A 57671-nucleotide genomic window follows, 5' to 3' on the forward strand; every position below is an offset into this window, starting at 1 on the left:
GCGCGGATCCACCCCGCGACCGCCGCCGTCGCCGAGCGCCTGCGCCGCGACGCCGACCTCGAGCGGTTCTGGCGGGCCGCCCTGGCCGGGGCACCCGAACACCTCCAGCTGCCCACCGACCGTCGCCGCACCGGTCCGCGCAGCACCCCCGCCGCCGCCCGGCTCGACCTGCCCCTCCCCGCCGAGGTCGGGGACCGGGTGGGCGACCTCGCCCGGCGCCACGGCGCCACCGCCCCCGAGGTGCTGCACGCCGCCGCCGCGGTCCTCGTCGGCCGGCTCACCGCCGGCACCGACACCCTCGTCGGCCTCTCCGCCCCGGCCGGGGCGTTGCCGCTGCGGGTCCAGCTCGACGAGAACGAGCCGTTCGCCGAGCTCCTCGGCCGGATCACGGCGATCCACGCCGCCGCCACCGCCCACGCCGACATCCCGGCCGACCGGCTCGCCCGGTGCTTCGACGCCCAGCACGTGCCCGCCCTGCCGGTGCTGCTCGACCCCGCCGGCACCGCCGCCGACGGCGGCCTCGCGCACGCCGAACTCGTGCTGCACACCGCGACCGGTCCCGACGGCACCCACCTGCGGTGCACCTACGCCACCGACCTCTTCGACCCCGCCACCGCACGATCGTTCTGCGAACGTTTGCTGCGGGTGCTGGGCGCCGTCGTCGCCGACCCCACGGCGCCGGTCGGCAACGTCGACGTCGTCTTCCCGGAGGAAGCGGGGGAGCTGAGCCCGGTCCGCGGACTACCCGGAGCGTCCCCGCAGCTGTGGCCCGAAATCCTCACCGCGGTGGCCTCGCACGTCCCGGAAGCGAGCGCGATCGAGTTCGATGGCCGCACGATGACGTACGGGCAGCTCGACGCCTGGTCCAACCGGGTCGCCCGGGTGCTGATCGACGCCGGCGCCGGCCCGGAGACGTTCGTCGCCCTCGGCATCGCCCGATCCCTCGAATCGGTGGCCGCGATCTGGGCGGTGGCCAAGTCCGGTGCCGCGTACATGCCGGTCGACCCGACCTACCCGGCCGAGCGGATCGAGTACATGCTCGCCGACTCCGGGGCGGTGCTCGGTATGACCACCACCGCCCACCGCGACGGCCTGCCGGACGACGTGCCGTGGCTGGTCCTCGACGACGCGGAGTTCGTCACGGCGCTGGATCCGGTCCCCGACGGCCCGGTGTCGGACCTCGACCGCCGCGGCGCGCTGCACTTCGACCATCCCGCCTACCTGATCTACACCTCCGGCTCCACCGGTCGACCGAAGGGCGTGGTGGTCCCGCACCGCGGTCTGGCGAACCTGTGCGCCGAACTGCACGGCCGGCACGGCCCCACCCCGCACTCGCGGGTCTCGCACTTCTCGTCCCCGAGCTTCGACGCCTCGGTGTACGAGTACATGACCGCGTTCGCGATCGGCGCCACGCTCGTCGTGGTGCCCCCGACGATCTACGGCGGCGAGGAACTCGCCCGTTTCTTCCGGGAGCAACGCATCACCCATGCCTTCTCCACCCCCGCGGCGCTGGCCTCGGTCGACCCGGAGGGCATCGCGACCGAGTCGGTCACCGTCGCCGGCGACGCGTGCCCGCCCGAACTCGTCGCCCGCTGGGCCCCGGGCCGACGGATGTTCAACGCGTACGGCCCGACCGAGTGCACCATCGTCGTCAACATCTGCGGCCCGCTGACGCCGGCACCGACGATCCCGATCGGCACCCCCGTGCGCGGCACCCACGAGGTCGTCCTGGATTCCCGGCTGCGGCCGGTGCCGGTCGGGGTCGCCGGTGAGCTGTACATCGCCGGACCGGGCATCACCCGCGGCTACCGCCGCCGGCCCGGGCTCAGCGCCGAGCGGTTCGTCGCCGACCCGTTCGGGGCGCCGGGGGAGCGGATGTACCGCACCGGCGACGTGGTGCGCTGGCGCACCGACGGCACCGTCGAGTACCTGGGGCGTTCCGATTTCCAGGTCAAGGTCCGCGGGTTCCGGATCGAACTCGGCGAGATCGACACCGTCCTGACCGAGCACGACGATGTCACGTTCGCGGTGACGATCGGGCACACCGCCCCGTCCGGCGACACCGTCCTGGTGTCCTACGTGCTGCCGCCGGCCGGGCACACCGCCGAACCCGGCGCCCTCCTCGCGCACCTGACGCGGAGCCTGCCGGCGCACATGGTGCCCACGGCGATCGTCGTCCTCGACGCGATCCCGCTCACCCCCGTCGGCAAGCTCGACCGCCGCGCGCTGCCCGCTCCCGTGCTCGCGCCCGACGGCGGCACCTACGTCGCGCCGACCTCCGACGCCGAACGGACGGTGGCGCAGGTGTTCGCCGAACTTCTCGGCGTCGACCGCGTCGGTGTCGACGACAGCTTCTTCGACCTCGGCGGCAACTCGCTGATCGCCACCCGCGTCGTCGCCCGCGTCAACGCCGCCTTCGGCACCGACCTGGGGGTGCGGGCGTTGTTCGAGGCGCCGACGGTGCGGACCTTGGCCGCGCTGACCGCCGGCGCCGCCGCGAGCACCCGGACGGCGCTGGTGGCGGGACCCCGCCCGGACGTGCTTCCGGTCTCCGCAGCGCAGCAGCGGATGTGGTTCGTCAACCAGCTCGACACCACCTCCCCGGCCTACAACATCCCGATGGCGATCCGGCTGCGCGGCCGACTCGACCGCGACGCGCTCGCCGCCGCCGTCACCGATGTGCTCGCCCGCCACGAGGCCCTGCGCACCGAGTTCCCGGCCACCGCCGACGGACCCGTCCAGCGGATCCGCCCGGTCGAGCAGGTGCCCGTCGACCTCACCGCGACGACCGTCACCGCCGGGGAGCTGGCGCAGCGGGTGGCGGCGGAGGTGACCGCGGGGTTCGATGTGGCGGCGCAGGTGCCGGTGCGGGCGCGGTTGTTCGTGCTCGGTGACGAGGAGCATGTGCTGGTGTTCGTGGTGCATCACATCGCGGCGGACGGGGCGTCGATGGCGCCGCTGGCGCGGGATCTGATGACCGCCTACGCCGCCCGCACCCGGGGGCAGGACCCGGCCTGGACGCCGCTGCCGGTGCAGTACGCCGACTACGCGCTGTGGCAGCGGGAGGTCCTCGGCGACGCGGCCGATCCGGACTCGCTCACCGCCCGGCAGCTCGACTACTGGCGCACCACCCTGGCCGACCTGCCCGAGATCCTCGCCTTGCCCACCGACCGGCCCCGCCCGCCGCACCAGTCGTTCCGCGGCGCCACCGTCCGCTTCGACATCGGTGCCGAGCTGTACCGGGCCGTCGGCGACCTGGCCCGCACCCACGGCGCCACCCCCTTCATCACGGTGCACGCCGCCCTGGCGGTGCTGCTGGCCCGGCTGTCGGGCAGCGACGACATCACCGTGGGCACCCCCGTCTCCGGTCGCGGCGACCGCGCCCTCGACGATCTGGTCGGCATGTTCGTCAACACCGTGGTACTGCGCACCCCCGTCGACGCCGGGCACACGTTCGCCGAACACCTGACCCGCGTGCGGGACCGGGACCTCGACGCCCTCGCCCACACCGACCTGCCGTTCGACGCCCTGGTCGATGCCGTCCCCGGCCACCGGTCCGAGGCGTACGCGCCGCTGTTCCAGGTGATGCTGGCGTTCCAGAACAACGAGTCGGCCCACCTGCAGCTACCCGGCCTCACCGTCGACATCTCCGAAATCGACACCGGCACCACCAAATTCGACCTGCATCTGACCCTGACGGAGGTCCCCGGCCAGGACGGGGCCGCCCCCGCTCTCACCGGTGCCCTGTCGTATGCGACCGACCTGTTCGACGCCGGCACCGTCACCGCCCTCACCGAACGGTTCGTGCGGCTGCTCGCCGCCGTGACCAGCGCCCCGCACGTGCCCGTCGGCGACCTCGACCTGCTCGACGGCGCGGAACGCGAGCTGATCCTGCGGCGCTGGAACGCCACCGACGCGTCCCGCACCGCACACACCCTCGCCGACCTGTTCGCCCGGCAGGCCGCCCGCACCCCCGACGCCGACGCCGTCGTGTTCGGCGACGAGACCGTGACCTACGCCGACTTCGACGCCCGCACCAACCGGCTCGCCCGGCACCTGATCGCCGCCGGGGTCGGCCCGGACCGCCTCGTCGGCCTCGCGATGCGCCGCTCGGTCGAGCTGCTCGTCGGGATGTACGCGGTGATCAAGGCCGGCGGCGCATACCTGCCGCTCGACCCCGACCATCCCGCCGACCGGCTCGAATACGTCCTGGCCGACGCCCGCCCGGTGTGCGTGCTCACCACCACCGCCGACCGGACGCCGCTGCCCACCCCCGCGCCGGTCCTCGAGCTCGACCGGCTGGAGCTGAGCGGCGAATCCACCGCCGCCCTCACCCCGCAGGAGCGCCCCGCCCCGCTGACGGGTGACCACCTCGCCTACGTGCTCTACACCTCCGGCTCCACCGGCCGCCCCAAGGGCGTCGCGGTCACACACGCCGCGATCGTCAACCGGCTGCGGTGGATGCAGCACACCTACCCGCTCACCGCCGAGGACACCGTCCTGCAGAAGACCCCCTTCACGTTCGACGTGTCGGTGTGGGAGTTCTTCTGGCCCCTGCAGACCGGGGCGCGGCTCGTCGTCGCCGCGCCCGACGGACACCGCGACCCCGCCTACCTCACCGCCGTCGTCGAGCAGCAGCACGTCACCGTGGCGCACTTCGTGCCGTCCATGCTCGCGGTGTTCGTCGCCGCCACCGACGCGACCCGCTGCACGTCGCTGCGGCTGCTGTTCTGCAGCGGCGAGGCGCTGCCCCCGGCCACGGTCACCGCCGCCCGCGCGGCATTCCCCGCCGCCGCGCTGCACAACCTGTACGGGCCCACCGAGGCCGCCGTCGACGTCACCTCGTGGGCCTGCACCGACGACGACCTCGACGTCGTGCCGATCGGTGCACCGGTGTGGAACACCCGCGTCCACGTCCTCGACGCGCGGCTGCACCCCGTCCCCGTCGGTGCCGTGGGGGAGCTGTACCTGTCCGGCATCCAGCTCGCCCGCGGCTATGTCGGGCGCGGCGACCTGACCGCCGACCGGTTCGTCGCCGACCCCTTCGGCCCCCCCGGCACCCGCATGTACCGCACCGGCGACCTCGTGTCCTGGCGCCGCGACGGCAATCTGGTCTACCTCGGCCGCACCGACTTCCAGGTCAAGCTCCGGGGCCTGCGTATCGAACTCGGCGAAATCGAGCACGCGTTGCTCACGGACCCGGGCGTCGCGCAGACCGCCGTCGTGGTGCACCGGCCCGCCGGCGCCACCGACGGTTCCGACGGGGTGCTCGTGGCGTACGTGGTGCCCGAGTCCGACCGGACCGTCGACACCGCGGCAATGCTCGAGGCGGCCGCGGCCCGGCTGCCCGGCTACATGGTGCCCACCCACGTCGTCGTCCTCGACCGGTTCCCGCTCAACCCGAACGGCAAGCTCGACCGCAAGGCCCTGCCCGCGCCGGATCTCGCGGCCGGCCGGTCGACGGACCACGTCGCGCCGCGGACCCCGGTCGAGCAGGTGCTGGCCGAGATCTTCGCCGATCTGCTCGCGGTGCCGAGGGTCGGTGTGCACGACAACTTCCTGGAACTGGGCGGCAACTCCCTGCTGGCCATGCGGATGGCCGCGCGCATCGCCGCCGCCACCGGCACCGAGGTGGGCGTGCGCGACCTGTTCGACGCCCCCACCGTCGCGGCCCTGGCCGAGCGGCTGCGCGACCGCGACGCCGCGGCCCGGCCCCCGCTCGCCGCCGCCGCGACCCGGCCGGCGGTGGTCCCGCTGTCCCCGGCGCAGCAGCGCATGTGGTTCATCAACCAGTTCGACACGACGTCCCCGGCCTACAACATCGCCGTCGCGTTGCGCCTGACCGGGACGCTCGACCACGCGGCGCTGCGGGCCGCCGACGCCGACGTCGCAGCCCGGCACGAGACGCTGCGCACGCGCTACCCGCTCACCGACGACGGCCCGGTACAGGTCGTGCTGCCCGTTGCGGTGTGGCAGCCCGACCTCACCGTCACGCCCGTCGAGACCGAGGACACGGTGCCCGCGCACATCGACCGGATCGTCGGCACCGGCTTCGACGTCGCCACCGAGGTGCCGGTGCGGATCCGGCTGCTCACCCTCACCGACACCGACCACGTGCTGGTCCTGGTCGTGCACCACATCGCCGCCGACGGATTCTCGATGGGGCCGCTGGGGCGGGATCTGATGACCGCGTACGCCGCCCGCGCCGAGGGGCACGCCCCCACCTGGTCGCCGCTGCCGGTGCAGTACGCCGACTACACGCTGTGGCAGCACACCGTCCTCGGCGACGAGTCCGAGCCCGCCACCCTCGCCGCGCGGCAGCTCGCGTTCTGGCACGAGGAACTGTCCGGGGCACCGGAACTGCTCGAGCTGCCGTGGGATCGGCCGCGTCCGGTGCAGCAGTCCGGCCGCGGTGCCCGCGTGGCCTTCGAGATCGGCGCCGACACCCATCGCGGGATGCTCGCGCTGGCCCGCGCGCACGACGCGTCACTGTTCATGGTCGTGCACGCGGCGCTCACGGTGCTGCTGGCGCGGCTGTCCTCCAGCGACGACATCGTGATCGGCACCCCCGTCGCCGGCCGCGGCGACCGCGCCCTCGACGATCTGGTCGGCATGTTCGTCAACACCGTGGTGCTGCGGGCCCCGGTCGACGAACGCGAACGGTTCGACGCGCTGCTGCGGCGCATCCGGTCGGCGGACCTGGCGGCGTTCGGGCAGGCCGACGTCCCGTTCGAGCGGCTCGTCGAGGCCCTCGACCCGCCCCGGTCGACGTCCTACCCGCCCCTGTTCCAGGTGCTGCTCGAATTCCAGGACATCGAGCGCCCCGAGATCGCCCTGCCCGGCGCCACGGCCCGCGTGCTCGACCTCGATCCCGGCCTGTCCCCGTTCGACCTGCAGCTGTCGATCGCCGAACGGCCCGGACACGCCGGCATGCAGGCGGCGTTCACCTACGCCACCGATCTGTTCGACGCCGCCACGGTCGCCTCGTTCGCGGACCGGTTCGTGCGGATCCTCGACGCCGTCACCGCGGATGCGGCCGTGACGGTGGGGGACGTGGAGATCGTCACCCCCCGTGAATTCGCCGCCCTGGCCCCGGCGCGGGGCCGGCCCGCGGTCTCCCCGCAGCTGTGGCCCGAACTGCTGTCGTCGGTGGCGGCGATCGTGCCGGAGGCGGTCGCCCTGTCGTTCGAGGGCCGCACCGTCACCTACGGTGAGCTCGACGCGTGGTCCAACCGGCTGGCCCGGGTCCTCGTCGAGCACGGCGTCGGGCCCGAATCCTTCGTCGCGCTAGGGATTTCCCGGTCGATCGAGTCGGTGGCGGCGGTGTGGGCGGTGACCAAGTCCGGAGCGGCGTTCGTCCCCGTCGATCCCGGCTACCCGGCCGAGCGGATCGCCTACATGCTCGACGACTGCCGGGCCGTCCTCGGGCTGACCACCACCGCGCACCGCGACGTGTGGCCCACCGACTCGGTGCCGTGGCTGCTGCTCGACGACCCCGGCCTGCGCCGCGGGCTCGACGCCGTCTCGCCCGCCCCGGTCACCGACGACGACCGTCGGGCCCCGCTGCGGTACGACCATCCGGCCTATCTGATCTACACCTCCGGCTCGACCGGCCGCCCCAAGGGCGTCGTCGTCACCCACCGCGGCCTGACGAACCTCAACGCCGAAGTGCGCGAACACTTCTCGATCACCCACCGGGCCCGCGTGTCGCACCTGGCGTCGCCGAGCTTCGACGCGTCCCTGTTCGAGCTGACCAAGGCGTTCTGCGCCGGCGCCACCCTCGTCATCGTGCCGCCCACCGTCTACGGCGGCGAGGAACTCGCGCGCATCCTGCGCGAGGAACACATCACCCACGCCTTCGTCACCCCCACCACCCTCGCCTCCCTCGACCCCACCGGGCTCGACGAGCTGCGCGTGCTCGTCGTCGCCGGGGAGGCCTGCCCACCGGAACTGGTCGAGCGGTGGGCGCCGGGCCGGCACATGTACAACGGTTACGGCCCGTCCGAGGCCACCATCGAAACCAGCGTCAGCCCCGACATGCGTCCGGACACCACCGTCACCGTCGGCGGGCCCGCGATCGGCTTCCACGAAGTCGTCCTCGACGAACGACTGCGGCCGGTCCCCACCGGGGTCGCCGGTGAGCTCTACATCGCCGGCGCCGGCCTCGCCCGCGGCTACCATCGCCGCCCCGACCTCACCGCCGCCCGGTTCGTCGCCGACCCGTTCGGGGCGCCGGGGGAGCGGATGTACCGCACCGGCGACGTGGTGCGCTGGCGCACCGACGGCACCGTCGAGTACCTCGGGCGTTCCGATTTCCAGGTCAAGGTCCGCGGGTTCCGGATCGAACTCGGCGAGATCGACACCGTCCTCGCCGCCCACGACGACGTCGCCTTCGCGGTGACCATCGGGCACACCGCCCCGTCCGGCGACACCGCCCTCGTCGCCTACGTGCTGCCGGAGACCGGCCACCACGTCGACACCGCCGCGCTGCGCGGGCACGTCGCCGGGCAACTGCCGGCCCACATGGTGCCCGCCGCGGTCGTCGTCCTCGACGCGATCCCGCTCACCCCCGTCGGCAAACTCGACCGCCGCGCCCTCCCGGTGCCGGACCTGTCGGCCACCGGCGAATACCGCGCCCCGGCCACCGACACCGAGACCGTCATCGCCGAGATCGTCGCCGAGGCCCTCGGCCACGAGAAGGTCTCCGTCGACGACAGCTTCTTCGACCTCGGCGGCAACTCGCTGATCGCCACCCGCGTCGTCGCCCGCATCAACGCCGCCCTCGGCACCGACGCCGGCGTACGGGTGCTGTTCGAGGCCCCCACGGTGCGGACCCTGGCCGCCCGCATCCTCGACGACCACGCCGGCGGCCCCCGCATCCCCCTCACCGCGGGCCCGCGCCCGGACCGGATCCCGCTGTCCCCGGCGCAGCAGCGGATGTGGTTCGTCAACCAGTTCGACACCACCTCGGCCGCCTACAACATCCCCCTGGCGATCCGGCTGACCGGCCGCCTCGACCGGGCGGCGCTCACCGCCGCCGTGCACGACCTGATCGTCCGCCACGAAACCCTGCGCACCTGGTACCCGAGCGAGAACACCGGACCGGCGCAGCTGGTCACCGATCCCGCCCAGGCCACCCCCGACCTCGACCCGGTCCCGGTGTCCGCCGGGGAGCTGGCGCAGCGGGTGGCGGCGGAGGTGACCGCGGGGTTCGATGTGGCGGCGCAGGTGCCGGTGCGGGCGCGGTTGTTCGTGCTCGGCGACGAGGAGCATGTGCTGGTGTTCGTGGTGCATCACATCGCGGCGGACGGGGCGTCGATGGCGCCGCTGGCGCGGGATCTGATGACCGCCTACGCCGCCCGCACCCGCGGGCAGGACCCGGCCTGGACGCCGCTGCCGGTGCAGTACGCCGACTACGCGCTGTGGCAGCGGGAGGTCCTCGGCGACGCGGCCGACCCGGACTCGCTCACGGCCCGGCAGCTCGACTACTGGCGCACCACCCTGGCCGACCTGCCCGAAGTCCTCGCCCTGCCCACCGACCGGCCCCGCCCGCCGCACCAGTCGTTCCGCGGCGCCACCGTGCGCTTCGACGTCGAGCCCGAACTGCACCGCCGCCTCGCCGACCTCGCCGCCGCGCACGGCGCCACCGTGTTCATGGCGGTGCACGCGGTGCTGGCGGTGTTGCTGGCGCGGTTGTCGGGCAGCGACGACATCGCGGTGGGGACTCCGATCGCCGGGCGGGGGCATCGTGCCCTCGACGATCTGGTGGGCATGTTCGTCAACACCCTGGTCCTGCGCACCCCGGTCACCCCCGCGCTGCCGTTCACCGACCACCTCGAACGCACCCGCGAGGCCGATCTCGCCGCGTTCGGCCACGCGGACCTGCCCTTCGAGAAACTCGTCGACGCACTCGCCCCGACCCGCGCCACCGACCACGCCCCGCTCGTCCAGGTGGTCCTCGAGTTCCAGAACAACGAACGCGCCCACCTGCAGCTGCCGGACCTGACCGTCGACGCCCTCGACGCCGACGCCCCCGTCGCCAAGTTCGACCTGCAGCTGACGATGGGGGAGAACCCGACCGCCGGTCCCGACCCCGCCGGCATGACCGGTGCCTTCACCTTCGCCACCGACCTGTTCGACGCCGACACCGTCACCACCTTCGCCGAACGGTTCGTGCGGCTGCTCACCGCCGTCACCACCGACCCGGCCCGGCCCGTCGGCGACCTCGACCTGCTCGATCCCACCGAGCGACCCGCGCCCGCGCCCCGCGCCGGCCGGCACGCCGAGACCCTCACCGCCGTGTTCGCGCGGTCCGTCGCCGCCGGACCCGACACGGTCGCGATCACCGCCCCCACCGACCCGGCGACCCCGGCGCTGACCTACCGCGAACTCGCCGCGCGGGCCCGTCGCCTGGCCCGGGCCCTGGTCGCCCACGGAGCCGGACCCGACCGGCTCGTGGCCGTCGCCGTGCCCCGCTCCACCGACCTGATCGTCACCCTGCTCGCCGTCCTCGAGACCGGCGCCGGATACCTGCCCGTCGACGTGTCCTACCCGCCGGAGCGGCTCGCGTTCCTCTTCGACGACGCCCGGCCGGTGTGCATCGTCACCACCACCGCCACCACCGCCGCCCTGCCCGCCGGGGACACCCCGATGCTGCTGCTCGACACCCCCGACACCGCCGCCCGCCTCGCGGACCTGCCCGACGGCCCGCTCACCGACGCCGACCGGCTCGGTGCGCTGCACCCCGACCACACCGCCTACGTCATCTACACCTCCGGTTCGACCGGCCGACCCAAGGGCGTCGTCGTCCCGCACCGCAACGTCGTCACCCTCCTCGCCGAAACCCAGGGCCGATTCGGGTTCGACGAGCACGACGTGTGGACCATGTTCCACTCCTACGCCTTCGACTTCTCGGTGTGGGAACTGTGGGGCGCCCTCGCCTACGGCGGCCGCCTCGTCGTCGTCGACCACCACACCGCCCGCTCCCCGGAGGCGTTCCTCGACCTGCTGCGCCGCGAGCACGTCACCGTGCTCAACCAGACCCCCACCGCGTTCTACCAGCTGATCGAGGCCGACCGCGCCGCCGGTGACCACGCCCTGTCGCTGCGCTACGTCGTCTTCGGCGGCGAGGCCCTCGACCTCGCCCAGCTCGAACGCTGGTACCGCCGCCACCCGGACACCGCCCCGGCGCTGGTGAACATGTACGGCATCACCGAAACCACCGTGCACGTGACCCTGCAGCCGCTGGACCGGCAGTTCGCCGCGACCGCGTCGGCCAGCGTCATCGGCGACGCCATCCCCGGCCTGACCGTGCACGTCCTCGACCGGCGCCTGCACCCGGTGCCGCCGGGAGTGATCGGCGAGATGTACGTCTCCGGGGAACAAGCCGCCCGCGGCTACCTCGGCCGCCCCGACCTGACCGCCGCGCGCTTCGTCGCCGACCCGTTCACCGGACCGGGCGCCCGCATGTACCGCACCGGCGACCTCGCCCGCCGGCGCCGCGACGGCCGCCTCGAGTACCTCGGCCGCAGCGACTTCCAGGTGCAACTGCACGGTTTCCGCATCGAACTCGGCGAAGTCGAGGCGGCGCTGCTGCGCTGCCCGGGCGTCGCCCGCGCCGTCGTCGTGCTCCACCGCGACGAACGGGCCGCCGACCGCCTCGTCGGGTACGTGGTTCCGCAGACCGGCGCGACCGTCGACGTGGCCGCCACGCTCGAGCAGGTCGCCGGCGGTCTCGCCGCCTACATGGTCCCGGCCACCCTCGTCGTCCTCGACACCCTGCCGGTCACGGCCACCGGCAAGCTCGACCGCAGGGCACTGCCCGACCCCGACTTCGGTGCGCTGGTCACCGCAACCCGCGCCCCCGCCGGCCACCTCGAAAGGCAGCTCGTCGAGCTGTTCGCGCAGGTCCTCGGCCTCGACACGGTCGGCGTGGACGACTCGTTCTTCGCGCTCGGCGGGGACAGCATCATGTCCATCCAGCTGGTCTCGCGCGCCCGCGCCGCCGGGATCGAGCTGAGCCCCCGGGACGTGTTCGAACGCAAGACCCCCGCCGCGCTCGCCGCCGTCGCCACCCTCGGCGACGGCCCGGCCGTCCTCGCGGAGCTGCCCGGCCGCGGCGTCGGCGCCGTCCCCCTGACCCCGATCGTGCGGTGGATGCTCGAACGCGGCGGCAGCATCGACCGCTACTCCCAGGCCGCGCTGCTGCGGCTGCCCGCCGGGCTGGACCGCGCCACCCTGACAGCCACGCTGCAGGCGGTGCTGGACCGGCACGACATCCTCCGCGCCCGCCTCGTCCCCGACGTCGACGACCCCGCCGGAGTCGGCCTGCAGGTCCGCGGACCCGGCGCGGTCACCGCCGACACGCTCATCCACCGCGTCCCCGTCACCACCGCCGCCGACACCGACGACTTCTTCGCCCTCGCCGCCGCCGAACTCGACGCGGCCGCCGACCGGCTCGACACCGCCGCCGGAATCCTGCTGCAGGCAGTATGGTTCGACGCCGCCGCCGGCTCCGGGCGCCTGCTGCTGGTTGTGCACCACCTCGCCGTCGACGGCGTGTCCTGGCGCATCCTCGTCCCCGACCTCGCGGCCGCATGGGCCGCCGCCCGCCACGGCACCGCGATCGAGGACACCCCCGCCGGCACCTCCGTGCGGCGCTGGGCGCACGCCCTCGTCGACGCCGCGCACCGCGCCGACCGTGTCGCCGAACTCGACCGCTGGACCACGATCCTCGACGGGGACGACCCGCTGCTCGGGGACCGTCCCCTCGACCCGGTCGTCGACACCAACGCCACGGTCCGCACCGTGGCCACCGACCTGCCCGCCGACGTCACCGCCGCGCTGCTGACCACGGTGCCCGGCGCGTTCCACGGCACCGTCAACGACGGCCTGCTCACCGCTCTGGCACTGGCGGTCACCGCCTGGCGCCGCGACCGCGGAACCGTCACCGACGACGTGCTGATCGGCCTCGAAGGCCACGGCCGCGAGACCGCGGTCGCCCCCGGCGCGGACCTGTCCCACACCGTCGGCTGGTTCACCACCATCCATCCGGTCCGACTCGACCTGAGCGATGTCGACCTGCCGGACGCGCTCGACGGCGGCGACGCTGCCGGCGCGGCCGTCAAGACCGTCAAGGAACAGCTCGCCGCCGTCCCCGACCACGGCATCGGGTTCGGCCTGCTGCGCTACCTCAACGCCGACACCGCCGCCCGGCTGCGCACCCACCCCGCCCCGCAGATCAGCTTCAACTACCTCGGTCGTCTCACCCCGGCCGTCGCCGACACGGACACCCCGTGGCTCCCGGTCGACGCCTTCGACCGGGGCGGCGCGCAGAGCCCGGACATGCCGGCCGCTGCGGTCGTCGACATCAACGCCGTCACCGTGCCCACCCCCGACGGGCCCGTGCTGCGCGCCACCTGGTCCTACCCGCAGCACCTGCTCGCCGACACCGACGTCGCCGCCCTCACCGAGCGGTGGGCCGCCGCCGCCGCCGCCCTCGCCCGGCACGTCCACCGCCCGCACGCCGGTGGCCTGACCCCGTCCGACGTGCCTCTCGTCGCCCTCGACCAGCCCGCCCTCGACCGCCTCGAACGCCACTACCGCGGGGCCGGCCACGACGGCGGCCTGGCCACCGTGTGGCCCGTCGCCCCGCTGCAAACCGGGCTGCTGTTCCACGCCCTGCTCGCCGAGCAGTCCGCCGACGCCTACGTCGTCCAACTCGTCCTCGACCTGCACGGCACCGTGGACCCCGACCGGCTGCACCGCGCCGCGCAACTGCTGCTCGACCGCCACCCCAACCTGCGGGCCGCGTTCGCCGACGACGGCTCCGGCGGCTTCGTGCAGGTCGTGCCCGCCCGCGTCGACCTGCCTTGGACGGTGCTCGACCTGACCGGACTCGACGATCCGGACCGCCAGGCGGCACGCCTGCTCGACGAGGACCGCCGCACCCGCTTCGACACCGCCGTCGCCCCGCTGCTGCGCGCCACCCTCGTGCGGGTCGCCGTCGACCGGTACCGGCTGGCCCTGACCAACCACCACATCCTGCTCGACGGCTGGTCCACCCCGCTGCTGGTCAAGGACCTGCTGTTGCTCTACGCCACCGACGGCGACACCGCGGCCCTGGGCCGCCCGCGCAGCTACGGCGACTACCTGCAGTGGCTGGCCGGGCAGGACACCGACGCCGCCGCGGACGCCTGGGCCCACGTCCTCGCCGGCCTCGACGAGCCCACCCTGCTCGCTCCCACCCACCGGCCCGGCCGCACCGCCGCGGTCTCGCAAGACCTCGACCTGGACCTTCCGGGCGGGCTCGCCGCGCGCCTCGACGCCGTCGCCGCCGACCGCGGCGTGACCGTCAACACCGTGGTGCAGACCGCATGGGCGCTCGTGCTCGGTGCGCTGACCGGCCGCGACGACGTCGTCTTCGGCGCCACCGTCTCCGGCCGGCCCCCGCAGGTCACCGGAATCGAGTCGATGGTGGGACTGTTCATCAACACCGTCCCGGTCCGGGTCACCGTGCGCCCCGCCGAGACCCTCGGCGCCCTGCTCGACCGGGTACAGGCCGAGCAGGCGGCCATGCTCGACCACCACCACATCGGTCTGAGCGCCATCGAACGCCGGGTCGGCGCCGCCGCCGGCTTCGACACCCTCACCGTGTTCGAGTCCTACCCCGTGGACCGGGCCGGTCTGACCGAGGACACCGACATCGCCGGGATGCGGGTGGCCGGGATCAGCGGCCACGACGCCACGCACTACCCGCTGAGCATCGTCGCCCACCCGGCCGGCAGCGGCGACACCGCCACCCTGCACCTGCGGCTGAAGTACCTGCCCGAGGTGTTCGACCGGGCGACCGTCGAGACCGTCGCCCACCGCGTCGAGAAGGTCCTGACCGCCCTCGCCGGCGATCTGCACGCCCCGGCCGCGGCCGTCGACGTGCTCGTCGGCGACGAACGCGCCGCCCTGGCCCCCGTCCGGGGTCCCGTCGGCGGCACCACCCGCACCCTGCCGGAGGTGTTCGGCGCGACCGCCGCCGCGCACCCGGACGCCGTCGCGATCGTCGACGGCGCCGCCCGGTGGACCTACCGCCGCCTCGACGACTGGTCCACCCGTGCCGCGCGGATCCTGGCCGACCTCGGCGTGGGCCCGGAAACGTTCGTGGCCCTGGGGATTTCACGGTCGCTGCATTCGGTGGCCGCGATGTGGGCGGTGACCAAGACCGGTGCCGCGTTCGTGCCCGTCGACCCGAACTATCCCACCGACCGCATCGCCTTCATGCTCGCCGACAGCGGCGCCGCCCTCGGGCTGACCACCGCCGCGCACCACGACACCCTGCCCGGCACCGTCCGCTGGCTCACCGTCGACACTGACGACTTCGCCGCCCGGCTCGCCGCCACCCCGGCCGGCCCCCTCGGCGACGCCGACCGCCGCGGCCCCCTGCGGCTGGACCACCCCGCCTACCTCATCTACACCTCCGGTTCCACCGGCCGCCCGAAGGGTGTGGTGACCACCCACCGCAGCCTCGAGAACTTCGCCCTCGACCAGCGGGAGCGGTTCGGGGCCGGGCCCGGCGCGACCGTCATGCACTTCTCCTCCCCGAGCTTCGACGCCTCGATCTTCGAGTACCTGCTCGCGTTCGGCTCCGGCGCCGCCCTCGCGGTCGTGCCGCCCACCGTGTACGGCGGCGAGGAACTCGCCCGCGTCCTGCGCGAGCACGGCGTCACCCACGGCTTCATCACTCCCGCCGCCCTCGCCTCCCTGCCCGCCGCCGACCTCGACGCCTTCGTCGACCTCGCCGTCGGCGGCGAGGCGTGGCCGGCCGAACTACGCGACACGTGGGCACCGGGCCGACGCATGGTCAACGCCTACGGCCCCACCGAGACCACGATCATGGCCGCGATCAGCGCCCCGATGACCGCCGCCGGACCCATCACCCTCGGGGGCCCGCTGCGCGGTGTCCGCGCCGTCGTCCTCGACGCCGCCCTGCGCCCCGTGCCCGCCGGCGTCGCCGGCGAGCTGTACCTCGGTGGCCTCGGCCTGGCCCGCGGCTATCACGCCCGCCCCGACCTGACCGCCGCCCGGTTCGTCGCCGATCCGTTCGGGGCGCCGGGGGAGCGGCTGTACCGCACCGGCGACGTGGTGCGCTGGACCGACGCCCTCGAACTGGAATACGTGGGCCGCTCCGACTTCCAGGTCAAGGTCCGCGGGTTCCGCATCGAACTCGGCGAGATCGACGCCGCGTTGTGCAGTCACCCGGACGTCGCGTTCGCCGCGACCCTCGGCCACACCGCGCCCTCCGGGGAGACCGTGCTCGTCGCCTACGTGCTGCCCACCCCCGGCCACGGAATCGGCACCGACGCCCTGCGTGCGCACGTCGGCGACCGGCTGCCCGCGCACATGGTGCCCGCCGCGGTCGTCGTCCTCGACGAGATCCCACTCACCCCGGTCGGCAAACTCGACCGCCGCGCCCTGCCCGCACCGGACCTGTCCGGCGGCAGCGGGGACTACACCCCACCGGCCGACGGGCTCGAATCCGCCGTCGCCGGGGTGTTCGCCGATGTCCTCGGCCTCGACCGGGTCTCGGTGACCGACAACTTCTTCGACATCGGCGGCAACTCCCTCGTCGCCACCCGCGCCGCGTCCCGTCTCGGCGCCGCCCTCGGCGTCGACCTCGGGGTACGGGCCCTGTTCGAAGCGCCCACCGTCCGCGCCCTCGCGGCCCGGCTGGCCGCGACCCCGGGCGCCGAACCGGCCACCGGTGCCGGCCCGGTCCGCCGCCCCCGCCCGGACCGCATCCCCCTGTCCCCGGCCCAGCAGCGGATGTGGTTCGTCAACCAGTTCGACACCAGCTCCCCGGCCTACAACATTCCGCTCGCGATCCGGCTGACCGGTCATCTGTCCGTCGCCGCGCTCGACACCGCCGTCCGCGACGTCCTGGCCCGGCACGAGAGCCTGCGCACCGTCTACCCGGCCGGTCCCGACGGGCCCGTGCAGCGGATCCTCGACGCCGACGACGTCGGTCTCACCGTCGACGTCGTGCCCGCGACCGAGGACACCGTCCTCGCCGCCGCCGCGGAGTTCGCCGCCACCGGATTCGACATCACCGTCGACGTGCCGCTGCGGGCACGGGTGTATGCGCTCGGCCGCGACGAGCACCTCGCCGTCCTCGTCGTCCACCACATCGCGGGGGACGGTTTCTCCACCGGGCCCCTCGCCCGCGACCTGATGACCGCCTACCAGGCACGCACCCGCGGCGACGCTCCCGCCTGGGCGCCGCTCGACGTGCAGTACGCCGACTACACCCTCTGGCAGGTCGACCGCCTCGGCGACGCCGCCGTCCCCGGCTCCCTCGCCGCCACCCAGCTCGACTACTGGCGCACCGCCCTCGCCGGTCTGCCCGAAGTCCTCACCCTGCCCACCGACCGGCCCCGGCCCGCCCAGCAGTCCTTCCGCGGCGACGTCGTCCGCTTCCCCGTCGACGCCGCCCTGCACGAACGCCTCACCCGCCTCGCCGCCGCGCACGGCGCCACCGTGTTCATGGCGGTGCACGCGGTGCTGGCGGTGTTGCTGGCGCGGTTGTCGGGCAGCGACGACATCGCGGTGGGGACTCCGATCGCCGGGCGGGGGCATCGTGCCCTCGACGATCTGGTGGGCATGTTCGTCAACACCCTGGTGCTGCGCACTCACGTTCCCGGACAGCTCACCTACGCCGAGCTGCTCACCGCCGTCACCAGCACCGACCTCGACGCCTTCGCCCACGCCGACGTCCCCTTCGAACAGGTCGTCGAAACGGTCGACCCGGCTCGTTCCACAGCCCACGCGCCGCTGTTCCAGGTCTCGCTCGAATTCCAGAACACCGCACGTCCCCGCCTCGAACTGCCGCACCTGACCGTCAGTGGGGTGCCGCTCGACCCGACGGTCGCCAACTTCGACCTCGAACTCCTCCTCGGCGAGAACCACGACGACACCGGCGCCCCCGCCGGCTTCGACGCCGCCCTCGTCTACGCCACCGACCTGTTCGACGCCGACACCGTCACCGCCTTCGCCGCCCGGTTCGTCCGCCTCCTCGACGCCGTCACCGCCGCCCCCGACACACCCGTCGGTGACATCGACCTCGTCACCGCCGAGGAGAGCCGCGCCCTGGCCCCCGCCCACGGCCCGCACACCCTCGGCACCCGGGTGTGGCCGCAGATCCTCGCCGACGCCGTCGCCGTCGACCCGGACGCCCTCGCCGTCGTCGACGGGCCCCGCCGCGCCACCTACCGCGAACTCGACGCCCACTCGAGCCGCCTCGCCCGGATGCTCGTCGACTACGGCGTCGGCCCCGAGACCGTCGTGGCCCTCGGTCTGCCCCGCAGCCTCGACTCCGTGACCGCCCTGTGGGCCGTGACCAAGACCGGCGCCGCATTCGTGCCCGTCGACCCGAGCTACCCGCGTGAACGCATCGAGTACATGCTCACCGACAGCGGCGCCGCCCTCGGCCTCACCGTCACCGCCCATCGCGACGAGCTGCCCGCCACCGTGCCGTGGTTCGCGCTGGACTCCGCCACCACCGTCGCCGAACTCGCACCGTACTCACCCGAACCCCCGACCGACGCCGAGCGCACCGCCCCCCTCGACCCCGATCATCCCGCCTACCTGATCTACACCTCCGGGTCGACCGGCCGCCCCAAGGGCGTCGTGCTCACCCACCGCGGCCTGTCCGACCTCGCCGTCGAGGAACACCTGCACCTCGACGTCCGGCCCGGCAGCCGCGTCTCGCACCTGGCCTCGCCGAGCTTCGACGCCTCGGTGTTCGAACAGATGATGGCCCTCTCCGCCGGTGCCGCCCTCGTGATCGTGCCCCCGGCCGTGTACGGCGGCAGCGAGCTCGCCGAGGTCCTGCACACCGAGCAGGTCACTCACGCGTTCATCACCCCGACCGCGCTGGCGTCCCTCGACCCGGACGCCGTCGACAGTGTGGGGGTGCTCCTCGTCGCCGGGGAGGCCTGCCCACCCGAACTCGTCGCCCGCTGGGCCCCCGGCCGCCGCATGGTCGACGCCTACGGCCCCACCGAGGCGACCATCATGACCTCCATCAGCGATCCCCTGGCGCCGGGTGAGCCCGTCACCATCGGCCGCCCCACCCGCGCCTTCCACGCCGTCGTCCTCGACGCCCGGCTGCGGCCGGTGCCCGTCGGCGTCGCCGGCGAGCTGTACGTCGCGGGACCGGGCCTCGCGCGGGGCTATCACGCCCGCCCCGACCTGACCGCCGCCCGGTTCGTCGCCGATCCGTTCGGAGCTCCGGGGGAGCGGCTGTACCGCACCGGCGACGTGGTGCGCTGGACGAAGGACCACAACCTCGAGTACGTCGGCCGTTCCGACTTCCAGGTCAAGGTGCGCGGGTTCCGCATCGAACTCGCCGAGATCGACGCCGCGCTCACCGGGCACCGGGACGTGGTGTTCGCCCACACCGTCGGCCGCACCGCCCCGTCGGGGGAGACCGTCCTCGCCTCCTACGTCCTACCGGCCCCCGGCGCTGCCCCCGATCCCGCCGACATAAAATCATTTGTGGCACACCAGCTTCCGTCCCACATGGTGCCAACGGCTGTGGTCGTGCTCGACGGGATCCCGCTCACGCCGGCCGGCAAACTGGACCGGCGCGCCCTCCCGGAGCCGGACTTCGCGGCGCTCGGCGGCACCTACCGTGCCCCGGCCACGGAACTCGAGCGCACCGTGGTGGGGGTGTTCGTCGACTACCTCGGCCTGGATCGGGTCTCGGTCGACGACAACTTCTTCGACCTCGGCGGCACCTCGCTGCTCGCCACCCGGATGCTGCCGGCGCTCGGTGAGCGTCTCGGGCGGCCCGTGCCGCTGCACTCGATCTTCACGCATCCGACCCCCGCCGGCCTCGCGGCCCATCTGAGCGGTCCGCAGGACCGCGCCGGCATCGACGCGGCGCTGCAGGTACTCGTACCGCTGCGCGACGGGACCGGCGCGCCGCTGTTCTGCGTCCACCCGGCCGCCGGGTTGTCGTGGGCCTACGCGCCGCTCGCCCAACGCGTCGGCGGTGACCGCCCCGTCTACGGGCTCCAGTTGCCCACTCTCAGCGGTGGTCCCGCCCCGGAGTCGGTCACCGCGCTGGCCGAGCGGTACGTCGAGGAGATCCGCCGCATCCAGCCGCACGGCCCCTATCACCTGCTCGGCTGGTCGCTCGGCGGGGTCGTCGCCCACGCCGTCGCCGTGGAGCTGCGCCGGGCAGGGGAGCGGGTGGACACCCTCGCCCTGCTCGACAGTCACCTCAGCGTCCGCGGCGCCGGCTCGGTCGGGGTCCGCGACATGCTCCGCGATCTGGGTGTGCCGTTCGACACCGAACAGGAGCCGACCTACGAGCAGGCGTCGGAACTGCTCGATGCGGCGCTGGGCGGCGACACCGGCCTGACGGCCGCGCACCTCGAGCGGATCCACCGGGGTTCGGCCGCCGCGTTGCGGGCGGCCCGCCGGCACGCGCCCGCCACCTTCGACGGGGACGTGCTGTTCTTCACCGCCGTCCGGTCCGCCGCCCCGGTCGCGGCGGTCGCGGCGTGGCACAACGTGGTGTCGGGGGAGATCCACCAGTACCGGATCGACTGCGATCACCACGAGATGGTGTCCCCGCACGCGGTCGAGGCGATCGTGCAGGTCCTGTCGGCGCGGCTGGCGGACCCGGCGGTCACCGGCGCGGGCCCGCGGAACTGACACCGCCGTCCGGACCGCATCATCTTTCCGCCACCGGGCTGCTCATGCGATCCGCCGCGCGTCGCTCGAGGCGAGGGCCGGGCACGCGGCGGTGACCCGGGATCAGCGTTCGGTCACCGCCGCGAGTGCCCGCTCATCGTCCGAGCGGGCTGGAGAAGACCAACCCGTTGCCCTTGTTGTCGTAGACCGCGGCGCGGCGCTCGTGCGCGTCGTCGTACGGGCCCTTCACGATGCCGCCGCCGGCTTCTTCGACGGCCTGCTAGAACTTGATCGGCTCGTCGGTCGACAGCACGATCATCTTCACTTCATGGCTGCTCACGAAAACCCTCGTTCGGCGAATGTCCGGAAAGCCTGAGGTGATCGCCACCGAGACAACGAGAGTCGATCGTCCCGTCGGACACCGGTCGACCCACCCCGCCCGAGTTACGTCACAGTGTCGAATCGATGCGGATCTTCCACGGGCGAGGGGAGGAGGCTCGCGTCCGCATCGCGAGCCCACGGCGGCGATAGTCCGCCCCGCACGATGCCGGCACACGCCGGATGCTTCCGAGGTGTGCCGGCAACGCGCGCGAGCGAGTCGCCGTGGATCGAATGCCGGTGCGCCAGCGCACGACCCCGGACCTCGCCCCGTTAATCGTCACTGTGACGAATTGATCGTCAGCCGCCGAGCCGTGGAGGGGGCGAGGCGGGTCACGCCGGAACGCGAGCGAGGTCGAGCGGAGATTCGCGGGTGGCAGCCGGGACGCGTCCGGCGGGCGGGTGCATGCAGTCGTCACGCCGGTCACGAACCGCCGATGCGAATGCCGGGCGGCGTGCGCCACACCGGGGCGGACGAACGCCGTCAGTGCGGACGCCGCCGGAACGGACACGTTCGCGGCATTCTCGGCACTCGACCGGGCCTCGCGCGGAACAATCGGCTGGTCACCGCCGTACACCGGATTGCCGATAATGCACATTATGTCAAGTAGCGTGCTGGAAGCCTCCCCACGGACGGTGGGACGCGGGCGCCCGAACCGGCCGATGGCCCGAACCGGGCGCGTGCAGGATCGGCACCGGCAGACGTGGCCGGCCGGCCCCACCCGCGCCTCCCACCGGCGGCGTGGCCTCAGGCCCGGTCGTTTGCGTCGCCTCGACGAACAACCGAATCGTCGCATTCGACGGGCAATCTTCCCGGCGTGGACCCAGGCGTGACAGTCGGTGCCGCACGAGCCGTCGAGGTCCGTGCCACATGCGCCGCAGCACCGGCCCACGCCCTCTCCCCAACACTCCCGCGGACCACTCACCTATTACTTATAACGATAATGATGGATAATCACCGTTATCCATCACACCCGCAAGGGTGCGCGGCGGTGTCGTTGGACGAGCCGCGCCCGGTCCCCACACGGCGCCGCCGCGGGCGTCGAGCCTCGGCCTACCTCGAGTCGTTGCCGACCGCCACGCCCGCTGACCGCCGGCCCCGAACCGCCCGCACTGTCGCGGCGAGGGCTGTCACACACCACCATCTCCTCCCCTCAGTGGACGAGGTCGGCCACGTCGCCGGACCGGTCCCCCTCGCCGTACAGTCGGTGCGACGAACGGCAGGTCCGTGGGGCCGGCCCCGGATTCGGGAGGAACGGCGATGCCGCCGAACGTGTGGTTGACCCCGGGCGAGTTGTCGGCCCGGTCGGGGGTGGCGGTGTCCGCGCTGCACTACTACGAGGCCCGCGGCCTGATCGCCAGCAGACGCACCTCCGGGAACCGGCGCAGCTACCGGCGTGACACGCTCCGTCGCCTGGCCTTCATCCGCGTCGCGCAGGGGGTGGGGGTTTCCCTCGACGAGATCCGGGAGGCCCTCGACTCGTTGCCGGACAGCCGGGTGCCCACCGCGGCGGACTGGGCGCGGCTGTCGCGGCAGTGGCACGACCGGCTCACCGAACGGATCGAGGCACTCACCGCCTTGCGGGACAGTTTCACCGAGTGCATCGGCTGCGGCTGCCTGAGCCTGGCGTCGTGCCCGTTGGCCAACCCCGGCGATGTGCTCGGCGCCCGGGGACCGGGACCCCAGCGCCTCGGCGGGACCGGGTCACACCGGTAGTCCGCGACCGCAGGTCCCACCGTTCCCGTCGGCCCCGGATGTCACACTGGTATCGCACAGGTGTACGACGGGGATGCGGGGAGGGTGATGACAGGCCGGGTGGATCCGGGGCTGCTGGACTGGGTGGCCGCGTACCTCGAGACGCTGCAGACGGCGAAGCGGTCCGCGCACACGATCAAGGCGTACCGGCTGGATCTGCACGCGGTGTGCGAGGAGCTCGCCGTCCGGCTCTCGGTCACCCCGGGCGAGCTGTGCGTGCAGGACATCACGATCCGGGCGATGCGCTCGGCGTTCGCCACCTTCGCGCGGGAGCGGCAGCCGGCGTCGGTGCGGCGGGCCTGGTCGGTGTGGAACAGCTTCTGCAACTTCCTGGTCTCCGAAGGCGTGTCGGAGGGCAACCCGATGGCGTCGATCGCCCAGCCGAAACGCCCCCAGCACACCCCGAAGTCGTTCACGCCCAAGGCGATCGGGCAACTCGTCGACACCCTCACCGTCGAGGCGCAGCGGCCCGCCGCCTCGGCGCGGCAGTGGCCCCAGCGGGATCTGGCGCTGATCGCGACCTTGCTGCTGACCGGTATCCGCTCGGAGGAGCTGATCCGTCTCGATCTCGGCAGCGTGCTCGGCGGCACCCGCTCCCCCGTGCTGCGGGTGATGGGCAAGGGCGCCGTCGAACGGCGGATCCCGCTCGAGCCGAGCTGGACCGCGATCGTCTCGGCGTATCTCGAGGAGCGCTACACCCGGTTCCCGCCGACGCATCGGCCCCGGCGCGGCGACGACGAGACGCTCGCGGTGTGGGAGCGCTATCCCCCGGCCGATCCGCTGTTCGTCGGCGCCGACGGCCGCCGGATCACCCGCGGCACGCTGCAGTACCGGGTGCGGCGGATGTACCGGATGGCGGGCATCGAGGGCGAGCGCAAACGCGGCGCCCTCGCCCACGCGCTGCGGCACACCTTCGCCACCAGCCTGGCCGACGGCGGGGCGACGATGGTGGAGCTGCAGCAGCTGCTCGGCCACCGGTCGCTGCAGACCGTGCAGATCTACACGTCGGCGACGGACGACGCGGTGCGGCACGCCGCTCGGCACAACCCGGTCTACGGGCTGCTCGACCGGCACGAGTGACGCCCGGGCCGCACGGGACGCGTAAGCCTGTGGCGAGCGGGTATAGCTGACAGACTGGGGGCGGCGCGGGAGCCCCGCCGCTCCTCCGCCACCGGTTGCCCGGTCGACCCGAGACATCGAGGAGCACGGAATGAGCATCCAGTCGGTTGAGCCACGTCGTCACCATGTGGTGGTGATCGGATCCGGATTCGGGGGTCTGTTCGCCACCAAGGCCCTCGCACGTGCCGACGTGGACGTCACCGTCGTCGCTCGGACCACCCATCACCTCTTCCAGCCGCTGCTGTACCAGGTGGCGACGGGCATCCTGTCGGTGGGTGACATCGCGCCGCCGACCCGGCTGGTACTGCGCAAGCAGAAGAACGCGCAGGTGCTGCTCGGCGACGTCGAGTCGATCGATCTGGCGCGGCAGACCGTGACGTCCCGGTTCCTCGAGCGGGAGACGGTCACGCCGTTCGACAGCCTGATCGTGGCCGCCGGGGCGGGCCAGTCGTACTTCGGCAACGATCACTTCGCCGAGTTCGCGCCCGGCATGAAGACGATCGACGACGCGCTCGAGTTGCGGGGCCGGATCCTGGGGGCGTTCGAGCAGGCGGAGCTGTCCGAGGACCCGGCCGAGCAGCGCCGGCTGCTGACGTTCGTGGTGGTCGGGGCGGGACCGACCGGGGTGGAACTCGCGGGACAGATCGCCGAGTTGTCCCATCACACGCTGCGGGGCGCGTTCCGCAACATCGATCCGGCGGCCGCGCGGGTGGTGCTGCTCGACGGGGCGCCGGACGTGCTGCCGGTGTACGGGGGCAAGCTCAGCGCCAAGGCCCGCCAGACCCTCGAGAAGCTGGGGGTGGAGATCCAGCTCAACGCGATGGTCACCGACGTGGATGCGACGGGCCTGACGGTCAAGGACAAGGACGGCACCGAGCGCCGGATCGAGTCGCAGTGCAAGGTGTGGTCGGCGGGCGTGTCGGCGAGTCCGCTGGGCCGCCAGCTCGCCGAGCAGTCCGGTGCCGAGGTCGACCGGGCGGGCCGAGTGCTGGTGAATCCGGACCTGTCGCTGCCCGGTCATCCGAACGTGTTCGTCATCGGCGACATGATGGCGCTGGACAAGTTGCCGGGCCTGGCGCAGGTGGCGATGCAGGGCGGCAAGTATGCGGCGCGGCAGATCGTGGCGGGCCTGGCAGGTCACAGTCCGGCCGAACGCAAGCCGTTCAAGTATTTCGACAAGGGGTCGATGGCCACGATCAGCCGGTTCAGCGCGGTCGCGAAGGTCGGCAAGCTCGAGATCAGCGGGTTCGTCGGCTGGGTGGCCTGGCTGGGGATCCACCTGCTGTACCTGGTGGGGTTCTCGAGCAAGCTGTCGACCCTGCTGTCGTGGGCGACGACGTTCCTGACCCGGGGCCGCAACGAGATGGCCTCGACGGAGCAGCAGGTGTTCGCCCGCAACGCGATCGACCGGCTGCAGCGACATACCGAGGAGGCCGAGCGCGGCAGCCGCGGGCGCCGCGCCGCGGGGTGAGGCGGGTCGGCAGCCGGGCCGCCGGTCAGTTGCCCAGGGCGTCGGGATCGAGGATGTTGGCCAGGCGCACCTGCCCGTGCGCGACGGTGCGCTGCTGCTCGTCGGTGATGGCGACCTGCCACAGCTGCTGGCTGCGCCCCCGCTGGACGGGGGTGGCGGTGGCGGTGAGCACCCCTTCGCGGGTGGCGCGGATGAAGTCGGTGTTGTTGTTGACGCCGACCACCTTGCCGCGGTCGCCGAGCCAGATGCTGCCGGCGAAGCTGGCGACGGATTCGACGACGGCGCAGTAGACGCCGCCGTGGACGATGCCGAACGGCTGGTGCTGGTTCGGGGTGACGGTCCAGTGGGCGCGGACCCGGTCGGGGGTCAGTTCGGTGAACTCGAGGCCGAGGACGGAACCGAAGCCGTCGTTGTGCTGGGCGGTGACGGCCGCGGGGTCGGAGAGTTGTTCCTGGGTGGGCAGATCGGTCATGTGTCACTCCGTCCGGGTCGTGCCAGCTTTCTGGCGCGGGCCCGGCGCCGGTCGCCGGGTCTGGAAGGGATGCTAGGACATCGCCGGCGGCACGCAGTGCCGGGACGAGCCGGCGGGCCTCGCGTGGTGCACGCGAGGCCCGCCGTGGGAAGGACCGGGGGTCTCTGCAGCCCTCAGGACTCCGGCACGGTCCGGCAGCAACAACACCACCAACTATAGGGAAGCCTTACCTAATTTGCAAAGTCCTCGTACCGGCACACCCAGCGCCAGGAACGCGTCCAGCAGGAGCTGACCCCGGCGCGCCGCGACGGCGCGGGAGGTGCCGGCCAGCAGGGGGATCTGCGCGGCGCCCGCCACGACGGTGCGGCCGAGCAGGGACCACAGGCGCGGCTGCTCGATGGGGGCACACCGCGCCAGCGACGCGTAGGCGGCATGCAGCGCGGTGGTGGCGCGGTGCGCGGTCCACCGGGCGAGCGCCTCCTCGCACGGCAGCACGACGACCGTCTCGTCGGCGGCGGGATCGTCGGGCAGCACCCGCAGGGTGTCGTCCGCGACCGCGGCCCAGTCGATGCCGCCGTCGCTGTCCTGGTGGATCCACAGGTTGTCGAGGCCGGGGTCCCAGCAGCGCGCCTCGAGCAGGTAGGGGGCGAGGACCCGGCCCGCGACGACGTGGACGAGGGCGGCCGCCACCTGGTCGGCGGCGATCCGCGGATCGGCGACGTCCTCGAGCGCGCGGGCGTACAGCAGCGCGATCCGCCGGTCCCGGTCGGGGTCGGCGAGCCGCCACCAGCGACGGCGGGGTTCGTCGTCGATGCGGGCGACGGCGTAGACGCGGGGAGCGTGCGGCACCAGCAGCCGCAGGCGGGCGTCGGTGTCCCCGAACGCGGGGACCTGCACCGGGGTGGATCTCGGTGGCAGCAGGGTTGTCATCGACACCTCCTGATCGGCGGATCATCTGAATTAGGTAAGCCTAACCATGGCACTGCGGACCGGTGGATGCAACCCCGGAAGATAGGGTTCGGTAACCTAACCCTCGTTCGGCCGAGAACGCGTCCCCCGAGGAGCCCCCCGCCTGTGACCACCCTCCGCCCCCCGGAGACGCCGCCTGTCGCGGACGCCCCCTCCCTCCCCCGCCGTCTCGCCGCCGAGGCCGGCGACCTGAGCCTGCTCGCCGTGCCCGCCGTCATCGGCGTGCTGCTCGTCCGCGCCCTGTCCGACGCCCACGGTGGCGGCCAGACCGACCGCGTCGTCTTCGGGGGCACCGCCCTCGCCGTCACCGTCGGCCTGTGGTGGTACAACCGCGGGCACCGCGAAGGCACCACCGGACGCAGCCTTGGCAAACAGTGGGCCGGACTGATCACCCGCGACCGCGGCCACGGCGGACCGGTCGGGGCGCGGCGCAGCCTGCTGCGCCGCGGCACCGAGGTCGTCACCGACCGCGTCGCGGCCGCCGGCGGATTCGTCCCCCTCGCGGCCGACACGAGTGTCGGCGCCGTCCGCCGTCGCCGCCTGCTCGGCCTGCTGGCCATCGCCGCGGTACTGGTGGTGGTGCTGCTCGCCGGGATCGCCGTCGGCGCCCGGCCGATGACCATCGCCGAGGTCGTCCACGCCCTCAGCGCCGCCGACGGCTCCGACACCGACGTGATCGTGCACACCCTGCGGATCCCGCGCACCGTGCTCGGCCTCGTGGTGGGTATCGCTCTCGGCGTCGCCGGCGCCCTCATCCAGGGCCACACCCGCAACCCCCTGGCCGACGCCGGCCTGCTCGGACTCAATGCCGGAGCGGCCTTCTTCGTGGTCCTCTCGATCTATCTGCTCGGGATGGCCACACCCGGGCAGTACCTGTGGTTCGCCTTCGCCGGGTCGTTCACCGCCAGTGTCGTGGTCTTCGGGTTGTCCTCCCTCGGGGGTGGCCGCGCCGGACCGTTGACCCTGGCCCTGGCGGGCGCGGCCGTGGCGTTCTTCCTGCAGGCGATGACGCATGCGGTGGTGCTGCTCGACCAGACCACCCTCGACGGCTACCGGTTCTGGATCGTCGGTTCGGTCGCCGGCCGCGACCTCGAGGTGCTGTGGCAGGTGCTGCCGTTCCTCGCGACCGGACTGCTGCTGGCGGTGGTGAACACTCCCGGCCTCAATGTGCTCGGACTCGGTGAGGACGTCGCCCGGTCCCTGGGCACGAACGTCGCCGCCGCCCGCACCGTCGGCATCGTCGCCATCACCCTGCTCACCGGCGCCGCGACCGCGGCCTGCGGACCGATCGCCTTCATCGGCCTCGTGGTCCCGCACGTCGCCCGGGCGATCACCGGCCCGGACTACCGCTGGTTGCTTCCCTACGCCGGGCTGCTCGGCGGAGTGATGCTCGTCCTGGCCGACGTCATCGGCCGGATCGTGGTCCGCCCCGGGGAACTGCAGGTCGGCATCGTTCTCGCCCTGATGGGTGCGCCGTTCTTCATCGCGCTCGTGCGCCGGCGCCGGCTGGTGGCCCTGTGACCGCGCCGGCCGACACCGGCCGCACCCGGGCGACGGTCCCGTCCCGACCGGCACTGCGGATCGGCCCGGTCTCCCTCGTGTGGCGCCCGCGTGCGGTGGTCGTGTGCCTGGCCCTGGTGGCGGCGACGTTCCTGCTGCTGTGCGTCGGGCTCGGCCGCGGCGACTATCCGCTGTCGGTACCGCAGGTGATCTCGGTGCTCGCCGGCGCCGGGGAGCAACTCGACCGGTTCATCGTCCTGGAGCTGCGCCTGCCGCGCGGCCTCGCGGCGGTGCTCGTCGGCGCGGCACTCGCCGTCGCCGGTGCCCTGACCCAGACGGTGTCCCGCAATCCGCTGGCCAGCCCGGACATCCTCGGTGTCACCGCCGGTGCGAGCGCGGCCGCGGTCGCGCTCATCGTCGCCGCCGGATCCGGGACGCTCGCCGGGGTGCTCGGCGCGCTCGGACTGCCCCTGGCCGCGCTGTGCGGGGCCCTGCTCACCGCCACGGCGGTGTACGTCCTGGCCTGGCGCGGCGGGGTGGAGGGCTTCCGGCTCGTGCTGATCGGGATCGGCACCAACGCGCTGTTCGTCGCGCTGACGAACTGGATGCTGGTCTCGGCCGACATCAACGACGTGTCCCAGGCGCAGGTGTGGCTCACCGGGTCGCTCAACGGCGCCGGATGGTCGCAGGTCGTGCCGACGGCCGTGGCGCTGGCCGTCCTGACCGGCTGGCTCGCCACCGCCGCCTTCACGATGGGGGCCCTGCGGCTCGGGGACGAGACGGCCCGCTCCCTCGGGGTGCGGTTGCAGACCCAGCGGGCGGTGCTGCTGCTGTCCGCCTGCGCCCTGGTCGGTGTCGCCACCGCGGCGGCGGGGCCGATCGGGTTCGTCGCGCTCGCGGCCCCGCAGATCGCCCTGCGCCTCGTGCGCTCCCCCGGTCCGCCGCTGATCGCCTCCGCCCTGACCGGAGCGGCCCTGGTCACCGGCGCCGACATCCTCGCCCGCACGGTGCTGCCCGTCGCGCTGCCCGTCGGTCTGGTCACCTCCGCCCTCGGCGGACCGTTCCTGCTGTATCTGCTCGTGCGCTCGAACCGGAAGGTGTCGCTGTGACCCGAATCCCCCACACCGAGGACGTCGCCGCGCCCGATCCCGCGGACAGCGCCGGCGCCCCGCCGCGGCTCGTCGCGCGGGACCTCGCGCTCGGCTACGGCGACCGGCTCGTCGTCGACGGCCTGGAGCTGACCGTGCCCACCGGGGTGATCACGACCGTGATCGGGCCCAACGGGTGCGGCAAGTCCACCTTGCTGCGGGCGCTGGCCCGGTTGCTGCGCCCGCGCCGCGGCAGCGTGCTGCTCGACGGGCACGCGATCTCCTCGATGCGCACCCGCGACGTCGCGCGGGTGCTGGGCATGTTGCCGCAGGCACCGGTTGCGCCCGAGGGCCTGACCGTCGCCGACCTCGTCGCCCGGGGGCGGCATCCGCACCAGTCGTGGCTGCGGCAGTGGTCCGCCGACGACGAGGGTGAGGTCGCCGTCGCACTGGACCGGACCGGCATCACCGAGCTCGCCGACCGCCCGGTCGACCAGCTCTCCGGCGGGCAGCGGCAGCGGGCTTGGATCTCGATGGCGCTGGCGCAGGGCACCGACGTGCTGCTGCTCGACGAGCCGACCACCTATCTGGATCTGGCGCACTCGGTGGAGGTGCTCGACCTCGTCGACCGGCTGCACTCGGAGCTCGGCCGCACCGTGGTGATGGTGCTGCACGATCTGAATCTCGCGATCCGCTACAGCGACCACCTGGTGGTGATGAAGGAGGGCCGGATCGTCCGCGCGGGCCCGCCGGCGCAGGTGATCACCGAGGAGTTGCTGCGGGAGGTGTTCGCGCTCGACGCGGCGGTGATCGACGACCCGGTCTCGGACCGGCCGCTGGTCGTACCGATCGGCACCCGGCACGTGTTCGGCACGGCGGGCGGACCGGACACGAGAACACGTACTACTTCAGGTAGTACGACACACTCGTCGGAGACCCGGTAAACTTGTGTCATGGCAGCACTCGGAGAACTCGAACGCGCAGTGATGGACCACCTGTGGTCCTCCACCGAACCGCAGACCGTCCGGCAGGTCCACGAGGCCCTCGCCGCCCGGCGCTCCCTCGCGTACACCACCGTCATGACCGTTCTCCAGCGCCTCGCGAAGAAGAACCTCGTCATCCAGCAGCGCGACGACCGCGCCCACCGCTACGTGCCGGTGCACGGCCGCGAAGAACTCGTCGCCAGCCTCATGGTCGACGCCCTCGACCAGGCCGACGAGTCCGCCGGGCGAGTCGCCGCCCTCGTCCACTTCATCGGGCGTGTCAACCCCGACGAGGCCGCCGCGCTGCGCGAGGCCCTCGCCGCCCTCGAGGCCCAGCAGGACGGGCAGACCCGTCCCGCCGTCGCCGACCCGGGTACCGGTCGGGCGAGCTGACTGGCACACTCGGTGCCATGAACGCGACCACCGCGCTGGTCTTCGGCATCCTCGCGCTGCTGCTGGCCGGGCCGGTTCCGGCCCTGCTCAGTCGCGCCACCTGGCCGTACCGCAACCCCCGCCCCGCCCTGGTGCTGTGGCAGGCGGTGGCGCTCGCGGCCGTGCTGTCCGCGTTCAGCTCGGGCCTGGCCATCGCATCGCTGCTGCTCGTCCCCGGTGAGGACGGCCGGCCCACCACCGCCCCGCTCCAGGAGATCGACGCCCTCGGCCTGCCCCTGTGGCTGACCTACGTCGTGGTCTTCGCTCTCACCGTGCTGATCGGTGCCCGGCTGATGTATTCGATTCTGCGTGTCGGTGTCCGCACCCGCCGCCGCCGGGCCCGGCACCGCATGCTCGTCGACCTGCTCGACCGGCGCGACAGCGGCGCCTCGGTGCGACAGCTGTCCCATGTGCGCGTCCTCGACACCGCCGAACCCGTCGCCTACTGCCTGCCGGGCCTGCGGCACCGGGTCGTGCTCAGCGAAGGCACCCTCGACCACCTCGCCGACGACGAGATCCGCGCCATCCTCCGCCACGAGCACTCGCACCTGCGGGCCCGGCACGACCTCGTCCTCGAGGCGTTCACCGCCGTCTACGAGGCCTTCCCCCGCTGGGTGCGGTCCCGGTCGGCGCTCGGCTCGGTGCAGCTGCTCGTCGAGATGCTCGCCGACGACTCCGCCGTGCGCGTCACCGGCCCCACCCCGCTGGCCCGGGCCCTGGTCGCCTGCGCCGGCGCCCGCACCCCCCAGGGCGCCCTTGCCGTCGGCGGCCCGTCCACCGTGCTGCGGGTCAAGCGCCTCGCCGAACCCGGACCGGACCTGCGCACCGCCGTGACCGCCTACACCGCAGCCGCCGCGATCCTCGTCGTGCCCACCGTCGCGGTCGCCGTGCCGTGGCTGACCGAACTCGGCCGCCTGCTGCGCGCCTGGTGATCCCCGCCGGCCGCGCCGGTAGCACGCCCCCGATTTCGATCCCGTCCGGGTTCGGGGGAAGCTGTACCCATGACCGTCGAACACACCGAGAATCCCCGCGCCCAGATCGGCGTGACCGGCCTGGCCGTCATGGGGTCGAACATCGCCCGCAACTTCGCCCGCCACGGCCACACCGTCGCGCTGCACAACCGCAGCGTCGCCAAGACCGACGCCCTGCTCGAAGCGCACGGCGACGACGGCGACTTCGTACGCACCGAAACCATCGACGAGTTCGTCGCCGCCCTGCAGAAGCCGCGCCGGGTGCTCGTCATGGTCAAGGCCGGCGACGCCACCGACGCGGTCATCGACGAACTCGCGAACGCGATGGAACCCGGCGACATCATCATCGACGGCGGCAACGCCCTCTACACCGACACCATCCGCCGCGAAGCCGCCCTGCGCGCACGCGGCCTGCACTTCGTCGGCGCCGGCATCTCCGGCGGCGAGGAGGGCGCCCTCAACGGCCCGTCGATCATGCCCGGCGGCCCCGCCGAGTCCTACGAGGCCCTCGGCCCGCTCCTCGAGTCCATCTCCGCCCACGTCGACGGCACCCCGTGCTGCACCCACATCGGCCCCGACGGCTCCGGCCATTTCGTGAAGATGGTGCACAACGGCATCGAGTACGCCGACATGCAGCTCATCGGCGAGGCCTACCACCTGCTGCGCGACGCGCTCGGCTACGACGCCCCGAAGATCGCCGAGGTGTTCTCCGAGTGGAACACCGGCACCCTCGAGTCCTACCTGATCGAGATCACCGCCGACGTCCTGCGCCAGACCGACGCGAGCACCGGCAAACCCCTCGTCGACGTCATCGTCGACGCCGCCGAGCAGAAGGGCACCGGACGCTGGACCGTCAAGTCCGCCCTCGACCTCGGTGTGCCGGTCACCGGCATCGCCGAGGCCGTGTTCGCCCGCGCCCTGTCCGGCTCCCGCACCCAGCGGGCCGCCGCCCGCGGCCTGGCCTCCGGCACCCTCGGCGACAAGCCCACCGACGCCGCACAGTTCACCGAGGACATCCGCCGCGCCCTCTACGCGTCGAAGATCGTCGCCTACGCGCAGGGCTTCGATCAGATCGCCGCCGGTAGCGCCGAATACGGCTGGAACGTCGACCGCGCCGCCCTGGCCACCATCTGGCGCGGCGGCTGCATCATCCGCGCCCAGTTCCTCAACCGCATCAAGGAGGCCTACGACGCCGACCCGCAGCTGCCCAGCCTGATCCTCGCCCCCTACTTCCGCGAGGCCATCGAGGCCGGCATCGACAGCTGGCGCCGCGTCGTCGCCACCGCCACCATGCTCGGCATTCCCGTCCCCGCGTTCGCCTCCTCGCTGTCGTACTACGACGGTCTGCGCGCCGACCGCCTGCCCGCCGCCCTCACCCAGGGCCAGCGCGACTTCTTCGGCGCCCACACCTACGAGCGCATCGACGCCGACGGCAAGTTCCACACCCTCTGGAGCGGGGACCGCACCGAGGTCCGCGCCTGACTGCGCCCGCACCGGCACTCGGTAGGGCATAGTTTGTGCCCATGAGCGGCACCGTCACGGCGTCCGTCGTGTGCGCGCTGGCCGCCGCGCTCCTGTTCGCGGCGGCCAGCGTCGCCCAGCAACGCTCCGCCGAAGCCGTTCCCGCCGGCGAGTCCCTCGTCGCCGCCCTGATCCGCAGCCCCCGCTGGTGGGCCGGGGTGGTCGGCGACGGCGGCGGCTACCTGCTGCAGGTCGCCGCCCTCGCCCTCGGGCCGGTCCTGGTGGTCCAGCCGCTGCTGGTGTCGTCGCTGCTGTTCGCCCTCCCCCTGTCCGCCGCGTTCTCCGGTTCCCGCATCACCCGCCCCACCTGGCTGACCGCGGCGGCGTTGTGCGCAGCGCTCGTGGTGTTCCTCGTCGTCGGCGACCCCACCGCCGGCGAGATCGACGCCCCCTGGCACGAGTGGATCCTCCCACTCGGCGCGGTGTGCGCCGTCGTGTCCGCCGCCACCGCAATCGGACTGCTCGGCCACGACCCCGGCACGCGGGCGATGGCGCTCGGCGCGGCCAGCGGCCTGCTCTACGGCGTGGCGGTGGCGTTCACCAAGTACGTCACCGACCTGTTCGAACACGGCCTGCGTCCCGTGGTCGGCGCCTGGCAGACCTGGGCCCTGCTCGGCGCCGGCCTGCTCGGCGTCTACCTCCAGCAACGCGCCTTCCAGGCCGGCCCGCTCGCCGCGTCCCTGCCGGCGATCACCATCGGCGAACCCCTCGCCGCCGTCTTCCTCGGCATGACCGTCCTCGACGAACGGCTCCGGGTGGACGGCCCGGCCCTCGCCCTCGTCGTCGCCTCGGTCGTGGTGATGCTGATCGCCACGGTGGCGCTCTCACGCAGCCAGGCCCGGCTCACCACGCCCGCCGCCACCGGCGCGTAGCATTCGGCAGGTGCGCTTCCTCGACGGTCACCAGCCCCCGTACGACCTGACCTACGACGACGTGTTCCTCGTCCCGAACCGCTCCGCCGTCGCGTCCCGGTTCGACGTGGACCTGTCCACCGTGGACGGTTCCGGCACCACCATCCCCATCGTGGTCGCCAACATGACCGCCGTGTCCGGGCGCCGCATGGCCGAGACCGTCGCCCGCCGCGGCGGACTCGTCGTGCTCCCCCAGGACCTGCCGGCCGGCACCGTCGCCGAGACCGTCGCGTTCGTCAAGAGCCGCCACCTCGTCGCCGACACCCCCGTCACCCTCGGTCCCGAGGACTCCGTCTCCGACGCCCTCGCCCTCCTGCCCAAACGCGCCCACGGCGCCGTCGTCGTCGTCGACGAGAACCGCTGCCCCGTCGGGGTCGTCACCGAAGGCTCCTGCCGCGAGGTCGACCGGTTCGCGCGGCTGCGCACGGTCGCCATCCGCGACTTCGCCACCGCCTCCGTCGGCTCGTCGCCCCGGGAAGCGTTCGCACTGCTCGAGGCCAAACACGACCCGCTGGTCGTGCTCACCCACGACGACGGCACCCTCGCCGGGGTCCTGACCCGCACCGGCGCCGTCCGCGCCGGCATCTACACCCCGGCCGTCGACGCCGCCGGGGCACTGCGCATCGGCGCCGCCGTCGGCGTCAACGGCGACGTCGCCGCCAAGGCCGCGGGCCTCGTCGACGCCGGCGTCGACCTGCTCGTCCTCGACACCGCGCACGGTCACCAGGAGAAGATGCTCGACGCCCTGAAGCGGATCGCGGCGCTCGACCTGCCCGTCCCCCTTGTCGCCGGCAACGTCGTCTCCGCCGCCGGCACCCGCGAACTGCTCGACGCCGGCGCGGACATCGTCAAGGTCGGCGTCGGACCCGGAGCCATGTGCACCACCCGCATGATGACTGGCGTCGGACGACCCCAGTTCTCCGCCGTCGCCGAATGCGCCCGCACCGCCCGCGAACTCGGGGCGCACGTCTGGGCCGACGGCGGGGTGCGTCACCCCCGCGACGTCGCGCTCGCCGTCGCCGCCGGCGCCGCCAACGTCATGATCGGGTCCTGGTTCGCCGGCACCTACGAATCGCCCGGCGAACTGCGCTACGACGAGACCGGCCACCCCTACAAGGAGAGCTTCGGCATGGCCTCCAAGCGTGCGGTCGCCGCCCGCACCGTCGACGACTCCGCCTTCGACCGCGCCCGCAAGGCCCTGTTCGAGGAAGGGATCTCCACCTCCCGCATCCGCATCGACCCGCAACGGCCCGGTGTCGAGGACCTGATCGACCACATCTGCTCCGGGGTGCGCAGCACCTGCACGTACGCCGGTGCCCGGACCCTCGAGGACCTGCACACCAACGCCGTCCTCGGCGTCCAGTCGGCCGCCGGATTCGCCGAAGGACGGCCCCTGCCCACCGGATGGTGACCGCACCGCACGAGGCCGGACACGGTCCGTAGAATGATGCCTCACCGTGAACGCCCGCACCTCGGGCCCGACGAGAGGAATCCGGTGCCTGCGGCACCCACCACCATTTCGACACGACCTCCGGCCACCACGGGCGACGCGGAGTCCGACTCCGCCGGTTCGGAGGGCTCCCCTAGCGAGCCGGGTGACATACCCGGCCGGACCCCCACGACATCGGAGCGGAGCTTGCCGCCGGCTCGGGAGCGGTGCTGATGTCCGTCCTCCTGTCCCTCCTCAGCCTCATCGGGTTCATCGCCCTGACCGCGGGCACCGCGGTGTTCGTGGCGGCCGAGTTCTCCCTCACCGCCCTCGAACGCAGCACCGTCGACGCGCACGCCCGCGACGGTGACCTGCGCGCACGCCAGGTCCAGCACGCCCACCGCACCTTGTCCTTCCAGCTCTCCGGCGCCCAGCTCGGCATCACCATCACCACCCTGATCACCGGCTACCTCGCCGAACCGGTCCTCGCCCGGTTCCTCGACCCGCTGCTGCGCGCCGCCGGACTCGGCGCCGCCCTCGCCTCCGGCATCTCCCTGGCCCTGGCCCTGATCATCGCCACCTCGTTCTCGATGGTCTTCGGTGAGCTCGTACCGAAGAACCTCGCCATCGCGCGGCCCCTGGCCACCGCCCGCGCCACCGCCGGCCTGCAGGCCGGCTTCTCACTGATCTTCAAATGGGCGATCCGCGGACTCAACGGCGCCGCCAACCGCATCGTGCGGCGCCTGGGCATCGAACCGGCCGAGGAACTGCGCTCGGCGCGCTCCCCGGAGGAACTCGGATCACTGGTGCGCGCCTCGGCGGAACGCGGCGCCCTCGACGAGAACACCGCGCTGCTCGTGGGACGCTCGCTGCGCTTCGGGGAACGTACCGCGGAAGATCTCATGACCCCCCGCGTCACCATCGAGTCCCTCGACGTCCACGACACCGTCCTCGACCTCATCGACGCCTCATCGCGCACCGGCTACTCCCGCTTCCCGGTCGTCGACGGCGATCTCGACGCCACCGTCGGCGTCGTCCACGTCAAGCACGCGTTCACCGTGCCCGCGCGGCGCCGCGCCCACACCCAGCTGCACACTCTTGCCCGGCAGGTGCCCGTCGTGCCGTCCACCCTCGACGGGGACGCGGTCATGGAACGGGTCCGCTCCGACGGCATGCAGGTCGCACTCGTCGTCGACGAATACGGCGGCACCGCCGGCATCGTCACCATGGAGGACCTGATCGAGGAGATCGTCGGCGACGTCCGCGACGAACACGACGAACCCGAGCCCGAAGCGCAGCGCGTCGAGCAGGGCTGGTCCTGCTCGGGCCTGCTGCGCATCGACGAAGTCGCCCACCTGACGGGCTACCACGCCCCGGACGGCGAATACGAGACGCTCGGCGGGCTGCTCCTCACCGAACTCGGGGAGATCCCCGACTCCGGCGACGAGGTGCTGCTGCCGCACCGGCCCGGCGATGCCGACCACCGCTGGCGGGCCCGGGTCCTCGACATGGACGGGCACCGCATCGACCGCGTCCTGCTCGTCCCCACCGGCGAGCCCCCCGACGTGGACGATCACGCACCCGGCCACGAGAACGGAGACCGGTGATGAACGACTGGCTCGCGGTGCTGCTCACCGTGCTGCTCCTCGCCGGCAACGCCTTCTTCGTCGGCGCCGAGTTCGCCCTCATCACCGCTCGCCGCGACCGGCTCGAAGCCCTCGTCGGGCAGGGCAAGAAGCGCGCCCAGACCGTCATCGGCGCCGGGGAGCATCTGTCGCTCATGCTCGCCGGGTCACAGCTCGGGATCACCATCTGCTCGATCCTGCTCGGCCGCGTCGGCGAACCGGCCATCGCGCACCTGATCGAAACACCCATGCACGCGCTCGGCGTGCCGGACTCCCTGCTGCACCCGATCGGTTTCGCGCTCGCCCTCACGATCGTCGTGGTGCTGCACATCCTGCTCGGCGAGATGGTTCCGAAGAACATCGCCATCGCCGGACCGGAGCGCTCGGCGATGCTGCTCGTGCCGACCCACCTGCTGTTCATGAAGGTGGCCCGGCCACTGATCGCGTTCTACAACCTGTGCGCCAACGCCAGCCTGCGCCTGCTGCGGGTGGAACCGAAGGACGAACTGGACGTCACCGTCACCGAGCTCGAACTGTCCGAGATGATCGGCGAATCCCGCTCGGAAGGACTGCTCGACGAGGAGGAACACCGGCGCCTGACCCAGGCCCTCCAGACCAGCGGACGGACCGTCGCGGACGTGACGATCCCCCTGTCCGGGGTCCGCACGGTCCCGCTCGGCCCGGCCGGCACCACACTCGGAGCTGTCGAGCAGGCCGTCACCGAGACCGGCTACTCCCGGTACCCGGCGGAGACCGCACACGGGGAACTGGCCGGCTATCTGCACCTGAAGGACGTCCTCGACCTCGTGCGCGACGAATCGGCGGGGCCGGACACCCTCATCGCGACCGCCGAGATCCGGCCCCTGCCCCCGGTGCCGGTCGACGCCCCTCTCGACGACGCCCTGTCGCTGCTGCGGCGCACCAGCTCCCACCTCGGCGGAGTCGTCGACGGGCACGGGACGTTGATCGGCATCGTCGCCCTCGAAGATCTCGTCGAGCAGTTCGTCGGCACCGTGCGGGACACCACCCACCGGATGGCCGACCCGGGACCGGGACCCCGGACGTGAACCCCGCCGTGAACCCAGCCCCGACGCCCGCCGGTCGGCTCCGCCGCGGCCTGCCCGGTACCGCAATAAAATCATTGCAGCATCGATGCATTCGTTACGGGCGGGAACCGTGACCACGGTCCTGGCACCCGAGCAGTGGCTGCCGCGCCGGGAGCGGCACCGCCACCGCCTGACGACGCTGCTCGGCCCCTACCTCGACCGGCGAGCGCGCGGCGCCACCCACCCGGTGATCGACTTCCTGTTCACCTACTACAGCTTCACGCCGGCCCAGCTCATGCGCTGGCACCCCGGCTTCGGAACCACCCTCACCGGCTCCGCATCGACGGAGTACGCCGCCATGCGGGGCTACCGGGCCACCGGTACCGGGGTCACGGCCGACCCCGCCCATCTGACCCGGCGGCGCGAGACCGTCCGCTACGTCACCGGCCTGCTCGAGGCCACGGCTTCCCGGCCGGCACACCTGGGCTGCTTCGGTCTCCACGAATGGGCGATGCTCTACCGCACTCGGCCCCAAGACGTCCGCCACAGCGCCGTGCCGCTGCGCCTCGGGCACACCGGCACCGACTCCGTCGTCGAGTCGTTGCAGCTGCGCTGCACGCATTACGACGCATACCGGTTCTTCACCCCTGCCGCCGGCCCCCTCAACCTCGAACCACTCACCCGCGACGACCAGGTACGGCGGGAACAACCGGGCTGCCTGCACGCCGCCATGGACCTGTACAAATACTGTTACAAACTCACCCCGCTGCTCGACGCGGACCTGACCGTCGACTGCTTCGAACTGGCCTACGCCGCCCGCGAACTCGACATGCGAGCCAGCCCGTACGACCTGAGCGAATACGGCTATCCGCCGATACGGATCGAGACACCCCGCGGCCGGGCGGAATACGTCCGCGAGCAGACGGCCCTGGCCGAGCGGTCCATCACGCTGCGCGCGGCGCTGCTCGACCGGTGCCGGCGGTTGCTCGATGCCGACCGGGAGCACGCCGGCCGCTGAACGGACACCGCTGCCCGCCCTGTCCCGGAACGTCCCCGGCGCGCGGCGCGGCACCCGCGACGAGGGATACCCGCCGGGTCTAGGCTGAACTCTGGAGAGGCCACGAGCTGATGCTGTACGTCTCCGTCCTGGGTGAGCAGTCGATCACCGACGACACGACCGGCGCCGTCGTGACGCGGTCCCCCCGCGGCACGACACTGGTTGCCTTCCTCGCCCTCCACGCCGGAGTTCCCCAGCCCCGCCAGCTCATCGCCCCCCTGTTCTGGCCCGACTCGACCACCGCCCAGGCCCTGACCAACCTACGCCGCGAACTGCACCACCTGCGCCGTGCCCTCGACGACGACCCGGCCGTCGAGGTGACCCCGCGGGACCTGTGCTGGCGCGACACCGAGACCAGCCGGGTGGACCTACGGGTCTTCACCGTCGAGTACCACGCCGCCCGGGCAGCCGCGACCAGCGGCGACGACGACGCGGCGCTGCGGCACGCCACCACGGCGCTCTCCGAATACCGCGGCTCCCTGCTGCCCGGCATGTACGACGACTGGATCCTCGAAGCCCGTTCGGATCTCGAACGGCACTGCCTCGACCTGTGCGATCTGCTGTGCCGGATCCGGACCCGCACCGGCGACCTCCCCGGGGCGATCGACGCCGTCCGCCGCCGGATCCACCTCCGCCCCCTGGAAGAGAGCGGATACCGCACCCTGATGAACCTGCAGGCCGACCACGGCGACCGCGCCGGCGCGGTGAGCACCTATCACCGCTGCGCAGCCGTCCTCGAACGCGAACTCGGGGTAGCACCGGACCCGGCGACGCGCACCCTTGCCGACCGCCTCCTCGCCCACGCCGCCCCCACCGCCGCCGCCCGCCCCACCGCCGAACCGGCACTCGTCGGACGCACCCGCGAACTCCGCCGGCTGCACGAGACATGGCGCACGGCGGCCGCCGGCCACCCCACCCTCGTCCTCGTCACCGGCGGCGCCGGCGTCGGCAAGACCCGCCTGGTCGCCGAACTCGCCGCCACAGCCCGCGCACAACCCGCGGTGGTGGCCGGCACCCAGTGCTTCGGAACGTCCGGACGGCTCGCCCTCGCCCCCGTAGCGGACTGGCTCCGTACCCCCGCGGTACAGCCCGCGCTCGCCGCGCTCGACCCGATCTGGCGCGCCGAAGTCGACAGGCTCGTACCGTCCGGCACGACCCGCCCGGACCCCGGCGCCGGCTTCCGGGCGATGGTCGACGCCTGGCAGCGCCTCCGATTCTTCGAAGGCCTGGCGCGGGCGCTGATCGGCGGCGGCCGCCCGGTGTTGCTCACCCTCGACAACATCCAGTGGTGCGACCCGGAGACACTGACGTTCCTGACGTTCTGCCTGTCCCTGACCCCCGACGCACCCCTGATGGTGGCCGCGACCGCCCGCACCGACGACACCGACGAGAGCCGAGACCTCGAGCAGTGGGTGGTCCGCATGCGGACCACCGGCCTGCTCACCGACCTGCCACTACGGCCCCTGGAGGCCTCCGGCACCGCCCGCCTGGCCGAAGCGCTCGGGGGGCGCCCGCTCGACCCGCAGGCCACCGAACTACTGCACGCGACCACCGGTGGCTTCCCGCTCTACATCGTCGAAGCGATGCACAGCGGACCGGGCCTCGCCCCCGCCGGCAGCCTGGCCGACGTGCTGCACGACCGGATCGGGCAGGTGAGCCCCGCCGCACGGGACGTCGCCGGACTCGCCGCGGCGGTAGGCCGCGACTTCACCCTCGACCTGCTCACCGAGGCCAGCGACCTCGACGCCGACGCCGTGGTGCGCGCCGTCGACGAGCTGTGGCAACGCAGAATCCTGCGACAGTTCCACGACGGCTACGACTTCTCCCACGACCTGCTCCGCGACGCCGCCTACGCCCGGATCAGCCCACCCAAACGCTGGCTGCTGCACCGCCGTCTCGCGCAGAGCCTCGAACTGCTGCACGCCGACGACAGCGACAGCGTCTCGGCGCAACTCGCCGAGCAATACGCCCGCGGGGGACGACCGGACCGGGCAGTGACCTACTACCGTCGCGCGGCCGATGTCGCCTCGAGCACCTTCGCCCACACCGAGGCGATCCGACTGCACAAGAAGGCACTCGCCATTGCCCGCACCCAACTCGAGGGGCGCAGCGCCGCCCTGCAGGAACTCGCCGTCCGCGAAGCGATGGCGGCGCCGCTCAACGCCGGATACGGCTACTCCTCCCCCGAACTACAGCAGACCCTCGAGCGCTCGATCCGGCTGGCCGAATCCCTCGGCCGCAAGGACTCCCTCCTGGCCGGCCTCGTCGGCCTCTGGTCGTCGCGGTTCGTGCAGGGAAACATCGCCGGCGCCCACGAGGTCGCGACCCGCGCACTGACTCTCGTCGACCCCGGCTCCCCGCTGCGCGGATCGGCCCACTTCGCATTCGCCGGTTCGGCCGTCGAACTCGGCCGCCCCGAGGAGGCGCTCCACCACTTCGACCGTGCGGCCGCACTGACCCGGGGCGCTCCCTCGTTGACCGTCGGCACCCGGCCCGACGTGCACGGCAGCGCCTGGGCAGCCCACGCCCACTGGCTGCTCGGCCACACCGACGCCGCCCTGACCTGCTGCACCGAGGCTGTCCGGCTGGCCAGGACGATCAACCATCCCTACAGCCTGGCCGTCGCCCTGGCCTACAGCGGCATCACCCACCACCTGCGGGCAGACCGCGCCGCCCTCGACGCCGCCGTCGCAGAACTGACCGACCTGTGCACCCGGTACGGATTCGCCTACTACAGCGAATGGGCGCTGATTCTCGACGGGTGGTCCCGCGGCGGCGAGGCCGGCCTCGCGCAGACGCGGCGCGGCATCGACACGCTCCGATCGGCCGGTTCGTTCGCCCGGATGCCGTACTGGCTCTCGCTGCTCGCCGACCTGTCGGTGCGGGAAGGAGATCCCGGCGCCGCCCGGGCCGCGCTCGACGCCGCCATCGTCGCCGGACAGGCCCGCGACGACCTGTGGTGGCTGCCCGAGGTGATGCGGATGCGCGCGGCGCACGACGACCACGACGCCGCGATCACGCGGCTGCGCGCCGCCGCCCGGACCGCGGCCGCCCACGGCAGTGCCGCCCTGCTCCGGCGCTGCGCGCGGGACCTCGCCGAGCACGGCGTCGACCTGCCGCTCCCGGGCGTTCCCCCGGCCCGGTGACCGGCTGCGCGCACTCGAACGCTGCGCGAACGCCCTCTTCCTAGGGTCGACGGTACAACGCCCGCACCGGCGAGCGACCGACCCGAAAGGGACTCCCGTGACCACCATCTCGACCCGGCCGGCCGGCGCTGTGCCGTACGACGACCTGGCCGCGACCCTGCGCGGCGAGCTGATCACCCCCGACGACACCCGTTACGACACGGCGCGTGCCGTCTACAACGGCATGATCGACAAATACCCCGCGGCGATCGCACGCTGCCGGGACGCCGCCGACGTCGTTTCCTGCGTCCGCTTCGGCCGCGCCCACGCGCTCACCCTGGCCGTGCGCGGCGGCGGGCACAACGCCGGCGGCCTCGGCGTGTGGGACGACGCGCTCGTCGTCGACCTGTCACTGATGTGCAGTACCACAGTCGATCCGGCACACCACACCGTCCGAGTCGACGGCGGATGCACCTGGGGCGACGTCGACCACGCCACAGTCGCCTTCGGCATGGCCACCCCGTCCGGCTTCCTCTCGTCCACAGGTGTGGGTGGGCTGACCCTCGGGGGCGGCATCGGGTACCTCTCCCGGCGCTTCGGGCTGACCGTCGACAACCTTCTGTCCGCCGACGTGGTCCTCGCCGACGGCACGCTCGTGACGGCCGACGAGAGCTCGCACAGCGACCTGTTCTGGGCGTTGCGCGGCGGCGGCGGGAACTTCGGCGTCGTGACCTCCTTCACCTTCCGCTGCCACGACATCGGCGAAGCCGGCATTGTCGTCGGCGGCCCGGTGCTCTACGACCTCGCCGACACCGCCGACGTCATGCGCTGGTACCGGGAACTGCTGCCGGCGCTCCCGGAGGAACTCAACGGCTGGATCGCGCTGCTCACCGTCCCGCCCGCCGCCCCGTTCCCCGAGGACCTGTGGGGCCGCAGGTGTTGCGGCATCGTCTGGTGCTACACCGGACCGCACGCCAAGGCCGACGAGGTGCTCGACCCCGTCCGGACCTACGGCTCGCCGCTGCTGGTCGGCCTGCACGAGATGCCCTTCACTGTCCTGCAGAGCGCGTTCGACGCCCTCTACCCGCCCGGCCTGCAGTGGTACTGGCGGGCGGACTTCTTCGACGAGATCACCGACGCCGCGATCGACGTGCACTGCCGGTACGGGCAGCAGCTGCCGACCGGTCACTCCACCATGCACCTCTATCCCATCGACGGCGCCACCAGCCGCGTCCCCGAGGACGCGACTCCCTTCGCGTACCGGGGCGGCGGATGGGCGGGGGTCATCGTCGGCGTCGACCCCGACCCCGCCAACGCGGGCCTCATCACCCGGTGGGCTCGCGACTACTGGGAGCAGCTGCACCCGACCTCAGCCGGCGGCGCCTACGTCAATTTCCTGATGAGCGAGGGACAGGACCGGGTCGAAGCCGCCTACCGGGGCAACTACGACCGGCTCACCCGGATCAAGCGCCGCTACGACCCGGACAACGTCTTCCACATCAACCAGAACATCCGGCCCGCCGCGTCCGACCGGTAGCCCGGAATCGCACCTGCTCGGATCGGAGAGGAACGGACATGCCCACGCACAGGCTGGAAACGGACTATCTGGTGATCGGCTGCGGCGCGGCCGGCATGGCGTTCGCGGAAGCAGTGATCACCGATTCCGACACGGACGTCGTCATGGTGGACCGGCGTCACGCCCCGGGCGGGCACTGGAACGAGGCCTACCCGTTCGTACGGCTGCACCAGCCGTCCGCGTACTACGGCGTCAACTCGCTACAGCTCGGGACGGACGTCATCGACCGTACCGGCCCGAACCGCGGCATGTACGAACAGGCGAGCGCACCGGAGATCTGTGCATACTTCGGCCGTGTCATGCGCAGAAATCTGCTGACATCCGGAGCGGTGCGTTACTTCCCCATGAGCGAATACGTCGGTGACCACCGCTTCGTCTGCCGGATCTCCCCCGACCGGTACGAGGTGAAGGTCCGCACCGCCCTCGTCGACGCCACCTACCTCGAGCCCGCGATACCCGCAACGTTCGCACCACCGTTCGACGTGGCCCCCGGCGTCCGCTGCGTCCCCGTCGACGCCCTCGCGCGCGTCGACGATCCGCCCGAACGGTTCGTGATCATCGGGGCGGGCAAGACCGCGATGGACGCGTGCCTGTGGCTGCTGCAACTCGGCCTGCCCCCGGACGCGATCCAGTGGATCAAACCCCGGGAGGCGTGGCTGCGCAACCGACGGTTCGCCCAGGGCGGGGAACTGGTCGACGACTTGATCGAGGGTCTGGCCCGGCAGATGGAAGCTGCCGCCCGGGCGAGGACGCCGGCCGAGCTGTTCGCCCGGCTCGAGGCGAGCGAACAGCTGCTGCGCGTCGACGAGCACGCCATCCCCACCATGTACAAGGGTCCGACCGTCAGCACCGCCGAACTCGAGCAACTCCGCCGCATCGAGGACGTCGTCCGGCTCGGGCACGTGCGACGCATCGAACACGACGCGATCGTGCTCGACCACGGCACGATCCGCACCGGGCCCGGCCACCTGCACGTCCACTGCGCCGCCCCGGGCTTGAACCCGGCCCCGGCCGTCCCGATCTTCCAGCAGGGCCGTATCACCTTGCAGCCTGTCCGCACCGGGCTCATCCCGTTCAATGCCGCCCTCGTCGGATTCGTGGAGGCCACCGGCCGGGACCTGGTCGAGAAGAACCGGCTCTGCCCACCGAACCGGCTACCGGACGTCCCTCTCGACTGGATCCGCGGAACCCTCGTCGAGACGAACGCCGAGTACGCATGGTCGAAAGAACCGGACATGGCGGACTGGCTCGAGCGTTCCCGCCTCAACACCTCCCGGGGGCTCCGGCACCGCGCCGACCGGCCCCTCGTCCGGGAAGCGACGAGACGATTCGCCACTCACGTCCGCCCCGCCCTCGCCAACCTCACCGGACTGCTCGACGCCCGGCAAGCGGCATGAGCGCCCGGCTCGCCCGGGCGGGCCGGGTTCACGGACCACCCCGTATGATCTGAGCGATTACGGCTACTCGCCGATCACGATCGAGACTGCTTCCGGGCGCGCACAGTGCGCCCGGCAGCAGTCGGCGCTCACCATCGCGCCGCGGCCCTGGAGAGGAGCTGCTGAATCGATGTACCGCCGGCGGCGGGTCGAACCGACCGAAACTACCGGCGGGTAACGTGAGTGCTGTTCGTCGTGCTGCCCGTCGGCACCGCCGACGCGAGCGCACAGGTCCCGGAAAGAGTGAGGCAGGTAATGACTGAACGCGTGCAAGTCGGTGGACTCCAGGTCGCCAAGGTGCTCTACGACTTCGTCGTCGACGAGGCGATCCCCGGCACCGGGGTGGACGCGGCCGCGTTCTGGGCCGGCGCGGACAAGGTGATCCACGATCTCGCCCCCCGCAACCGCGCCCTGCTCGCCAAGCGGGACGAGCTGCAGACACAGATCGACACCTGGCACCGCGACCGCAAGGGCCAGGCGCACGACGCCGCCGCCTACAAGGCGTTCCTCGAGGACATCGGCTACCTCGTGCCCGAGCCCGCCGACTTCCAGGTCACCACCGCGGGCGTCGACACCGAGATCGCCACCACCGCCGGTCCGCAGCTGGTGGTGCCGGTGCTCAACGCCCGCTTCGCCCTCAATGCCTCCAACGCCCGCTGGGGCTCGCTCTACGACGCCCTCTACGGCACCGATGCCATCTCCGAAGAAGGCGGCGCGGAGAAGGGCACCGGCTACAACAAGGTCCGCGGCGACAAGGTCATCGCCTGGGCCCGAGACTTCCTCGACACCGCCGCCGCCCTCACCACCGGATCGCACACCGACTCGACCCGGTACTTCGTCGACGGCGCCGAGCTGAAGATCGAACTCGGCGACGGCACGACCACCACCCTGGCCCAGCCGGAGAAGTTCGCCGGCTACCTCGGCGACCAGACCGCCCCCACCGCGGTGCTGCTGCGCAACCACGGCCTGCACGTCGAGATCCTGATCGACCCGGACTCCCCGATCGGCAGCACCGACGCCGCCGGCGTCAAGGACGTCGTCCTCGAATCCGCGGTCACCACCATCATGGACTTCGAAGACTCGGTCGCCGCCGTCGACGCCGAGGACAAGGTCGTCGGCTACCGCAACTGGCTCGGACTCAACCGCGGCGACCTCGCCGAGGAGATCGCCAAGGGCGGCAAGACCTTCACCCGCGCCCTCAATGCCGATCGCGTCTACACCGCCCCCGACGGCTCCGAACTCACCCTGCACGGACGGTCGCTGCTGTTCGTCCGCAACGTCGGGCATTTGATGACCAACCCGGCCGTGCTCGACGCCGACGGCAACGAGGTCCCCGAGGGCATCCTCGACGCGCTGATCACCAGCCTCGCCGCCGTGCACGGCCTGTCCGTCGGCGACGCGACCGGCCCGCTGATCAACTCCCGCACCGGCTCGATCTACATCGTCAAGCCCAAACAGCACGGCCCCGAAGAGGTCGCCTTCACCACCGAACTGTTCGGCCGGGTCGAAGAGGTCCTGGGCCTGCCGGCCAACACCCTCAAGGTCGGCATCATGGACGAGGAACGCCGCACCACCGTCAACCTGAAGGCCTGCATCAAGGAGGCCAGCGAGCGCGTGGTGTTCATCAACACCGGCTTCCTCGACCGCACCGGCGACGAGATCCACACCTCCATGGAGGCCGGCGCCATGGTCCGCAAGGCCGAGATGAAGAAGCAGCAGTGGATTCTTGCCTACGAGGACTGGAACGTCGACACCGGGCTCGCGTGCGGGCTGCAGGGCAAGGCCCAGATCGGCAAGGGCATGTGGGCGATGACCGACCTCATGGCGGACATGCTCGACCAGAAGATCGGCCAGCCCCGCGCCGGCGCCAACACCGCCTGGGTGCCCTCGCCCACCGGAGCGACCCTGCACGCCACCCACTACCACCAGGTCGACGTGTTCGGCGTGCAGGACGAGCTGAAAGGCAAGCGTCGCGCCACCGTCGACGACATCCTCACCATCCCGCTCGCCCCGTCCACCGACTGGACCGACGAGGAGAAGCGCGAGGAACTCGACAACAACTGCCAGTCCATCCTCGGCTACGTCGTGCGGTGGATCTCCCAGGGCGTCGGCTGCTCGAAGGTGCCCGACATCCACGACATCGCCCTCATGGAGGACCGCGCCACCCTGCGCATCTCCAGCCAGCTGCTCGCCAACTGGATCCACCACGGCATCGTCACCGCCGACGACGTCGTGACCGCCCTGCAGCGCATGGCACCGGTCGTCGACCGGCAGAACGCCGGCGACCCGACCTACCTGCCGATGGCCCCGGACTTCGACTCCAGCATCGCCTTCCAGGCAGCCAAGGAACTGATCCTCGAAGGCACCACGCAGCCCAGCGGCTACACCGAGCCGATCCTGCACCGGCGCCGCCTCGAGTTCAAGGCCGCCCACGGCCGCCGAGCCTGACCCCCAGCCACGGCCCCCGATCCACAGTGGATCGGGGGCCGTGGTGTCTCACAGCCGATCACTAGACTCCGGGAACGGCGGGGGCAGACACGACGACAGGCAGGAAACACGTGGGTCGACATCGCGGAACGGGTCGCGCCAGAGGCGTGAGCAAGGGCCCGATCATTGCCGTCGCCGTGGCACTCGTCCTCGTCCTCGCCGTCGTCGGCTGGTTCCGCCTGCGCGAACGCATCGACGAGCAGGCGACCGAAGCCGCGCAGACCTGCGTCGAGGGCGACGCGCTCCTCGACGTCGCCGCAGATCCCGCCGTCGCCCCCACACTGACCACCCTCGCCGCCCGCTGGGTCACCGACACCCGCCCCGTCGTCCGCGACCACTGCATCGACGTACGCGTCACCGCCGTCGCCACCGCCCCGGCCACCACCGCCCTCACCGCCGAGGACGCCCCACCGGCCGATCCCCGCTGGGACCCCGCCCTCGGCCCCCCGCCCGCCCTCTGGGTCCCTTTCAGCAGCGACGCCACCGCGCGCGCGGCACAGGCCCTCGACGGGCAGTCCCGCTCCCTCGCCACATCCCCCATCGTGCTGGCCGTCCCCGCCGAACTCGAGCGTGCCCTCGACGCCGCAGGCACCGGCTGGCGTCAACTGCCCTCCCTCCAGTCCGACGGCAGCGTCCTCGCCGGTCTGGGCCTCGACGGCTGGAACGGTCTCCGCCTCGCCCTGCCCACCGGTCCCGACACGGACGCCACCACACCCGCCCTCGAGGCCGTCGCCGCGGCGGTCACCGACGCCGGACCCGGCCCCCTGACCGTCGAACAAGCCGCTTCCCCAGCAGCCACCTCTGCGGTCGGTGCCCTCGCACTCGGCGCCGACACCCTCGGCGCCGGACCGACCACCGCCGCAGCCCTGGACACCCTCGCCGACGCACCCGGCGCGGACGGCACCGTGCACGCCGTACCGATCACCGAGCAACAGCTGCACACAGCGGTCACGTCCGGCGGAGCCCCCGGCCTCGCCGAGTTCGTACCCGCCGGCCCCACCCCCACCGCAGACTTCCCCGCCGCCGTGATCGACGCCCCATGGGTCGACGAGACACTCGCCCGCGCGGCCGCCGCACTGGCCGGCTACCTACGCGAACCCGACGCCGCCCGCGCCCTGGCCGACGCCGGGTTCCGGGTCGACGGTCAGCCCGCCCCCCGTAGCGACGCGGTTCCCTTCCCCCGCATTGCGCAGACCCTGAACCGCGCCGACCCGGCCGTCGCCGACATCCTCCTGGACCACCGGCGCGCACCGGTGGCGCCCCGCACCACCACGATCCTTCTCGACACCTCCACGTCCATGGACACCGTCGAGGGCGACGACACCCGTCTCGCTCACCTCGCCGCCGCCCTCGACCAGCACGTGGACCGGTCGCCGGACGCCTCGAGCCTCGCCCTGTGGATCTTCGCCGACAACCTCGACGGCACCACCCCGTACCGCTCCACGGTGGAGCGCGGCGCGCTCACCGCGGACCAGCGCACCGCTCTGACCACCGCCCTGAGCGGCACCAGCACCGCCGACGGCTCCGCCGTCTACCAGTCCTTGGCCGCCGCCTACGTCGACGCCGTCCGCAACTTCACACCCGGCCGGCCCAACTCCGTCCTCCTGATCACCGACAGCGCCAACGACGACGGCACCACACGCCAGCGCATCCTCGACCTCGTCACCGCCGCCGGCGACCCCGGCCGGCCCGTCCGGATCGACGTCGTGGCCCTCGGCGACGACACCGACCGCAATACTCTGCAGACCCTCGCCGACCGCACCGGCGGCGCACTCGTCTCCGTCGCCACGACCGACGGCCCCGAACTCTCCGCCGCCGTCCGAAAGTTGATGTCCTGACACCGTGATCCGACTACTCGTCGCGGGGACGTTCCTCGCCCTCATCACCTTCTGGCTCCACCGCCGTCTCGTCCGCGCCCCCGGCCTGCGCGGCCGCGCGGCGATCGCCGCGAACACCGCACTCGGTGTCCTCCTCGTCGTCGCACTGATCGGTGCGCAGAGCGGCACATCACTCGATCCGCGCTGGGCCCGCCCGTTCGGATTCCTCGGCTGGACGTGGCTCGGCGTCGTGCTGTACCTGGTTCTCGGGACGCTCCTGATCGGGATCGTCTGCCTCGCTGCGCGCACGGTACGCCGGTTCCGGCGCGACGACGTCCCTCCGCCGGATCCTTCCAGGCGACGAGCTCTGCAGATCGCGACGGGTGCGCTGGCCGTCGGGGCGGTCGCCGCCGTCGGCTACGGGACCGTCGAGGCGGCTCGGCCCCGGATCGTGCACACCCGGATCCCCCTGCGCCGGCTCCCGACCGGATTCGAGGGACTGCGCGTCGCTCTCGTCACCGACCTGCACGTCGGCCCATCCCGCGGCCGCGAGTTCACCCGTCGCACAGTGGATCTCGTCAACGCACAGCAGCCGGACCTGATCGTGCTGGGCGGAGACCTCACCGACGGCACCATCGCCCTCGTCGGGCCCGACCTGGCGCCCCTCGCCGACCTGCGGGCCCCACTCGGGGTCTACGGCGTCAGCGGCAACCACGAGTACTACGCCGACGACGCGATGTCCTGGCTGGATTTCTGGGAAACCCTCGGGGTACGCACCCTCCGCAACGAACGAGTCACCCTCGAGCGCGGTGGTGATGCGATCGACCTCGCCGGCATCCACGACTATTCGGCGCCTGCCCCGAACGAAGCGGATCTGACCGCGGCACTGCAGGACCGCGATCCCGAACGCTTCGTTCTCCTGGCCGCCCACCAGCCCCGGCACGTGTTCGAGGCGCGCGACCACGGCGTCGACCTGCAGTTGTCCGGGCACACGCACGGCGGACAGATGTGGCCGCTCGGATACGTCGTACCCCTGCAGCAACCGACGGTGACCGGTCTCGACCGGTTCGGAGACACGCTCGTCTACACCTCCCGCGGGACCGGCGCCTGGGGGCCGCCGGTACGCATTGCCACGCCTCCGGAAGTGGCGATTCTGCAACTGAACGCGTTTTCGGTCTGAGCCTCGTTGTTTTTTGCGTGACCTGACTTGTTTTGGTAGGCGCTAGTTCTGATATTTATTAGTTTCCGTATTGTGCGGAATATTATACACGGGTTCTCGGGGGTGAGCTGCCGGAGCGGCTCACCCCCGAGGGCTCGGTCAGCTGCTGTAGGCCTCCAACGGCGGGCACGAACACACGAGGTTCCGATCCCCGTACACCCCGTCGATGCGCCGTACCGCAGGCCACACCTTCGCGCGCCCCTGCCCCAGCGGGTACACCGCGGTTTCGCGGCTGTAGGGGTGGGTCCATTCCCCCACCAGGCACTGGGCGGTGTGCGGCGCCCCGCGCAGCGGGTTGTCGTCCACCGGCCACTCCCCTGCCCCGACCCGGTCGATCTCGGCGCGGATGGCAATCATCGCGTCGATGAACGCGTCCAGCTCGGACAGGTCCTCGCTCTCGGTGGGCTCGACCATGAGGGTGCCCGCGACGGGGAAGCTCATGGTGGGCGCGTGGAAGCCGTAGTCCGCCAGACGCTTCGCGACGTCGTCGACGGTGACCCCCGTGTCCTTCGTCAGCGGCCGCAGATCGAGGATGCACTCGTGCGCCACCATGCCGTTCTCACCCGTGTACAGGACAGGAAAGTACTCGTCGAGCCGGCGCGCGATGTAGTTCGCCGACGCGATCGCGGTCAGCGAAGCCCGCCGCAGGCCCTGCGCCCCCATCAGCTTGATGTACGCCCACGTGATCGGGAGGATGGATGCAGATCCGAACGGCGCCGCCGACACCGGCCCGCCCCCACCGAGGCCCGGCTCCGCCGGGTGGCCGGGCAGGAACGGCACCAGGTGTGCGCGCACGCCGATCGGCCCCACCCCGGGACCACCGCCGCCGTGCGGGATGCAGAAGGTCTTGTGCAGGTTCAGATGGCTCACGTCGCCGCCGAACTTGCCGGGTCGTGCCAGACCGACGAGAGCGTTCAGGTTGGCGCCGTCGATGTACACCTGGCCACCGGCGTCGTGCACGGCGCCGCAGATGTCGGCGATCTCGTGCTCGTAGACACCATGGGTCGACGGGTACGTGATCATGATCGCGGCGAGGCGTTCGGCGTGATCGGCGATCTTCGCGCGCAGATCGTCGAGGTCCACGTCACCGTTCGAACGGCACGCCACGACCTCCACCCGCATGCCGGCCATGACGGCGGAGGCGGCGTTGGTGCCGTGGGCGCTCGACGGGATCAGGCAGGTGTCGCGATGCTCGTCGCCCCGGCTCAGGTGGTAGTGGCGGATCGCCAGAAGCCCGGCGTACTCGCCCTGGCTACCGGCGTTCGGCTGCAGGCTCACCGCGTCGTACCCGGTCACCGCGGCAAGCCATCCTTCCAGGTCCGCGATGAGTCGGCGGATGCCCGCCGTCTGATCCGCCGGGGCGAACGGATGGAGCGCCGAGAATCCGGGCCAGGTGATCGCCTCCATCTCCGTGGCGGCATTGAGCTTCATCGTGCACGAACCCAGCGGGATCATGGTGCGATCCAGGGCGAGGTCCATGTCGGACAGGCGGCGCAGGTACCGCATCATCGCGGTCTCGGTACGGTACCGGGTGAACGCCTCGTGCCGCAGGTACACGCTCGTGCGCGCGAGGTGCCGGGGAAGGGCGGGAGCGGCTTCCGCCGCGGTGTCCTCCGCCCCGAACGCGGCGAGAACTGCAGCCACATCGGCGTCGCGGGTCGCCTCGTCGCACGAGATCCCCACCTGGTCCCCGTCGACCCGCCGGACGTTGATGCCCGCCTCGAGCGCCGCCGCGACCACCGCGTCGGCGCGGCCGCGAACGCGGACCAGAACGGTGTCGAAGAAGTGGTCGTGCACCACCTCGAGGCCGGCGGCTTGCAGCGACGCCGCGAGCCGGGCGGCCTGGCCCGCCACGCGGGTTGCGATCCCGGCCAGACCCTCGGCGCCGTGGTACGACGCGTACATCGCGGCAAGGACCGCGAGGAGCACCTGCGCGGTGCAGATGTTGCTGGTCGCCTTCTCGCGGCGGATGTGCTGCTCACGCGTCTGCAGCGCCAGCCGGTACGCCGGCGCCCCGTCGGCGTCGACCGAGACGCCGACGAGCCGGCCCGGCAGGTTGCGGGCATGGGCGGCGTGCACCGCGAGGTAACCCGCATGCGGCCCGCCGAATCCCATGGGCACGCCGAAGCGTTGGGTGGTGCCGAAGCATACGTCCGCGCCCTGTTCGCCGGGCGGGGTGAGCAGGGTCAGGGCCAGCAGGTCCGCCCCCACCGCGACGAGGGCGCCACGCTCGTGTGCCGCCTCGACCAGGGGACTTGCGTCGAACACCCGGCCGGAGGCACCCGGGATCTGCAGGATCACCCCGAAGAATTCTCCCTCGGGCAGACCGTCGTCGACGAGATTCGCGGTGACGATCTCGATTCCCAGGGGTTCCGCCCGGGTCGCGAGGACCGCCGCGGTCTGAGCGAACAGGTCGGTGTCGACGACGACGCGCGTGCTCCGGCACTTGCGGTTCGCGCGGGCGAGCAGCGTCATCGCCTCCGCAGCGGCGGTCGCCTCGTCCAGCATCGACGAGTTGGCGACCTCCATGCCGGTCAGGTCCGAGACCATGGTCTGGAAGTTGAGGAGAGCTTCGAGGCGCCCTTGGCTGATCTCCGGCTGGTACGGGGTGTATGCCGTATACCAGGCGGGATTCTCGATGATGTTGCGGAGCAGGACCGGCGGAGTCAGCGTGCCGTAGTACCCCTGACCGATCATCGACGTCGCAACGGTGTTCCGCCCGGCGAGTTCCTGCAGGGCCTCGAGCACCTCGTGTTCCGACATCGGCGCGTCGAGCGACTCGAGCCCGTCCGCGACCCCGTCGGTCCGGGTGTCGAGGATGCCGGCGGGCACCGCCTTCGCGGCCAGCTCGTCGAGGGATTCGACGCCGACGACGTCGAGAATGCGGCGCAAGCCCGCCGCGTCGGGGCCGACGTGGCGGTCGGCGAAGGTGTACGTAGCAGCATCGGTCATCGCGACTCCCTGAGGTCGGAGGTCCGCATCCGGGCAAGGGTCGCACGGTGCGTGTCCTCCCCCTCTGTCGCGAGCTCGTCGAGCGAGCGCCTGAGAGATTCGGTACCGGAACGAACCGGCCCTTTCCCCGTGGGCGGGTGGGTGCTCCCACCGCTTTCCAGAGACGTCGGTGCCCGTACGGTCCTCGATGCCTGAGAGATTGACGGGGAGGTGCTGCTCCTTCGGCGTCCGGAACAGGTCCGGAACTCTCCCGCACGGCGGCGACGCACCCCTGATTCTAGGGCACCGGAAGGCCTGGCAGCACCGAGGCCGCGGATGTTTCGTGTGACGAGCGTCTACCCGATCCGCCGATTGACGCGTTCGCGGCGGCGGGAGGCCAGCTCGTCCTCGGGTCGCTGTTCCACGTTGCCACCGTCCGCCCGCTCAGCCGGGAAGTCGGCGATGCTGCCGGTCAGCTCCCGCATGGCGCCGCTCACCGCGATGCCGAACACTCCCTGCCCGCCCTGCAGTAAATCGACCACCTCTTCCGGTGAGGTGCACTCGTACACGGTCGTGCCGTCGGAAAACAGGGTGATCTTCGCCAGGTCCCGCACTCCGCGTTCGCGGAGGTGATCGACCGCCACCCTGATGTTCTGCAGCGAGATACCCGTGTCGAGCAGGCGCTTGACGATCTTCAGGACCAGGATGTCCTTGAACGAGTAGAGCCGTTGGCTGCCCGAGCCTGCCGCGCCCCGGATGGACGGAACGACCAGATTGGTCCGCGCCCAGTAGTCGAGCTGACGGTAGGTGATGCCGGCGATCTGGCAGGCGATGGGCACGCGGTAGCCGACGAGCTCGTCGGGCACCGAATCGTCCGGGAACAGGCCCGGCTGCATTTCGTCGGCGTCGAGAGCTGCCCGTGACGGGGCATCGCGGTCGACGGCGTCGAAGCTGAGCTGCTGTCCCTGCGGCCGATCTCCCACTGTTGTGACTCCCTCTCGCGTGCACAGGCGTGCCCTGGAACGAACGACGGGCGGATCCCCACCCCCATCCGATCGTCGAGCGCTCGCTGACCCACCGAGTCGATCCGTAGCGATTCACTCAGCGTACGCCCCGTACGAAAAGTTGGGCAGCAACACGCCGACCGGACGACGATCTTCCGGTTCCGCATCTCACTCGCAGTGTGCGCTCCGGCCGTCGGCCGGAAGTCGCGACAGAACCTCGGCGACGTTCGACGATCAGCCGTCCGTCGCCTTGAAGTCGTCGGGGGAGACGGATTCGAGAAATTCCTTGAACTTCTCGACCTCGTCCTCCCGCTCATCCGGCATGACGAGGCCCGCTTCCGCGAGCACCGGTTCCTCCACGAAGACCGGCGCGCCGATGCGCAAGGCTACAGCGACGGCATCGGAGGGGCGGGACGACACGCGCAGACCGCCGTCGAAGACGAGGTCGGCGTAGAACGTCCCCTCCTTGAGGTCCACGATCCGGACCTCTTCGAGGGTGCGACCGAAGGCATCGACCAGATTCTTGATCAGGTCGTGCGTCAACGGCCGGACCGGCTCGACGCCCTGCTGTTCCAGTGCGATCGCCGTGGCTTCCATCTGGCCGATCCAGATCGGCAGGTACCGATCTCCGTCGACTTCGCGCAGCAGCAGGACAGGCTGATTCTGCGGTTGCTCGATCCGGATCCCCACTACTCGCATCTCGCTCATCGAGCCGCCTCCCATCCCTGCTGTGCGACGGTGGCGAACCGTCCGCCGATATCCCCCTGAATTCTAGTGCCAAACGCGCCGCCGTCGAGGTCGACGCCCGCCGTTCACCGATCCAGAGCGCCCCGGACGGCGGCCTTGACGAGGCAGGTGTGCATCGTCAACGACAGCGCTGCCAGTTCCCGGACCATTTCCTCGGCCCGAGCACGCGCACCGACGTCCCGGCCCTTCGCGACCGGACCCGCGATCTGCGCCACCAGGCCCGCCTCCCGGTCGGCCGCGAGCTTGAAAGCACGCAGGTGCCGAACCTCGAGACCGAACTCGGACATGGCTTTGGCCGTGCGCGCCAGCAGTACCGCATCCTCGTCGAAGAAGCCGGCCGCGCCGGGCACGATGAGCCCGGCGCGGATCAGCTCCGTGAGGAAGGACGTCTCTATGCCCGCCTGCCCGCACAGGTCCTCCCGGCTGATCCGCACCTCCCGGTCCGCGCGCAGATCCTCCGGCGACACCTGACCCGGGGCCACGGCCAGGGTCCGGAGCCGCTTCGGGCGACCCTCCACCGAGCCCACCGTCGCGACACCGCGGTCGATCGCCTCGAGCTGTTCCTTGATCACCTTCAAGGGCAGGTACTGGTCCCGTTGCGCGGTCAGTACGTACCGCAGACGCTCACAGTCCGCGATCGAGAAACGACGATAACCCGACGGGGTGCGTTCCGGACTGATCAACCCCTCGGATTCGAGGAAGCGGATCTTCGAGATCGTCACGTCCGGAAACTCGGGCCGGAGCCGATCGAGCACGGAGCCGATCGACATACCCCCCGGTGACGGCTGGCGGGCAGCGGTCATCAGCTACCCGTGCCCTGCGAACCCCGCGGGCCGGTGAGGAACACCAGCCGGAACTTTCCGATCTGCACCTCGTCGCCGTTCGCGAGAACTGCCGAGTCCACCGGCTCGCGGTTGACGTAGGTCCCGTTCAGGCTTCCCACATCGACGACCTGGAACTCGCCCTCGTCCTGGCGGAACTCGGCGTGCCGACGGCTGACCGTCACGTCGTCGAGGAAGATGTCGCTGTCCGGGTGGCGCCCCGCCGACGTCGTCGGCTGATCGAGCAGGAAACGCGACCCGGCGTTCGGGCCACGCTTGACGACGAGCAGCGCCGATCCTGTGGGAAGCCCCTCGACCCCCGAAACCGGCGCTTCGGTCGTCCCCGCGCCCGTGCCGGTGGTATCGAGTTCGTTCAGGAAGTCGGCACGAAACACCGAAGTGGTTTCCGCAGGGGTTTCCTCGTAGCCCGCGTTGCCGTTCTCGCTCACCGTATCTCCTTATCCGTTCGGCCCTTCGGGATCGCTCCCCCGGGGCCGCAGTTTCGTTCAGCCACGATCACTTCCGGTACGGACCCGCGCCCCGACCCGGCACACGCCTACCGATGACCGTACCCTGCACAACGTCCTTCGTGCAGGCAGACGCGGCCCCGGCCGGATGCGGGGTCAGTTCTGCGTGATCGCGCGGTATCCGTCGGCGTCGAGCGTGTCCGCCAGAGCGGCGTCCAGCTCGTCCTTGCTGGCGACCTCGACGTCCACCAGCCAGCCGGCCTCGTACGGATCCCCGTTGACGAGTTCGGGATTGCCGTCCAGATCCGAGTTCACGCCAACGACTTTCGCCGTGAGCGGAGCGAACACGTCGGACACGCTCTTGGTCGATTCCACCTCGCCGAAGGACTCCCCCGCGGTGAGTTCCGCACCGGCCTCGGGCAGCTGCACGAAGACGACGTCGCCGAGCTGTGACTGGGCGTAGTCGGTGATGCCGAGGCGTGCGGTCACGTCGCCGGTTCGGCGAACCCACTCGTGCTCCGCCGTGTAACGCAGATCGGCGGGTGTTCGGAACTCACTCACGACAGGTCCTTTCGGGCAGCGACATTCGCGTGGAACGCCGGGTTCAGTTACCGGGCTGAGA

At 72.1% G+C, this 57671-nt stretch carries 30 protein-coding genes, 1 pseudogene and 1 riboswitch (2 of these 32 running past the window's edge); of the genes and pseudogenes, 21 read left to right on the top strand and 10 right to left on the bottom strand.

Features of this window, described 5'->3' with window-relative positions:
- Positions 1 to 20712, top strand: partial view of a non-ribosomal peptide synthase/polyketide synthase gene (locus AC2IPW_RS12795; protein ID WP_486376961.1) — the 3' portion only. The gene continues 1302 nt to the left of window position 1, outside the view; only the last 20712 of its 22014 coding nucleotides appear in the window; its start codon lies beyond the left edge, outside the window; its stop codon occupies positions 20710 to 20712.
- Positions 20713 to 20845: 133 nt separating this feature from the next.
- Here the strand turns inward: AC2IPW_RS12795 and AC2IPW_RS12800 are convergent.
- Positions 20846 to 20971 (bottom strand): annotated as a pseudogene (locus tag AC2IPW_RS12800) (VOC family protein); the annotation flags it as partial.
- A gap of 1359 nt (positions 20972 to 22330) precedes the next feature.
- Between AC2IPW_RS12800 and soxR the strand changes: the two are divergent.
- The 3 genes from soxR to AC2IPW_RS12815 all read left to right on the top strand — a co-directional run bounded on the left by soxR (position 22331) and on the right by AC2IPW_RS12815 (position 25415).
- Positions 22331 to 22786: a redox-sensitive transcriptional activator SoxR gene (soxR, locus tag AC2IPW_RS12805; RefSeq protein ID WP_486374971.1), complete on the top strand. Its 456-nt coding sequence runs from the start codon at positions 22331 to 22333 to the stop codon at positions 22784 to 22786.
- Positions 22787 to 22873: 87 nt separating this feature from the next.
- Positions 22874 to 23905: a tyrosine-type recombinase/integrase gene (locus tag AC2IPW_RS12810; protein ID WP_486374972.1), complete on the top strand. Its 1032-nt coding sequence runs from the start codon at positions 22874 to 22876 to the stop codon at positions 23903 to 23905.
- 130 nt (positions 23906 to 24035) lie between these two features.
- Positions 24036 to 25415: an NAD(P)/FAD-dependent oxidoreductase gene (locus tag AC2IPW_RS12815; RefSeq protein ID WP_486374973.1), complete on the top strand. Its 1380-nt coding sequence runs from the start codon at positions 24036 to 24038 to the stop codon at positions 25413 to 25415.
- 25 nt (positions 25416 to 25440) lie between these two features.
- Here the strand turns inward: AC2IPW_RS12815 and AC2IPW_RS12820 are convergent, their stop codons facing one another.
- Both AC2IPW_RS12820 and AC2IPW_RS12825 read right to left on the bottom strand, forming a co-directional pair.
- On the bottom strand, positions 25441 to 25887 hold the full coding sequence (locus AC2IPW_RS12820; protein ID WP_054375012.1) for a PaaI family thioesterase: 447 nt from the start codon (positions 25885 to 25887) through the stop codon (positions 25441 to 25443).
- A gap of 213 nt (positions 25888 to 26100) precedes the next feature.
- Entirely contained in the window at positions 26101 to 26817 is a 717-nt protein-coding gene (locus AC2IPW_RS12825) for a hypothetical protein (protein WP_486374974.1), read from the bottom strand.
- A 144-nt stretch (positions 26818 to 26961) separates the two neighbouring features.
- On the opposite strand from AC2IPW_RS12825, the gene AC2IPW_RS12830 reads away from it, so the two are divergent.
- The 17 genes from AC2IPW_RS12830 to AC2IPW_RS12910 all read left to right on the top strand — a co-directional run bounded on the left by AC2IPW_RS12830 (position 26962) and on the right by AC2IPW_RS12910 (position 51040).
- Positions 26962 to 28377 carry an iron chelate uptake ABC transporter family permease subunit gene (locus AC2IPW_RS12830; protein ID WP_486374975.1) on the top strand — a complete coding sequence of 472 codons (1416 nt, stop codon included), beginning with the start codon at positions 26962 to 26964 and terminating at the stop codon, positions 28375 to 28377.
- On the top strand, positions 28374 to 29465 hold the full coding sequence (locus tag AC2IPW_RS12835) for a FecCD family ABC transporter permease (protein ID WP_003937254.1): 1092 nt from the start codon (positions 28374 to 28376) through the stop codon (positions 29463 to 29465). Before AC2IPW_RS12830 ends, AC2IPW_RS12835 begins: the two co-directional genes overlap by 4 nt.
- 5 nt (positions 29466 to 29470) lie before the next feature.
- On the top strand, positions 29471 to 30388 hold the full coding sequence (locus AC2IPW_RS12840; RefSeq protein ID WP_486377001.1) for an ABC transporter ATP-binding protein: 918 nt from the start codon (positions 29471 to 29473) through the stop codon (positions 30386 to 30388).
- A gap of 9 nt (positions 30389 to 30397) precedes the next feature.
- On the top strand, positions 30398 to 30820 hold the full coding sequence (locus AC2IPW_RS12845) for a BlaI/MecI/CopY family transcriptional regulator (RefSeq protein ID WP_040782821.1): 423 nt from the start codon (positions 30398 to 30400) through the stop codon (positions 30818 to 30820).
- A gap of 17 nt (positions 30821 to 30837) precedes the next feature.
- Positions 30838 to 31791, top strand: a complete 954-nt coding sequence (locus tag AC2IPW_RS12850) for a M56 family metallopeptidase (RefSeq protein ID WP_003937257.1) — start codon at positions 30838 to 30840, stop codon at positions 31789 to 31791.
- 69 nt (positions 31792 to 31860) lie between these two features.
- Positions 31861 to 33312 (top strand): NADP-dependent phosphogluconate dehydrogenase, encoded by a 1452-nt coding sequence (gene gndA, locus AC2IPW_RS12855; RefSeq protein ID WP_486374976.1) that lies wholly within the window; start codon positions 31861 to 31863, stop codon positions 33310 to 33312.
- A 41-nt stretch (positions 33313 to 33353) separates the two neighbouring features.
- On the top strand, positions 33354 to 34223 hold the full coding sequence (locus AC2IPW_RS12860; protein ID WP_486374977.1) for a DMT family transporter: 870 nt from the start codon (positions 33354 to 33356) through the stop codon (positions 34221 to 34223).
- Between the two features lie 10 nt (positions 34224 to 34233).
- The gene (locus AC2IPW_RS12865; protein WP_003937260.1) at positions 34234 to 35673 is read left to right on the top strand and encodes a GuaB1 family IMP dehydrogenase-related protein; all 1440 of its coding nucleotides are present in this window, start codon (positions 34234 to 34236) and stop codon (positions 35671 to 35673) included.
- A gap of 251 nt (positions 35674 to 35924) precedes the next feature.
- Positions 35925 to 37298 carry a hemolysin family protein gene (locus AC2IPW_RS12870; protein ID WP_486374978.1) on the top strand — a complete coding sequence of 458 codons (1374 nt, stop codon included), beginning with the start codon at positions 35925 to 35927 and terminating at the stop codon, positions 37296 to 37298.
- Positions 37298 to 38383: a hemolysin family protein gene (locus AC2IPW_RS12875; protein ID WP_289381657.1), complete on the top strand. Its 1086-nt coding sequence runs from the start codon at positions 37298 to 37300 to the stop codon at positions 38381 to 38383. The genes AC2IPW_RS12870 and AC2IPW_RS12875 overlap by 1 nt, the downstream gene beginning before the upstream one ends.
- An 85-nt stretch (positions 38384 to 38468) precedes the next feature.
- The gene (locus AC2IPW_RS12880; RefSeq protein WP_486374979.1) at positions 38469 to 39380 is read left to right on the top strand and encodes a 3-methyladenine DNA glycosylase; all 912 of its coding nucleotides are present in this window, start codon (positions 38469 to 38471) and stop codon (positions 39378 to 39380) included.
- A gap of 110 nt (positions 39381 to 39490) precedes the next feature.
- Positions 39491 to 42565, top strand: coding sequence for an ATP-binding protein (locus tag AC2IPW_RS12885; protein WP_486374980.1), 3075 nt, complete (start codon positions 39491 to 39493; stop codon positions 42563 to 42565).
- 97 nt (positions 42566 to 42662) lie between these two features.
- Positions 42663 to 44081: an FAD-binding oxidoreductase gene (locus AC2IPW_RS12890; RefSeq protein WP_486374981.1), complete on the top strand. Its 1419-nt coding sequence runs from the start codon at positions 42663 to 42665 to the stop codon at positions 44079 to 44081.
- Between the two features lie 38 nt (positions 44082 to 44119).
- On the top strand, positions 44120 to 45517 hold the full coding sequence (locus AC2IPW_RS12895; protein ID WP_486374982.1) for an NAD(P)/FAD-dependent oxidoreductase: 1398 nt from the start codon (positions 44120 to 44122) through the stop codon (positions 45515 to 45517).
- Between the two features lie 294 nt (positions 45518 to 45811).
- The gene (locus AC2IPW_RS12900; protein WP_486374983.1) at positions 45812 to 48004 is read left to right on the top strand and encodes a malate synthase G; all 2193 of its coding nucleotides are present in this window, start codon (positions 45812 to 45814) and stop codon (positions 48002 to 48004) included.
- Positions 48005 to 48150: 146 nt separating this feature from the next.
- The gene (locus AC2IPW_RS12905; RefSeq protein WP_416061126.1) at positions 48151 to 49881 is read left to right on the top strand and encodes a substrate-binding domain-containing protein; all 1731 of its coding nucleotides are present in this window, start codon (positions 48151 to 48153) and stop codon (positions 49879 to 49881) included.
- 4 nt (positions 49882 to 49885) lie between these two features.
- Complete coding sequence (locus tag AC2IPW_RS12910; RefSeq protein WP_486374984.1) at positions 49886 to 51040, top strand: metallophosphoesterase; 1155 nt, start codon at positions 49886 to 49888, stop codon at positions 51038 to 51040.
- 138 nt (positions 51041 to 51178) lie between these two features.
- Here the strand turns inward: AC2IPW_RS12910 and gcvP are convergent, their stop codons facing one another.
- The 7 genes from gcvP to AC2IPW_RS12945 all read right to left on the bottom strand — a co-directional run.
- Positions 51179 to 54031, bottom strand: coding sequence for an aminomethyl-transferring glycine dehydrogenase (gcvP, locus tag AC2IPW_RS12915; RefSeq protein ID WP_486374985.1), 2853 nt, complete (start codon positions 54029 to 54031; stop codon positions 51179 to 51181).
- Positions 54032 to 54199: 168 nt separating this feature from the next.
- A riboswitch (glycine riboswitch) is annotated at positions 54200 to 54294 on the bottom strand.
- 72 nt (positions 54295 to 54366) lie between these two features.
- A complete protein-coding gene (locus AC2IPW_RS12920) occupies positions 54367 to 54993 on the bottom strand; it encodes a MerR family transcriptional regulator (RefSeq protein ID WP_003937271.1) in 627 nt (208 codons plus the stop codon).
- Positions 54994 to 55248: 255 nt separating this feature from the next.
- Positions 55249 to 55722, bottom strand: coding sequence for a bifunctional nuclease family protein (locus AC2IPW_RS12925; RefSeq protein WP_003937272.1), 474 nt, complete (start codon positions 55720 to 55722; stop codon positions 55249 to 55251).
- 104 nt (positions 55723 to 55826) lie between these two features.
- Entirely contained in the window at positions 55827 to 56564 is a 738-nt protein-coding gene (gene ftsR, locus AC2IPW_RS12930) for a transcriptional regulator FtsR (protein ID WP_040782825.1), read from the bottom strand.
- The gene (gene garA / locus AC2IPW_RS12935) at positions 56564 to 57031 is read right to left on the bottom strand and encodes a glycogen accumulation regulator GarA (protein ID WP_003937274.1); all 468 of its coding nucleotides are present in this window, start codon (positions 57029 to 57031) and stop codon (positions 56564 to 56566) included. The genes ftsR and garA overlap by 1 nt, the downstream gene beginning before the upstream one ends.
- A gap of 174 nt (positions 57032 to 57205) precedes the next feature.
- Positions 57206 to 57610: a glycine cleavage system protein GcvH gene (gcvH, locus tag AC2IPW_RS12940; protein WP_003937275.1), complete on the bottom strand. Its 405-nt coding sequence runs from the start codon at positions 57608 to 57610 to the stop codon at positions 57206 to 57208.
- Positions 57611 to 57653: 43 nt separating this feature from the next.
- Positions 57654 to 57671: the 3' end of a DUF881 domain-containing protein gene (locus AC2IPW_RS12945; protein WP_003937276.1), read on the bottom strand. It continues 723 nt past the right edge of the window; only the last 18 of its 741 coding nucleotides appear in the window; the start codon falls outside the window, past its right edge — the gene reads right to left on this strand; it ends in the stop codon at positions 57654 to 57656.

Source organism: Rhodococcus sp. NS-SX18 (assembly GCF_057367935.1).

Coding starts and splice junctions, on each gene's coding strand:
- AC2IPW_RS12925 (WP_003937272.1), bottom strand. CDS start 55,722: ATGAGCGAGATGCGAGTAGTGGGGATCCGGATCGAGCAACCGCAGAAT.
- AC2IPW_RS12825 (WP_486374974.1), bottom strand. CDS start 26,817: ATGACAACCCTGCTGCCACCGAGATCCACCCCGGTGCAGGTCCCCGCG.
- AC2IPW_RS12850 (WP_003937257.1), top strand. CDS start 30,838: ATGAACGCGACCACCGCGCTGGTCTTCGGCATCCTCGCGCTGCTGCTG.
- AC2IPW_RS12870 (WP_486374978.1), top strand. CDS start 35,925: ATGTCCGTCCTCCTGTCCCTCCTCAGCCTCATCGGGTTCATCGCCCTG.
- soxR (WP_486374971.1), top strand. CDS start 22,331: ATGCCGCCGAACGTGTGGTTGACCCCGGGCGAGTTGTCGGCCCGGTCG.
- ftsR (WP_040782825.1), bottom strand. CDS start 56,564: ATGACCGCTGCCCGCCAGCCGTCACCGGGGGGTATGTCGATCGGCTCC.
- AC2IPW_RS12810 (WP_486374972.1), top strand. CDS start 22,874: ATGACAGGCCGGGTGGATCCGGGGCTGCTGGACTGGGTGGCCGCGTAC.
- AC2IPW_RS12815 (WP_486374973.1), top strand. CDS start 24,036: ATGAGCATCCAGTCGGTTGAGCCACGTCGTCACCATGTGGTGGTGATC.
- AC2IPW_RS12885 (WP_486374980.1), top strand. CDS start 39,491: ATGCTGTACGTCTCCGTCCTGGGTGAGCAGTCGATCACCGACGACACG.
- AC2IPW_RS12875 (WP_289381657.1), top strand. CDS start 37,298: ATGAACGACTGGCTCGCGGTGCTGCTCACCGTGCTGCTCCTCGCCGGC.
- AC2IPW_RS12900 (WP_486374983.1), top strand. CDS start 45,812: ATGACTGAACGCGTGCAAGTCGGTGGACTCCAGGTCGCCAAGGTGCTC.
- AC2IPW_RS12860 (WP_486374977.1), top strand. CDS start 33,354: ATGAGCGGCACCGTCACGGCGTCCGTCGTGTGCGCGCTGGCCGCCGCG.
- AC2IPW_RS12820 (WP_054375012.1), bottom strand. CDS start 25,887: ATGACCGATCTGCCCACCCAGGAACAACTCTCCGACCCCGCGGCCGTC.
- gndA (WP_486374976.1), top strand. CDS start 31,861: ATGACCGTCGAACACACCGAGAATCCCCGCGCCCAGATCGGCGTGACC.
- gcvP (WP_486374985.1), bottom strand. CDS start 54,031: ATGACCGATGCTGCTACGTACACCTTCGCCGACCGCCACGTCGGCCCC.
- AC2IPW_RS12895 (WP_486374982.1), top strand. CDS start 44,120: ATGCCCACGCACAGGCTGGAAACGGACTATCTGGTGATCGGCTGCGGC.
- AC2IPW_RS12880 (WP_486374979.1), top strand. CDS start 38,469: ATGCATTCGTTACGGGCGGGAACCGTGACCACGGTCCTGGCACCCGAG.
- AC2IPW_RS12845 (WP_040782821.1), top strand. CDS start 30,398: ATGGCAGCACTCGGAGAACTCGAACGCGCAGTGATGGACCACCTGTGG.